General features: G+C 65.5%; 52 protein-coding genes and 3 pseudogenes (2 of these 55 running past the window's edge). 28 read left to right on the top strand and 27 right to left on the bottom strand.

Annotated features, from left to right (window positions below):
- The 3 genes from AB0L63_RS11000 to AB0L63_RS11010 form a co-directional block, all read left to right on the top strand.
- Positions 1 to 257, top strand: partial view of an acetyl-CoA C-acetyltransferase gene (locus AB0L63_RS11000; RefSeq protein WP_364497807.1) — the final stretch only. The gene continues 958 nt to the left of window position 1, outside the view; only the last 257 of its 1215 coding nucleotides appear in the window; its start codon lies beyond the left edge, outside the window; the stop codon is at positions 255 to 257.
- Between the two features lie 145 nt (positions 258 to 402).
- A complete protein-coding gene (locus tag AB0L63_RS11005) occupies positions 403 to 2547 on the top strand; it encodes a 3-hydroxyacyl-CoA dehydrogenase NAD-binding domain-containing protein (protein ID WP_364497810.1) in 2145 nt (714 codons plus the stop codon).
- Between the two features lie 453 nt (positions 2548 to 3000).
- Positions 3001 to 6576 carry a protein kinase gene (locus tag AB0L63_RS11010; protein WP_364497813.1) on the top strand — a complete coding sequence of 1192 codons (3576 nt, stop codon included), beginning with the start codon at positions 3001 to 3003 and terminating at the stop codon, positions 6574 to 6576.
- A 22-nt stretch (positions 6577 to 6598) separates the two neighbouring features.
- On the opposite strand, the gene AB0L63_RS11015 is transcribed toward AB0L63_RS11010, so the two are convergent.
- Both AB0L63_RS11015 and AB0L63_RS11020 read right to left on the bottom strand, forming a co-directional pair.
- On the bottom strand, positions 6599 to 7915 hold the full coding sequence (locus tag AB0L63_RS11015; protein WP_364497816.1) for a class I SAM-dependent methyltransferase: 1317 nt from the start codon (positions 7913 to 7915) through the stop codon (positions 6599 to 6601).
- A complete protein-coding gene (locus AB0L63_RS11020) occupies positions 7912 to 9264 on the bottom strand; it encodes an FAD-binding oxidoreductase (protein WP_364498232.1) in 1353 nt (450 codons plus the stop codon). Before AB0L63_RS11020 ends, AB0L63_RS11015 begins: the two co-directional genes overlap by 4 nt.
- Before the next feature lie 507 nt (positions 9265 to 9771).
- On the opposite strand from AB0L63_RS11020, the gene AB0L63_RS11025 reads away from it, so the two are divergent.
- Complete coding sequence (locus AB0L63_RS11025) at positions 9772 to 10206, top strand: SRPBCC family protein (RefSeq protein WP_364497819.1); 435 nt, start codon at positions 9772 to 9774, stop codon at positions 10204 to 10206.
- Positions 10207 to 10244: 38 nt separating this feature from the next.
- Here the strand turns inward: AB0L63_RS11025 and AB0L63_RS11030 are convergent, their stop codons facing one another.
- Together AB0L63_RS11030 and AB0L63_RS11035 are read right to left on the bottom strand one after the other, a co-directional pair.
- A complete protein-coding gene (locus tag AB0L63_RS11030) occupies positions 10245 to 10595 on the bottom strand; it encodes a VOC family protein (RefSeq protein ID WP_364497822.1) in 351 nt (116 codons plus the stop codon).
- 28 nt (positions 10596 to 10623) lie between these two features.
- Positions 10624 to 11439, bottom strand: a complete 816-nt coding sequence (locus tag AB0L63_RS11035; protein WP_364497825.1) for a MerR family transcriptional regulator — start codon at positions 11437 to 11439, stop codon at positions 10624 to 10626.
- A gap of 112 nt (positions 11440 to 11551) precedes the next feature.
- On the opposite strand from AB0L63_RS11035, the gene AB0L63_RS11040 reads away from it, so the two are divergent.
- Positions 11552 to 12196, top strand: a complete 645-nt coding sequence (locus AB0L63_RS11040; protein WP_364497828.1) for a hypothetical protein — start codon at positions 11552 to 11554, stop codon at positions 12194 to 12196.
- 3 nt (positions 12197 to 12199) lie between these two features.
- Here the strand turns inward: AB0L63_RS11040 and AB0L63_RS11045 are convergent, their stop codons facing one another.
- Genes AB0L63_RS11045 through AB0L63_RS11055 form a run of 3 tightly spaced genes read right to left on the bottom strand, consistent with a single transcriptional unit; the run spans position 12200 to position 13810 of the window.
- The gene (locus AB0L63_RS11045; RefSeq protein ID WP_364497831.1) at positions 12200 to 12814 is read right to left on the bottom strand and encodes a LysE family translocator; all 615 of its coding nucleotides are present in this window, start codon (positions 12812 to 12814) and stop codon (positions 12200 to 12202) included.
- A 41-nt stretch (positions 12815 to 12855) separates the two neighbouring features.
- Positions 12856 to 13464: a recombination mediator RecR gene (recR, locus tag AB0L63_RS11050; protein ID WP_364497833.1), complete on the bottom strand. Its 609-nt coding sequence runs from the start codon at positions 13462 to 13464 to the stop codon at positions 12856 to 12858.
- Between the two features lie 13 nt (positions 13465 to 13477).
- Positions 13478 to 13810, bottom strand: a complete 333-nt coding sequence (locus AB0L63_RS11055; protein WP_364497836.1) for a YbaB/EbfC family nucleoid-associated protein — start codon at positions 13808 to 13810, stop codon at positions 13478 to 13480.
- 174 nt (positions 13811 to 13984) lie between these two features.
- Here AB0L63_RS11055 and AB0L63_RS11060 point away from each other — a divergent pair, with 174 nt between their 5' ends.
- The 6 genes and pseudogenes from AB0L63_RS11060 to AB0L63_RS11085 all read left to right on the top strand — a co-directional run.
- Complete coding sequence (locus tag AB0L63_RS11060) at positions 13985 to 14596, top strand: hypothetical protein (protein ID WP_364497839.1); 612 nt, start codon at positions 13985 to 13987, stop codon at positions 14594 to 14596.
- Positions 14597 to 14985: 389 nt separating this feature from the next.
- Positions 14986 to 15197 (top strand): annotated as a pseudogene (locus AB0L63_RS11065) (hypothetical protein); the annotation flags it as partial.
- Between the two features lie 70 nt (positions 15198 to 15267).
- Positions 15268 to 18129: a circularly permuted type 2 ATP-grasp protein gene (locus AB0L63_RS11070; protein ID WP_364498235.1), complete on the top strand. Its 2862-nt coding sequence runs from the start codon at positions 15268 to 15270 to the stop codon at positions 18127 to 18129.
- Entirely contained in the window at positions 18126 to 19040 is a 915-nt protein-coding gene (locus AB0L63_RS11075) for a transglutaminase family protein (protein ID WP_364497841.1), read from the top strand. The genes AB0L63_RS11070 and AB0L63_RS11075 overlap by 4 nt, the downstream gene beginning before the upstream one ends.
- Positions 19041 to 19044: 4 nt before the next feature.
- Positions 19045 to 19173 carry a zinc-ribbon domain-containing protein gene (locus AB0L63_RS11080; protein WP_364497844.1) on the top strand — a complete coding sequence of 43 codons (129 nt, stop codon included), beginning with the start codon at positions 19045 to 19047 and terminating at the stop codon, positions 19171 to 19173.
- A gap of 20 nt (positions 19174 to 19193) precedes the next feature.
- Positions 19194 to 19610, top strand: a pseudogene (locus tag AB0L63_RS11085) (putative zinc-binding metallopeptidase); the annotation flags it as partial.
- 5 nt (positions 19611 to 19615) lie between these two features.
- Here AB0L63_RS11085 and AB0L63_RS11090 read toward each other — a convergent pair.
- From AB0L63_RS11090 to AB0L63_RS11120, 7 genes and pseudogenes are all read right to left on the bottom strand, one after another.
- Positions 19616 to 20506: a DUF2637 domain-containing protein gene (locus AB0L63_RS11090; protein ID WP_364497847.1), complete on the bottom strand. Its 891-nt coding sequence runs from the start codon at positions 20504 to 20506 to the stop codon at positions 19616 to 19618.
- A 158-nt stretch (positions 20507 to 20664) separates the two neighbouring features.
- Positions 20665 to 21375, bottom strand: coding sequence for a glutamine amidotransferase (locus AB0L63_RS11095; RefSeq protein WP_364497850.1), 711 nt, complete (start codon positions 21373 to 21375; stop codon positions 20665 to 20667).
- On the bottom strand, positions 21372 to 22607 hold the full coding sequence (locus tag AB0L63_RS11100; protein WP_364497852.1) for a MurT ligase domain-containing protein: 1236 nt from the start codon (positions 22605 to 22607) through the stop codon (positions 21372 to 21374). The genes AB0L63_RS11095 and AB0L63_RS11100 overlap by 4 nt, the downstream gene beginning before the upstream one ends.
- 714 nt (positions 22608 to 23321) lie before the next feature.
- Positions 23322 to 23576 (bottom strand): annotated as a pseudogene (locus tag AB0L63_RS11105) (integrase core domain-containing protein); the annotation flags it as partial.
- Positions 23577 to 23785: 209 nt separating this feature from the next.
- On the bottom strand, positions 23786 to 24721 hold the full coding sequence (locus AB0L63_RS11110) for a glycerophosphodiester phosphodiesterase family protein (protein ID WP_364497854.1): 936 nt from the start codon (positions 24719 to 24721) through the stop codon (positions 23786 to 23788).
- A gap of 313 nt (positions 24722 to 25034) precedes the next feature.
- Positions 25035 to 25934: a serine hydrolase gene (locus AB0L63_RS11115; RefSeq protein WP_364497857.1), complete on the bottom strand. Its 900-nt coding sequence runs from the start codon at positions 25932 to 25934 to the stop codon at positions 25035 to 25037.
- A gap of 11 nt (positions 25935 to 25945) precedes the next feature.
- Positions 25946 to 26821, bottom strand: a complete 876-nt coding sequence (locus AB0L63_RS11120; protein WP_364497860.1) for a LysR family transcriptional regulator — start codon at positions 26819 to 26821, stop codon at positions 25946 to 25948.
- 165 nt (positions 26822 to 26986) lie between these two features.
- On the opposite strand from AB0L63_RS11120, the gene bla (AB0L63_RS11125) reads away from it, so the two are divergent.
- Positions 26987 to 27961, top strand: coding sequence for a class A beta-lactamase (gene bla, locus AB0L63_RS11125; protein ID WP_364497863.1), 975 nt, complete (start codon positions 26987 to 26989; stop codon positions 27959 to 27961).
- Positions 27958 to 28902 carry a class A beta-lactamase gene (gene bla / locus AB0L63_RS11130; protein ID WP_364497866.1) on the top strand — a complete coding sequence of 315 codons (945 nt, stop codon included), beginning with the start codon at positions 27958 to 27960 and terminating at the stop codon, positions 28900 to 28902. The genes bla (AB0L63_RS11125) and bla (AB0L63_RS11130) overlap by 4 nt, the downstream gene beginning before the upstream one ends.
- A 134-nt stretch (positions 28903 to 29036) precedes the next feature.
- Here bla (AB0L63_RS11130) and AB0L63_RS11135 read toward each other — a convergent pair whose 3' ends face one another.
- Positions 29037 to 29261 (bottom strand): MbtH family NRPS accessory protein, encoded by a 225-nt coding sequence (locus AB0L63_RS11135; protein ID WP_364497868.1) that lies wholly within the window; start codon positions 29259 to 29261, stop codon positions 29037 to 29039.
- A 315-nt stretch (positions 29262 to 29576) separates the two neighbouring features.
- Between AB0L63_RS11135 and AB0L63_RS11140 the strand changes: the two genes are divergently transcribed.
- Positions 29577 to 29759, top strand: coding sequence for a hypothetical protein (locus tag AB0L63_RS11140; RefSeq protein WP_364497871.1), 183 nt, complete (start codon positions 29577 to 29579; stop codon positions 29757 to 29759).
- Between the two features lie 400 nt (positions 29760 to 30159).
- Here the strand turns inward: AB0L63_RS11140 and AB0L63_RS11145 are convergent, their stop codons facing one another.
- From AB0L63_RS11145 to AB0L63_RS11155, 3 genes are all read right to left on the bottom strand, one after another.
- Positions 30160 to 30771 (bottom strand): pyridoxamine 5'-phosphate oxidase family protein, encoded by a 612-nt coding sequence (locus tag AB0L63_RS11145; RefSeq protein ID WP_364497873.1) that lies wholly within the window; start codon positions 30769 to 30771, stop codon positions 30160 to 30162.
- 169 nt (positions 30772 to 30940) lie between these two features.
- Entirely contained in the window at positions 30941 to 32716 is a 1776-nt protein-coding gene (locus AB0L63_RS11150) for an FAD-dependent oxidoreductase (protein WP_364497876.1), read from the bottom strand.
- Between the two features lie 718 nt (positions 32717 to 33434).
- Complete coding sequence (locus tag AB0L63_RS11155; protein WP_364497879.1) at positions 33435 to 34403, bottom strand: EamA family transporter; 969 nt, start codon at positions 34401 to 34403, stop codon at positions 33435 to 33437.
- Positions 34404 to 34727: 324 nt separating this feature from the next.
- Between AB0L63_RS11155 and AB0L63_RS11160 the strand changes: the two genes are divergently transcribed.
- On the top strand, positions 34728 to 35624 hold the full coding sequence (locus AB0L63_RS11160) for a LysR family transcriptional regulator (protein WP_364497882.1): 897 nt from the start codon (positions 34728 to 34730) through the stop codon (positions 35622 to 35624).
- Positions 35625 to 35644: 20 nt separating this feature from the next.
- On the opposite strand, the gene AB0L63_RS11165 is transcribed toward AB0L63_RS11160, so the two are convergent.
- Both AB0L63_RS11165 and leuA read right to left on the bottom strand, forming a co-directional pair.
- Complete coding sequence (locus AB0L63_RS11165) at positions 35645 to 37369, bottom strand: AAA family ATPase (RefSeq protein ID WP_364497885.1); 1725 nt, start codon at positions 37367 to 37369, stop codon at positions 35645 to 35647.
- Between the two features lie 394 nt (positions 37370 to 37763).
- On the bottom strand, positions 37764 to 39554 hold the full coding sequence (leuA, locus tag AB0L63_RS11170; RefSeq protein ID WP_364497888.1) for a 2-isopropylmalate synthase: 1791 nt from the start codon (positions 39552 to 39554) through the stop codon (positions 37764 to 37766).
- A 230-nt stretch (positions 39555 to 39784) separates the two neighbouring features.
- Between leuA and AB0L63_RS11175 the strand changes: the two genes are divergently transcribed.
- The 4 genes from AB0L63_RS11175 to AB0L63_RS11190 all read left to right on the top strand — a co-directional run bounded on the left by AB0L63_RS11175 (position 39785) and on the right by AB0L63_RS11190 (position 44961).
- Positions 39785 to 40552 carry a sulfite exporter TauE/SafE family protein gene (locus AB0L63_RS11175; RefSeq protein ID WP_364497890.1) on the top strand — a complete coding sequence of 256 codons (768 nt, stop codon included), beginning with the start codon at positions 39785 to 39787 and terminating at the stop codon, positions 40550 to 40552.
- 174 nt (positions 40553 to 40726) lie between these two features.
- Positions 40727 to 42298: an alpha/beta hydrolase gene (locus AB0L63_RS11180; protein WP_364497892.1), complete on the top strand. Its 1572-nt coding sequence runs from the start codon at positions 40727 to 40729 to the stop codon at positions 42296 to 42298.
- 132 nt (positions 42299 to 42430) lie between these two features.
- Positions 42431 to 44053, top strand: a complete 1623-nt coding sequence (locus AB0L63_RS11185) for a GMC oxidoreductase (protein WP_364497895.1) — start codon at positions 42431 to 42433, stop codon at positions 44051 to 44053.
- A 59-nt stretch (positions 44054 to 44112) separates the two neighbouring features.
- A complete protein-coding gene (locus AB0L63_RS11190) occupies positions 44113 to 44961 on the top strand; it encodes an ion transporter (RefSeq protein ID WP_364497898.1) in 849 nt (282 codons plus the stop codon).
- Here AB0L63_RS11190 and AB0L63_RS11195 read toward each other — a convergent pair.
- The 4 genes from AB0L63_RS11195 to AB0L63_RS11210 form a co-directional block, all read right to left on the bottom strand.
- Positions 44939 to 46150, bottom strand: a complete 1212-nt coding sequence (locus tag AB0L63_RS11195; protein WP_364497901.1) for a low temperature requirement protein A — start codon at positions 46148 to 46150, stop codon at positions 44939 to 44941. The genes AB0L63_RS11190 and AB0L63_RS11195 overlap by 23 nt on opposite strands.
- 38 nt (positions 46151 to 46188) lie before the next feature.
- The gene (locus AB0L63_RS11200) at positions 46189 to 46647 is read right to left on the bottom strand and encodes an SRPBCC family protein (RefSeq protein ID WP_364497904.1); all 459 of its coding nucleotides are present in this window, start codon (positions 46645 to 46647) and stop codon (positions 46189 to 46191) included.
- Between the two features lie 328 nt (positions 46648 to 46975).
- Positions 46976 to 47164 carry a DUF1918 domain-containing protein gene (locus tag AB0L63_RS11205; RefSeq protein WP_364497907.1) on the bottom strand — a complete coding sequence of 63 codons (189 nt, stop codon included), beginning with the start codon at positions 47162 to 47164 and terminating at the stop codon, positions 46976 to 46978.
- Positions 47165 to 47224: 60 nt separating this feature from the next.
- A complete protein-coding gene (locus tag AB0L63_RS11210; protein WP_364497909.1) occupies positions 47225 to 47815 on the bottom strand; it encodes a TetR family transcriptional regulator in 591 nt (196 codons plus the stop codon).
- Positions 47816 to 47873: 58 nt separating this feature from the next.
- Between AB0L63_RS11210 and AB0L63_RS11215 the strand changes: the two genes are divergently transcribed.
- Positions 47874 to 48449: a dihydrofolate reductase family protein gene (locus AB0L63_RS11215; protein ID WP_364497912.1), complete on the top strand. Its 576-nt coding sequence runs from the start codon at positions 47874 to 47876 to the stop codon at positions 48447 to 48449.
- Between the two features lie 29 nt (positions 48450 to 48478).
- Entirely contained in the window at positions 48479 to 49054 is a 576-nt protein-coding gene (locus tag AB0L63_RS11220) for a dihydrofolate reductase family protein (protein WP_364497915.1), read from the top strand.
- 21 nt (positions 49055 to 49075) lie between these two features.
- Here AB0L63_RS11220 and AB0L63_RS11225 read toward each other — a convergent pair whose 3' ends face one another.
- On the bottom strand, positions 49076 to 49483 hold the full coding sequence (locus AB0L63_RS11225) for a secondary thiamine-phosphate synthase enzyme YjbQ (RefSeq protein WP_364497918.1): 408 nt from the start codon (positions 49481 to 49483) through the stop codon (positions 49076 to 49078).
- Here AB0L63_RS11225 and AB0L63_RS11230 point away from each other — a divergent pair.
- From AB0L63_RS11230 to AB0L63_RS11245, 4 genes are all read left to right on the top strand, one after another.
- A complete protein-coding gene (locus AB0L63_RS11230; RefSeq protein WP_364497920.1) occupies positions 49455 to 49736 on the top strand; it encodes a hypothetical protein in 282 nt (93 codons plus the stop codon). The genes AB0L63_RS11225 and AB0L63_RS11230 overlap by 29 nt on opposite strands.
- A 64-nt stretch (positions 49737 to 49800) precedes the next feature.
- On the top strand, positions 49801 to 51066 hold the full coding sequence (locus tag AB0L63_RS11235) for an aspartate kinase (RefSeq protein WP_364497923.1): 1266 nt from the start codon (positions 49801 to 49803) through the stop codon (positions 51064 to 51066).
- 78 nt (positions 51067 to 51144) lie between these two features.
- A complete protein-coding gene (locus AB0L63_RS11240) occupies positions 51145 to 52179 on the top strand; it encodes an aspartate-semialdehyde dehydrogenase (RefSeq protein WP_364497926.1) in 1035 nt (344 codons plus the stop codon).
- A gap of 182 nt (positions 52180 to 52361) precedes the next feature.
- Positions 52362 to 52724, top strand: coding sequence for a nuclear transport factor 2 family protein (locus AB0L63_RS11245; protein WP_364497929.1), 363 nt, complete (start codon positions 52362 to 52364; stop codon positions 52722 to 52724).
- A 129-nt stretch (positions 52725 to 52853) separates the two neighbouring features.
- On the opposite strand, the gene AB0L63_RS11250 is transcribed toward AB0L63_RS11245, so the two are convergent.
- Positions 52854 to 53417 carry a helix-turn-helix domain-containing protein gene (locus AB0L63_RS11250; protein WP_364497932.1) on the bottom strand — a complete coding sequence of 188 codons (564 nt, stop codon included), beginning with the start codon at positions 53415 to 53417 and terminating at the stop codon, positions 52854 to 52856.
- 362 nt (positions 53418 to 53779) lie between these two features.
- Here AB0L63_RS11250 and AB0L63_RS11255 point away from each other — a divergent pair, with 362 nt between their 5' ends.
- Together AB0L63_RS11255 and AB0L63_RS11260 are read left to right on the top strand one after the other, a co-directional pair.
- On the top strand, positions 53780 to 54199 hold the full coding sequence (locus AB0L63_RS11255) for a nuclear transport factor 2 family protein (RefSeq protein WP_364497935.1): 420 nt from the start codon (positions 53780 to 53782) through the stop codon (positions 54197 to 54199).
- Between the two features lie 63 nt (positions 54200 to 54262).
- Positions 54263 to 55177 carry an aminotransferase class IV gene (locus tag AB0L63_RS11260; RefSeq protein ID WP_364497938.1) on the top strand — a complete coding sequence of 305 codons (915 nt, stop codon included), beginning with the start codon at positions 54263 to 54265 and terminating at the stop codon, positions 55175 to 55177.
- 267 nt (positions 55178 to 55444) lie between these two features.
- Here the strand turns inward: AB0L63_RS11260 and AB0L63_RS11265 are convergent, their stop codons facing one another.
- Positions 55445 to 56794: a serine hydrolase gene (locus AB0L63_RS11265; RefSeq protein WP_364497941.1), complete on the bottom strand. Its 1350-nt coding sequence runs from the start codon at positions 56792 to 56794 to the stop codon at positions 55445 to 55447.
- 583 nt (positions 56795 to 57377) lie between these two features.
- Here AB0L63_RS11265 and AB0L63_RS11270 point away from each other — a divergent pair.
- A protein-coding gene (locus AB0L63_RS11270; RefSeq protein ID WP_364497944.1) for an AAA family ATPase crosses the window boundary here: on the top strand, positions 57378 to 57671 show its 5' end (the start). The gene runs 1125 nt beyond the window's last position; only the first 294 of its 1419 coding nucleotides appear in the window; its start codon is at positions 57378 to 57380; its stop codon lies off the right edge, out of view.

Genomic DNA, 57671 nt, shown 5'->3' on the forward strand with positions numbered 1-57671 from the left:
ACGACATCGACCTGGTCGAGATCAACGAGGCCTTCGCCTCTGTGGTGCTGAAGTTCCAGAAGGATCTGCAGATCCCGGACGAGAAGCTGAACGTCAACGGCGGCGCCATCGCGATGGGTCACCCGCTCGGCGCCACCGGCGCCATGATCACCGGCACCATGGTCGACGAGCTGGAGCGCCGCAACGGCCGCTACGCGCTGATCACTCTCTGCATCGGTGGCGGCATGGGCGTCGCCACGATCATCGAGCGCGTCTGAAAACCCAACCGACAGCGGAGAATTCGCGCGGCATGAGCGTCAGGCCCGAAGGAACCCAGAGGGGCCGTCAAGGCGGTACCCCGCAAGGAATACGCGCGCACGCAGGGCCAGCGAATGCCGCCATTGAACAAGGAGACACAGAGCTGTGAGCGAAACCAACATGATCGGTTGGGAGCAGGATTCGGACGGCATCGTCGTTTTGACGATGGACGACCCGAACCAGGGCGCCAACACGATGAACGAGCTGTACAAGACGTCGATGGCGGCCACCGTCGACCGGCTGGAGGCCGAGAAGGACAACATCACCGGCGTGGTGCTCACCTCGGCGAAGAAGACCTTCTTCGCCGGCGGCGATCTGAAGAACATGATGAAGGTCGGCCCGGAAGACGGCCAGGCCCTCATGGACGAGCTCGGCACCATCAAGTCGGCGCTGCGCCGGCTGGAGACCCTGGGCAAGCCGGTCGTCTCGGCGATCAACGGCGCCGCCCTCGGCGGTGGCCTGGAGATCACCCTCGCGACCCACTACCGCATTGCCGCGGATGTGCCGGGCGTGCAGCTCGGCCTGCCCGAGGTGACCCTGGGTCTGCTGCCCGCCGGTGGCGGTGTCATCCGCACCGTGCGCATGTTCGGCCTGCAGGGCGCGCTGATGCAGTTCCTGCTGCAGGGCAACAAGTACCGTCCAGCCAAGGCCAAGGAGCTCGGCCTGATCAACGAGGTCGTCGGCTCGGTCGCGGAGCTGGTGCCCGCTGCCAAGGCGTGGATCAAGGCCAACCCCGAGGGTGGCGTACAGCCCTGGGACAAGAAGGGCTTCAAGATTCCGGGCGGCACTCCGTCCAGCCCGGCCTTCGCCGCGAACCTCCCTGCCTTCCCTGCCAACCTGCGCAAGCAGCTCAAGGGCACCAACATGCCCGCACCGCGCGCCATCATGGCGGCCGCGGTCGAGGGTTCGCAGGTCGATATCGACAATGCGTCGCTGATCGAATCGCGCTACTTCGTCTCGCTGCTGACCGGCCCGGTCGCGAAGAACATGATCCAGGCGTTCTTCTTCGACCTGCAGTCGATCAACAACGGCGGTTCGCGGCCCAAGGATGTCCCGAAGAAGGAGATCCGCAAGGTCGGTGTGCTCGGAGCGGGCATGATGGGTGCCGGCATCGCCTACGTCTCGGCCAAGGCGGGCTACGAGGTCGTGCTCAAGGACGTGACCATCGAGGCGGCCGAGCGCGGCAAGAACTACTCCGAGAAGATCGAGGCCAAGGCCCTCTCTCGTGGTAGGACTACCGAGGAGAAGTCCAAGGCGCTACTGGACCGGATCAAGCCGACCGCGGATGTGGCCGACTTCGCCGGTGTCGACTTCGTTATCGAGGCGGTCTTCGAGAACACCGAGCTCAAGCACAAGGTGTTCCAGGAGATCGAGGACACCGTCACCCCGGACGCGCTGCTGGGCTCGAATACCTCCACCCTGCCGATCACCGGTCTGGCGACCGGTGTGAAACGCCAGGAGGACTTCATCGGCATCCACTTCTTCTCGCCGGTCGACAAGATGCCGCTGGTGGAGATCATCAAGGGTGAGAAGACCTCCGATGAGGCGCTGGCTCGGGTATTCGACTACACCCTCGCGATCAAGAAGACCCCGATTGTCGTCAATGACAGCCGCGGCTTCTTCACCTCGCGTGTGATCGGCACCTTCGTCAACGAGTCGATCGCCATGCTCAAGGAGGGCATCGAGCCCGCCGCTATCGAGCAGGCCGGTCTGCAGGCGGGCTACCCCGCCGCGCCGCTGCAGCTGTCGGACGAGCTGAACCTGACGCTGATGCAGAAGATCGCCAAGGAGACCCTGGAGGCCGCCGAGAAGGGTGGCAACCCGGTGAAGCGGCACCCGGCGCAGGAGGTCATCAACTACCTGGTCGAGCAGGGTCGCCCGGGTCGTCTGGGCAAGGCCGGTTTCTACGAGTACGACGAGGACGGCAAGCGTCTCGGCCTGTGGCAGGGGCTGCGCGAGCACTTCCAGACCACCGCCGGTTTCGGTGTGCCGCTGCAGGATCTGATCGATCGCATGCTGTTCATCGAGGCGATCGAGACGCAGAAGTGCTTCGACGAGGGTGTGCTGACCACCACCGCCGACGCCAATATCGGCTCGATCTTCGGCATCGGCTTCCCGGCCTGGACCGGTGGTGTGCACCAGTTCATCGTCGGCTACCCGGGTGGCCAGGCGGCCTTCGTGGAGCGTGCGGACTACCTCGCCAAGACCTACGGCGAGCGTTTCGAGGTTCCGGCCTCGCTGCGCAAGTAGCCTCGCGGTAATTCGCAACACCAAAGCCCGCCACCGCTTTTCGCGGTGGCGGGCTTTCGCCGTTTCCGCCGTCGTCATCAGTCGTGGCGACACCTATCAGGGTGATCCGAAGCAGCCAGCGGATCTGTCGAGAACGCAGACCTACACCATCGTCCGCCAGGACGGTCGCTGGTTGATCGCCGCCTTCCAGAACACCCAGCGCCAGAACGTCATGGAGCGGATCTCATTTCTCTGGGATCCGGCGACGCGGCCCCGGCCGAACGCTGAGCGGTCTGCGCCACGCTGCGCGGTTGCGCGAAGCCGTTTCGAAAGCCACCCACTCGGGTTGATACCGCGCTACGTTGGAGTATGCACAGGCATTTCGGGCATCGCGAGAGCGTTTCGCGATGTCCGATGTCGGTGTGCTTCTTGATTGCCGGTGACGCCGATTCGATGTGAATTCGAGGTGGTCACATGACTCCACAGATGCGTTCGGGCAAGGTGAACACCGGGTCGACTCCGGCCGGATCGGACACACAGCGACAAATGCCCATCGAGATCGTCGACGAGTTGGAGGCGATGGGCTTGTCGGATGCCGTCGAGGTCGGCCGGGGTGGGTTCGGGGTGGTCTATCGCTGTATCCAGTACACGCTGAACCGGGTGGTCGCGGTCAAGGTGCTCTCTTCGGAGATCGATGCCGAGAGCCGGGAGCGATTCCTGCGCGAGGAGCAGGCGATGGGTCGGCTGTCCGGCCATCCGAATATCGTCGACATCCTGCAGGTCGATGTCACCCCGACCGGTCAGCCGTTCATTGTGATGCCCTACTGCAACCGGGGTTCGCTCGAGCAGCTCATTCAGGAACAGGGGCCGCTCACCTGGACGGATTCCCTCCGTGCCGGGGTCAAGTTGGCCGGTGCGATCGAGAGCGCGCATCGGGCCGGGATCCTGCACCGGGACGTCAAACCGGCGAATGTCCTGCTCAGCGCATACGGCGAACCGCAACTGACGGATTTCGGAATTGCCCGGATCCCGGGAGGCTTCCGCACCTCCAGCAGTTTGATCACCGGCTCACCCGCCTTCACCGCGCCCGAGGTACTCAAGGGCGACGAGCCGACCGTCCGCTCCGATGTGTACGGACTCGGCTCGACGCTGTTCGCCCTGCTGACCGGCCATGCCGCCTTCGAACGACAATCGGGGGAGAAGGTGGTCGCGCAATTCCTGCGGATCACCACCCAGCCGGTGCCGGATCTGCACGGCCACGACCTTCCCGACGATGTCGCCGACGCCATCCAGTATGCGATGGATACCGATCCGAATAAGCGGCCCACCTCGGCATTCGAGTTCGGCGAGCTGCTGCGCACGGTGCAGTACGACCACGATCAGATGCCCGATGAGATGGCGCTGTTGGATACCTCGGTGGTGGCGCCGGACGAGGCGGAGCAGCAGAACGCGACCGAGGCGACGGTGTCGCGACCGGCGGTGACCGCGCGCCGCAGTTGGCCGTTGACATTGCGCCCCGCGGTCTCACAACATCCGGACAACTCGACCGTGGTCGTGCCGCCGACGGCCGCGACGAAATTCCGCCCGCCGACTCCGGCCCGGGAGCCGGTTCCGCGCCCGCGCCTGCTGGACACGCTGCGTGCTGGTGGCCGCCGCCGGCTCGCGGTTATCCACGCGCCGGCTGGTTTCGGTAAGAGCACGGTGGCCGCACAGTGGCGCAACGAGCTGACCGATGCCGGGGTCCCGGTGGCCTGGCTCGGCATCGACCAGGACGACAATAACGAGATCTGGTTCCTGGCCCATCTCATCCAGGCGATTCGCCGGGTCCGCCCGGATATCGGCGAGGGTTTGGATCAGGTGCTCGAGGAACGGCCCGCCGATGCGGCCGCCTATGTCATCTCCACGCTGATCGATGAGATCCACGCCGGCGCGACCACCGTCGTAGTCATCGTGGATGACTGGCACCGGGTCAGCGATGCGGGCGCACGGCGGGCGATGGATGCGTTGTTGGACAACGGATGTCACCATTTGCGCTACGTGGTGACCAGTCGGGAGCAGTCGGGCCTGCCGACCAGCCGGATGCGGGTACACGACGAACTGGTCGAGATCGGCTCCTCGGCACTGCGCCTGACCACCGCGGAGACCAAGGAAATCCTGGTGCAGCGCAACGGCTTCGCACTCACCGATAACCAAATCGAGGAGATCCACACCGCCACCGACGGCTGGCCCGCCGCGGTCCAACTGGTGAGTTTGTCATTGCGTGGCAATGCCGATCCAGAGAGTTTGATCGCCAATCTGGCCGAGGGCAGTCACGGCATCCGCGAGTATCTCGCCGAAAACGTATTGGACACCCTCGAACCCAAGATGCTCGACTTCCTGACCTCGATCTCGATCACCGAGCGGGTCTGCGGTTCGCTGGCCTCGGCGCTGTCGGACGAGCCGGACGGTGAATCGATGTTGGAGCAGGCCGAGCTGCGCGAGTTGTTCGTCCAGCGCATTGCCCACGATCCGGAGTGGTTCCGGGTGCAGCCGCTGTTCGCCGAACATCTGCGGGCGCGCTTGGACCGGTCCGCCCCGGCCGAGTTGAAGGCATTGCACCGCAAGGCATCTCACTGGTATGCCGAACATCAACTGCTGCGCAAGGCAGTCGATCACGCGCTCGCGGCGACGGATCTGAAGATGGCGCTGGATCTAATCGAGAGTGGCGGCATGGACCTCATCGATAAGTCTCGCCTCGCGACGCTGCTCGGCACGGTATCGAAACTGCCGGTGCAGCAGGTTGCTTCGCGATCCAAACTGCTGATGGCCGTGGCCAGGGCGAATGTGAATCTGCAGGAGTCGAGTGCGGCGCGCCAGGCCCTTGGCCGATTGTCCAATGTGCTGGCGCACGGGTCGTCCACCGACGCCGATCTGGACCGGCAGCGCTGCCAGGCCGCGGTGCTCGCGGCCTCGGATGAGATCGCGCATGACCACACCGAGGGTGTGCTCGACCGGGTGGCCGAATGCCTGGAAAGGCCCGATGAACTACCCGCCTGGACCGTATCGACCGCCGCGAATCTGACCTCCTTCGTGCGCTTGTGCGAATTCGATTTCGATGGCGCGCGCGAAATCCAGGAATGGGCGGCGCCGTATCATGCCCGATCCAAGGATCCGCTCGGCGAGGTGTTCGGACTGTGCGGAAAGGGCGCCGCGGCGTATGAACAGCTCGATATCCCCGCTGCCACAAGCTGTTTCCAGCAGGCGTGGGAGACCGCGCGGGAGAAGTCGGGACCGCGCTCGCATGCGGTGCGGGTGGCCGCGGCGCTGCTCGGCGAAATGAATTACCGCCGAGGCGATCTGGATACTGCCGATCGGCTGCTCGACGACAGTCACGAGTTGGTCACTCGGATTGGACCGGTGGACTTCCTCATCTCCACCTTCGTGATCGGTGCCAGGGTCAAGGCCGCGCTCGGCGATCTGTATACCGCGACCGTCCGGCTCGACGAAGGTGATCGAATCGCCGCCGACAACAGGCTGGTTCGGCTCGCCGCGCATATCCGCGCCGAGCGGCTGCGCCTGGGAGTGCTGACCGATACCGCGGCCCGGCGGGTCGCCGCCGCCGCGACCGGATACGAATCGGATATCTCCGGAACCATCCACCAGGCCCATCGGATGACCGGCGCGGCGGCATTGGCCGCCGAGGCAGAGGAGATCGCCGCGATCCGCGCACTGTTGTCCGAAGGTCAATTGCGCGCCGATGATCGCGCTGTGCGCCGGGCCCGCGCGCTACACGGTCGCATGGCCGAACAGCATCGTCCGCGCGCGGAATTGGATACCGTACTGCTGCTCGCCGAATGTCTGGCCGCCTCCGGCTGGGTCGGCGAAGCCACCGGACTGCTGCTGCCCGCGGCCGCCACCTGCGCCGAATATGGTTGGACCATGCCACTTTTGGATGCGGGCCCCGCTGTGCTCAGCATCCTGCGCGTGCTGCGCACCGAAATGCGCACCACGCCGGGACAACCCGGCGAAACGACACTGCCCGCCCTATTCCTGGATGAACTCCTGGGCTAGGACGGGCCGCATCAGTTGCTGACTACGGCTGCCACCACGGGCGCAGCGGCAAATCCGATTCGCCGTTCGGGCCCAGCTTGACGCCGAGCACCTGGTGCAGCTGAACCACATTGCGCTGGAAGCCGAGTCGGCAACCGGCCATATACAGGCCCCACACCTTCGCGGTGCCCTCGCCGACCTCCTCGACGCAGGCATCCCAGTTGGCGACCAGATTCTTGCACCATTCGTGCAGGGTGAGCGCGTAATGTTCGCGCAGGTTCTCCTCGTGGATCACCTCGAGGCCGATATTCTGGATCTCGGCGATGATCCGGCCGGAGCCGATCAGTTCGCCGTCCGGGAAGACGTAGCGGTCGATGAAGTCCCCGGCCTTGGTGGTCCGGGTGTTGTCCGGTCTGGTGATGCAGTGATTCAGGAACAGGCCGCCCGCGCGCAGTTTGCCCTTGATGTAGTCGAAGTAGAACGGGTAGTTGTGTACCCCGATGTGCTCGGTCAGTCCGATCGAGGAGACGGCGTCGAAGTCGACCTCCGGGATATCGCGGTAATCGGAATGCCGCACCTCGGCAAGATCGGACAGCCCCTGTTCGGCGATCTTCTGCTGTGCCCACTCGGCCTGCTCCGCGGATAGGGTGGCGCCGATGACCTTGACGCCGCGCTTGGCCGCGTAGCGCACCATGCCGCCCCAACCGCAGCCGATATCGAGCAGCCGGTCGCCCTCTTTCAGCCGCAGCTTGTCGAAGACCAAGCGGTACTTGTTCTCCTGCGCCTGCTCCAGGGTCCAGTTCTCATCCCCGTAGGCCGCGCAGGTGTAGGTCATCGAGGGACCGAGGACGTATTCGTAGAAGGTGTTGGAGACGTCGTAGTGGTGGTGGATGGCCTCGGCATCGCGAGTCTTGGAGTGCCGCAGGCCCTCCAGCGCGATCCGGCGCCAGCGGGGCAGCGTCTCCTGCGGCGGCGGTGCGATCGGCTTGAGCCGCTCCCACCCGAGCGAGCGGGCAATGGTGACCAGTGTGAGCGCCGACGGACGATGGAACTTCAGCCCGTCCATCGCCTCGAGAATGTTGTACGGGTCGCCGGGGTGCACGCCGGTGGCGGTCATATCGCCGGAGATGTAGGCGCGGGCCATGCCCAGATCACCTGGCGCGGTGGCCAGGTAGTTGATACCGCGCGGAGTCTTGATCTCCAGGCTGTATTCCGAATCCTCCGGCCCGGTCGCGCTGCCGTCGTAGGCGGTCAGCCGGATCGGAACCTCGCCGTCGATCAGCGTCTCGAAGATCTCGGCAATGCTGAGTTTTGTCCCGAGGTCCGCGAAGACATCGGAACGGTCTTTGAATGTAGTCATTTGCGTTGCACCGCCTTCGAATACAAATCCAGCAGTCGCTGGTCCGGGTCGTAGCGCTTCTTCAAATCGGCGTAGGTCTGGCCGCCGTACAGGGCTGCGAATTCATCCTCGCCGTAATACGAATCCGAGTACAGGGATTTGTGCCCGTCGAACTCGGTGACGGTCTGCTCGATCGCGCGGTTGGCCTTACCCTCCTGCTGACCTGCGACGGTCGGCACCGCGGACCAGAATCCGACATTGACGTAGGTACGGTTCGGCTGCAGCGGATACAGCGGCCACCGCCGTCCTGCGTTCGCTGCGTCGTTTTCGCGCAGTCGCAGCGGGCACAGCCAGATCGGTTCGATCGGAATTTCGCGCAGGAACCAGCCGACGAAATCCGCGGTCCGCTCGACCGGAACTTCGATGTCCTGCACCACTCGCTCGCGCGGCGGATTGCCCTTGCGGGCCTCCAGTTTGTCACCGATATCGTATTTGTGATCGAGTGCGATGAGTTTCCAGTAGAAGCTGCTGCGCCGGTAGCGTTTCGGCCAGAGGCGGCGGATCTTCGGGTTCTGGGTGCCGAAGGCGCGCGAGCACCAGAACCAGTCGGTGTCCCAGCGCCAGAGATAGTCGTGGATGGTCAGCCGGTCGCGTTTGGGTCGGTCGGAGTCGTGCTGGATGGACCGGTAGTAGATATCCATGCCGGTGTAGTCGCTGACCGGTCCGGGTTCGTCGGTCTGGCGACCCAGCGTCAGATAGCTTTCATCGGCGGTGAAGACCACGCCGTCGAGATAGTCGACGCGTTCGCCTTCGTAGGTCCGGTCCGTGACGATCCGGGCGAGGGTGGACTCCAATTCGCGCAGATCATGGAAGCGGATGTGCCGCAGCGCCATATAGGGCTGGACGGTCTCCAGTTCGATCTTCAGGCGGACCGAGTAGCCGAGGGTGCCATAGGAGTTCGGGAAGCCACGGAACAGATCCGCGTGTTCGCCATCCGGTGTAGCGGTGACGATCTCGCCCGCCCCGGTCAGCACGTCCATCTCCAGCACCGACTCGTGCGGCAGGCCGCTGCGGAACGAGCTGGATTCGATGCCGAGGCCGGTGACCGCGCCGCCGAGGGTGATCGTCTTGAGCTGCGGCACCACCAGTGGGGCCAGGCCGTAGGGCAATGTCGCGGCTACCAGATCCTCGTAGGTGGTCATTCCGGCGACGTCGGCGGTCTTGGCCTCGGCATCCACCGCGATGACCTTGGCGAGTCCGGAAACATCCAGGCCGGGGGCAGTGTTTTTGGCCCTGGCCCGGAACAGATTCGAGGTCTTCTTCGTCAACCGCACGTTGGCGTTCGGGGGTATCGCGCGGTAACTGGCCATCAGCCGCTCCACACCCACTCGATGCGCGGCGAACCCTGATTCGTGTGCGGCCGATGCGTGACCGGCCTTCCCCAACAGACTCACTGCCACTCCTCGACGCTAGTACGCACCGGTAACACAAGCCACTGCAAGGTCACCGACGAGGGATTAATGTCACGCATCTGTTGCATCGGGAATACTCTGGACTCGCCGTGTCAGTGCGGCGGTAATCCGGGCGGTTTCGAACACCCGCTTCGCATGGTGTATTGCATGGCTCCCCTCCGGCGCAATCTGATCGGGAAGCCTAACAGGACATCTGATGATTGGTCGGGTGTTCGGGGCGCTTGGTCCCGGGTGGCCGTATGTTGCCGCGGTTAGCAGGCTGGCCGCTGGTGGCGGGTTGTTGTCGGTCGGCGCGCGGACCGACCTGGGCGTCACCGGGAGGCAGGGACAGGGCAGGATAGGGGGTAACCGTAGCGATTGCTTGCAGTCGCTCGAAAAGGTCAGCAGCCGGACAAGGAGCTCATCGTGGGACAGGTCAGCGCCAGCAGTTCGATCGCCGTCGCGGCGGATCCGCAGCGCACACTCGAGGCCATCGCGGATTACGAGAAGGTGCGGCCGCGCATCCTCTCGGCGCACTACCGCGATTACCGGGTGGTCGAGGGCGGCCAGGGCGCTGGCACCGTCGCCGAATGGACGCTGCAGGCCACCGAGAAGCGTTCCCGCAACGTGCACGCGGTCGTGTCGGTATCGGACTCCATAGTGACCGAACGTGATTCGAATTCGACGCTGGTGAACACCTGGACGGTGTCACCGGAGGGTACCGGTTCGCAGGTCACGCTGCGCACGTCGTGGAAGGGTGCGGGTGGTGTCGCGGGGATCTTCGAGGGGATCTTCGCGCCATTGGGGCTGAAGAAGATTCAGGCCGAGGTGCTCGCGAACCTGCAGCGCGAACTCTCCTGAGATAGCCGAAAAGGCCCGACATAGGTCGGGCCTTTTCTTTATCCAGCCGCGATATCGAAGAGGTTGCCCTCTGGATCGGCCAGTGTCGCCCATTGCGTGCCGGATTCGTCGAAATCGCCGATGTGCTTGGCACCCAAGCCGATCGCGCGATCGATCTGCTCGCGCCAGTCCGCAGCCTCCAGGTCCAGGTGGATCACATTCTTGCCAGACGTCTTATCCGGCACCTGGACGAACATCAACCTCGGTCCCACGCCTTCGGCCAACCCGACCGTGGCGAACTCCGGGCTCGCGTTCTCGTCCAGCGGGCGGTTCAACAGCTCGGACCAGAAACCGGCCAGTGTCGCGGCGTCGGCGCAGTCGAAGGTGATGTGCCCGATCGTGAGTGTCATTGCGGTTCTCTCTCTCTCTCTCTCTCTTTCAGAGCCGGCCGATTGGCCAGCAGACTTCGGTGCGGTAGGCGTCGGGGTCGTCGATTTCGCCCGGCCCGAGGACATATAGCTCACGGACCGGTTCGGCGAGCGCGGTGTCGTGTTCGGCGACGTGGCTGCCGAGAGCGCCGTAGGTGCGGTCGAAATCGTCGAACGGCCCGGAGTGCACGGCGATCGCGAAGCGGCGCGCGGGCAGTTCGATGATCGAGAGTTCGCTCGGCGGCGCGATCCGCGCATCGGCCGGGATCGGGATGAACGCGGCGACCTCGCCGGCGTCGTTTTCGAAGAATTCCATCGAGTAGGTGGCACCGTCGACACCGGCGGGCGCGATATTCGTCGCGGCCAGCGTGTCGTGCAGCAGCGAATATGCGGCCGCGCACCAGTCGTCGATGGCCTCCCTGCGCACCGTATCGACGTACGCGAGCGCCGGGAAGGCCGCGATCGACCGGTATTCGACGGTGATCGGTGCGGCCGGGGTGAGCAGTGAGCGCAGCGAGGCAACCACCGACTGCGTGCGCCGCAACTCCGCTTCCATGCGTTCCAGGTGTGCGCGCAATGCGGTATCCCGGGATTCGGTATCCGCGGCCGCCAGCACCGCCTTGATCTCCGGGAGCGGCATATCCAGCCCGCGCAGCCGACGGATCAGATGCGCCTGCCCGACCTGATCGACCGAATATCGCCGATATCCGGACCCCGCGTCGATCGTGACCGGTTCGAGCAGTTCGACCTCGTGGTAATACCGCAGCGTCTTCACGCTGAGATAGGTCAACCTGGCGAACTCGCCGATCGAGACTGTCGCTGTCATACCTGACAGCGAACACCTTCCCCCTACTGGAGAGTCAACCTGGCGGATGTGTTCGCACCGCCAGCCCATGGTGGTCACCTGTCCAGTTTCGCCTCCCCCGTACGCTGTGCTGGTGAGCTACGACCACGTCTTGTTGCCGTCCGGTGCCGCGACGACGATCGCGCAAGTCGATGCGTATCTGGCCACCCAGCAGGGCAGGCCCGAGACGGAAATGGTTGCGGCGATGGCGGCGGAGCTGAACAAACGCAATGCCGAACTACCCGAGCACGACGGATTCCTGAGCACGGTTCCGGTCGGCGGCGCGGCGACCGGTGCGGTGCTGCACGTCCCATGCCCGTACGACGCGATCGGATTCGTCCGGCAGTTGCTGTTCGACATCGCGACCCCGCTGCACTACGCCGTCTACGATCCGCAGCTGGCCTGGCTGATCGATCCGTCCGGACATGTGCCCGCGCTGGTCACCCACGGTGGTGCCGGTGAATTCCCCTATCTGACGAAAGCCCTTGCCGACCAGTGGGTCTCCGAGCTGGCGCCGCCGAATCCCTATCTGATCGTCGAGCGGGACGAACAGGTCTACATCCAGACCTACCGTGACAAGTCCGGCACATTCACGCTCGAGTATCGAGATGGCGCCCCGGACCAGCACTTCGGCCTCACCGTTACCGACTCGCAGACCGTCGCGGATCTGATCTGGGACTGGGCGATCGACGACCGCACCCGGCTGCAGGCCCTGCCCTGGAGTCGAATCACCGTCTGACGCTTACTGATTCTGTACCGCGAGTCGACCCGCCAGGGCAATGAAGGAGGCCCCGAATGCCCGGCGCATCCAGGTGACCACGGCGGGCCGGGAAATCACCTGGTTGCGCACGGCGGCCGCGCAAGCACCGTAGATCGCGAAGACCACGAATGTGGCGAGCATAAAGAGTCCGCTCAGTTCGAGCATGCGCGCCAACGCATTCGGCGCACTCGTCGGTACGAATTGGGGCAGGAAGGCGAAAAAGAAGATCGTCAGCTTCGGGTTGAGGATATTGAGCAGGACCGCCGAGGTGATCACCTGCCGGGCCGATGGTGTCCCGGCCTCCGCCTCGGGCACGGCCAGTGCCCCCTTGTCCCGGAACGTATTCCACGCCATGTACAGCAGGTAGGCGACACCGAGATACTTCAATGTCTGAAAGGCGACAGCGCTCGCGTTGAGCAGTGCGGCCAGTCCGGTGATGGCCGCGATCATGTGCGGAATGATGCCGAGCGTGCAGCCGAAGGCCGCGATCACGCTGGCCCTGATCCCCCGGGAGAGTCCGGCCGCCAGCGTGAACAGCACGCCGGTTCCGGGTGTCGCGACGATGACGAGCGTGGTCAGCAAGAACTCGATGCTCATCCCTGACACAGTAACCGTGCCCGCCGAACGCGAGCGGCGATCTACAGTGCGCGCCGACCCGATAGCGCGCGGCCGAGGGTGAGCTCGTCGGCGAATTCGAGATCGCCGCCCATCGGCAGACCGGATGCCAAACGCGTCACCGATAATCCGGGAAAATCACGCAGCATCCGCACCAGGTAGGTGGCCGTCGCCTCGCCCTCGGTATTCGGGTCGGTCGCGATGATCACCTCGCTGACATCGACGCCGTCCTCCTGATTGCCGATGCGTGCCAGCAGCTCTCGAATGCGCAGCTGATCCGGTCCGACGCCGCTGAGCGGATCGAGCGCGCCGCCGAGCACGTGATAGCGTCCGCGGAATTCGCGGGTGCGCTCGATGGCCTGCACATCCTTCGGCTCCTCGACCACACAGATCATGGTGCGGTCGCGGCGCGGATCCGAACAGATGCGGCACATTTCGTTATCCGACACCGTGCCGCAGACAATGCAGAACTGCACGCCGTCGCGCACCTTCTGCAAAGCGGCCTGCAGTCGGTCGATTTCGGGCGGCTCGACCTGGAGCAGATGAAATGCGATGCGCTGCGCGCTTTTCGGACCGACGCCGGGCAGCTTTCCCAACTCGTCGATCAGATCCTGGACCGGGCCCTCGTACAAAGACGTCCCCGGATCAGAAGTCGGGCAGACCTGGCAGCGAGCCGCCGCCGGCCAGCGGGCCGAGCCGCTCGGCAGCTAGCTGCTGTGCGTTGGACATGGCGTTGTTGACCGCGCCGATCACCAGATCCTGCAGCCCCTCGACATCATCGGGGTCGACGATCTTCGGATCGATGCTCAGCGTGACGATCTCACCGGTCGCCTTGACGGTGACCTTGACCAGGCCGCCACCGGCCTGCCCCTCCACTTCGGTCGCCGCGATCTCGGCCTGAGCCTGCATCACCGCCTGTTGCATCTGCTGCGCCTGGGCGAGTAACTGCTGCATATCGAACTGACCACCGGGCTGCACGGCTTGTCCTCTCTGCGGAAAGTGTCGTTGTTCAGCCTAGTGGGCGCGGCAACAGCCGTCTCCGCAGCCCCGAGCCGCCGGATAACAGTTCGATCTGTGACCAGATGTTGCGAGTCCACCGTCCGACGCTCGATACTGGGTCCGAGGGCATGGTGGTGAGTTCTGGAGACAGCAATGCACGCAAACCAAGTTCTATTGATGGCCACCGCGGTGCTCACGCTGGGATTTCCCAGTCTGTTCCTCGGGGCCGCCGCTCCCGCCGCCGCCGACTCCGGCATCCTCGATTCCGAGGTCGACGATTCCGAGGTTATCGACGCGACGGTGGACTATGGCGACGGATGCGTCCTCTATCCCGACAATGCGACCGCGACCATCGAATCGCTGCGTTCGCGCTGCTCGGCCGAACAGCAGGACGCGATCTTCCGCGATGCTTCGCGCGGCGAGGTGCCGATGGGAGTCACGAACGGCTGGGTGACCAGGCCACCCATCATGGAGGCGGTGGCCCCGGCCTTGTGGATCGGTAAGACCTTTTACACCGATCCGGACGGCGGTTTTCTGGTGAACCGGATCACCAGCGAGGGCCTCGAGGCATGGAAGGCCGATGTCTACACCGCACCCGCGATCATGGACGGCCGGCCGACCTGGGTGTTGGACTACGCCCCATCACCGACCCCGCCGGTCTACGACGAGATCCGCGAGGTCACGCCCAATGTCTGGTTCGGCTACTCCTGGTGGCGGGGCCACTTCCAGACCACCTTGCTGCTTACCTTCGCGCTGACCTACTAGGGCCGCCGTGCCGGGCGGTGCGCGTGGCATCCGGTGCCGCGCATGCGCAACCTCCGGCCATATCGGTGCAATCGACGACGAAGTCGTGCCGTGGGTGGTCGAAATCGATGCAGTCCGCTTCGGTGCATTTGGCCGTGCGGCCGAGGTGGACGATGAGCGTGCCGTGGCAGTGGTCGACGGTGGATTCGCAGGACGGACAGTTCAGCGCACGCATATGACCTCCAGACGAGATCGGTTCGTGAATCGGTCATATCACCGGACTCGGACAGGTGGTGGGAGATCGGTTGCGTGTCGTGCGACCGCATCGTCGAATATTCGATTCGGCTGGAGTCCGGTGTGCAATCGCCGGACCGCACCCTGCGCAGGGAGTCCGTCGGTGTGCAGCCGATGGCCGAGCACTCGGGGAGCCGCCGGTCGATGCGGTGGCCGCGCAATCGCGCCGCAACCGACGGTTCGAGGCGGCCGGGGCACACCCACGACAAGGGCCGATCCGGGGGCGCTACGTGCGAAGATGGCAGCACAGTCCATCGACATCGGCGCGCCGGGCATCCTCGATCTGCGCCGGGCGCGCACGGTGCGGGGACTGGTCAGCGATTGGTAAGTGTGGGGCGGACAGGTGTCCGCACTCGGAGACAACGTCTGGCAGGAGAAGCGAGGTCGGCGCGGTGACTATGCGCGACGAAGCGCGGGGAACGGAATCCGGTGCCCAGGAGGAGACGACGCTGCTGAATGCCGGACGGCTCAGCGTGCGCGAGCAGGTCGCCGAACAGTTCGCCAAATATCGCGCCGAGGGCGCGGATACCGCGGGCTATGACGAATGTGGTCGGCCGATGGGCGGATATTACGACGAGTTGGTCGATCCCGCGGGTGGTGTGCGGCGCATGTGGTCGGAGCTGTCCGCCGATTTTGTCGAATTGGGCATGTCCGGACTCGCGCGGCTGGACGGCCGGGTGCGCAGGCTCATCGATGACGACGGCATCTACTACACCGAAGCCGCGGCGGCGGGCGAACCGACCGCCTGGCGGCTGGATCCCATTCCGCTGCTGGTCTCCGCCGAGGACTGGACTCGCCTGGAGGCCGGGTTGGTGCAGCGCTCGCGGGTGCTCGACGAAGTGCTCACCGATATCTACGGCCCGCGGCGCGCCATCACCACCGGTCTGCTGCCGCCGGAGGTGGTATTCGGCAATAACGGATATGTGCGGGCCGCGCACGGCATCACGATTCCGGGGCGGCACCAGTTGTTCCTGCACGCCTGCGATCTGAGCCGGTGGAGCGACGGACAGTTCCGGGTGATCGCCGACTGGGCGCAGGCACCGTCGGGTGCCGGATACGCGCTGGCGGACCGGCGGGTGGTGTCGGCGGCGATTCCCGAGGCTTTCGAACGTTCCAATCCGCGTCCGCTCACGCCGTTCGCGCGGGCCATGCGGTTGATGCTGATCGAATCCGCGCCGATGGCCGATGACAATGATCCGGTCGTCGTGGTGCTCAGCCCGGGTGTGCATTCCGAAACCGCCTTCGACCAGGCCTTTCTCGCCTCTACGCTGGGCTTTCCACTGGTGGAGAGCGCGGATCTGGTGGTGCGCGACAGTGCGCTGTGGATGCGCTCGCTCGGCACCTTGAAGCGGGTCGATGTGGTGCTGCGCCGGGTGGACGCCGAATTCTCCGATCCGCTCGATCTGCGGCCGGATTCCCGGCTCGGCGTGGTCGGGCTGGTGGAGGTGTTGCGTCGCGGTGCGGTGACCGTCGTGAATACGATCGGCAGCGGGTTGCTGGAGAATCCGGCACTGGCCGGATTTCTGCCGCGGATCGCGCGGGCGCTGCTCGGGGAGGAGCTGGTGCTCGAGAGCGCGCCGACGTACTGGGGTGGCAAGGACAGCGAACGGTCGCATCTGATCGCGAATCTGGACCGGCTGATCATTCGCTCGGCGGTCGACGGCGCGACGCTGTTCGGTCCGGAACTGTCCACTGCGCAACGCGCGGAACTCGCCGCTCGGATCGAGGACCGCGGCTGGCAGTGGGTTGGACAGGAGCCGGCGCAGTTCTCGGTCGCGCCCGCGGTCCAGGAATACGGCGGGCTCGCCTCGGCGCCGGTCGGTATGCGACTGTTCTCACTTGCCCATCGCGGCGGCTATACGGCGATGGCAGGTGGCCTCGGTCAGCTGCGGCAGCGCATACATCCGGAGCGGGTGGTCATCAAGGTTGCCGCCAAAGACATTTGGGTCCGCGCTGCCCCGACCGTCGTCGCCATCAGCACCGAACCCGGCCCGGAGGAACGCGAATGCCGCGCCCCGGCGATCGAACCGGTCAGCTCCCCCCGCGTACTCAACGACCTGTTCTGGATGGGCCGCTACAGCGAACGCGCCGAAGCCGTTGTGCGACTGCTCATCGCAACGCACGAGTGCTATCAGGACTACCGCTACCGCCCGTGGCTGCAAGGCGCCGACGCTCTGCCCATCCTCATGGCCGCGCTGGCCCGCACGACCGCGACACTGGCTCCGTTGCGTGTGCTGCCCGATGGCGTGCACGAGACGAGTTCCGGTGCGCGGCAGCCACCTTCGGCTGAGCCGGGCTCGGTCTCGGGCGGATCCGGTCCCACGACGGGCAGCCCGGGAACAACAGCAGGTGGGGCCGAGTCCGCCGGTGCCGGATCGGGCGCTGGTGCGCCAAATATCGGTGCGGATACGGAGTCGAAGCCGGTTGCCGCGATTACCGCTGCGGTGGTGCCCGAGGCGGGACGGGAGGGGCATGACTACTTGGTGGCGTTGACTGTCGATCGGGATATGCCCGGGTCGATGGCGTTTGCGATCAATCGGTACGGGTCGGCGGCGCGGGCGGTGCGCGATCAGTTGTCGGCGGATACCTGGATGATTCTTGGTGCGGTGGATCGGGCGCTTGCGGAGTATCGATTCACCGGTGACGATCAGGAATCGGCATTGTCGGCGGTGCATTCGCTGTCGTTGGCGGCGCTGCTTTCGCTGTCCGGTATCGGTGCCGAATCGCTGGTTCGCGACACCGGTTGGTACGTCATGGATATCGGCAAGCGCATCGAACGGGGACTGTCGCTGACCGCATTGCTCGCGGCGGCGCTGACACAGTCATATCCGCCGGAGGCCGAGCGGGTGGTCACCGAAACGGTGCTGAAGGCGACCGAGTCGTCGGTGAGTTACCGTCGGCGGCATCGGGATTCGGTGCGGGTATCGGCGGTGGCCGGACTGCTGCTGTTCGATGCCGGGAATCCGCGCTCACTGGCCTATCAGCTGGATCAGACCGATGCCGACTTCCAGGCGCTGCCGGGTGCGTCGGGATCCTCACGCCCACAGCGGCTGCTGGCCGATGCTCAGCGCATGCTGAGCCGGGTGGACCCGGACGATCTGGATAGCACCGATCCGGAGGGGCGGCGGACCGAACTGGCCGAGTTGCTGGAGGGCGTGCATTTACGGTTGCGCAAGATCTCCGAATCGTTCGAGACCACGAAACTGGCGTTGCCGGCCGACATCCAGCCGCTGTGGGGTAGCACGAGGGTCGTTGAATGATCGCGCCTAACGCCGCCGCCCGGCGCTATCGGGTCGAGCATCGCACCACCTACAAGTATTCCGACGAGGTCACCAGCTCCTATGGGCGCGCCTTTCTGACGCCGCGGGAGTTTCCGGGACAGCGCCTGCTCTCGCATGAGATCCATATCGATCCGATGCCGTCGGACCGCTCGATCGGCACCGATGTATACGGCAACACCACCTCGTATTTCCATGTCACGGCCGTCCATACGAAGCTCGTGGTCACCGGGGAATCCGTGGTCGAGGTCGACATACCCGATACGGCAGCGGTGAGCGCAACCGGTAAGCCGTGGGAGCAGGCCCGTCCGAACACGGCCAATGGCCCGCTGGCGGTGGAGTTCACCCTCGACCTGCATCCGCCCGAGATCACCCCCGAGGTCACCGCATATGCCGCCGAATCCTTGACGCCCGGTAGGCCGCTGCTGGCAGCGGTGACCGAACTCAACACCCGCATCTTCGCCGACTTCACCTATAAATCTGGCTCGACCACAGTTTCCACCAAGGTCGCCGACGTCTTCGCCGCGCGCGCGGGCGTCTGCCAGGACTTCGCCAGGATCGGCGCCGCCTGCCTGCGCTCACACGGGCTGGCCTCGCGCTATATCTCCGGTTACCTGGCGACCGATCCACCGCCGGGTAAGGAACGCATGATCGGCGCGGACGCGACCCATGCCTGGTCCGCGGTGTGGGTGCCCGGCGATACCGCACACGACCGGACCGGCCACTGGATCGGCTTCGACCCGACCAATGACCAATTCGCCGACGAGCGGTACGTAACCGCTGCGTGGGGCCGCGATTATGCCGATGTGCCGCCGCTGCGTGGCATCATCTACACCGACGCCAAGGAGAGCTCGATCACCGTATCCGTCGACGTGGCACCGGTAGAGGTGTAGTGATATGCGCGATTTCACCTGTCCGAACTGCGGACAACAGCTGGCCTTCGAGAACTCCGTGTGTCTGTCCTGTTTCAGCCCACTCGGTTTCAGCCTCGCCGATCGGGCGCTGGTCATTACTTCTCGGTACTGATCGCCGATGACGATGCCGCGCAACGCTTCCGGAACCTGTTCGGTGACCCGAACGCCGACTATCAAGCGGCACTGGACCGCCATTACGTCGAAGGCGCGCCCGCAGGCTGGGAAACCAACTACGTCTCGTCCTATGCCGCCATGCACGCCGGCGAGGACTGGGCCGAAACCTTCGCGCACTACCTGCACATCCGCGACACCCTCGACACCGCCGCCGCCTTCGGCTTCGCCCCCGCCGGCGCGACCCTCGACCGTCCCCAAGTCGGCCGCGCCGGCTTCGACCGCATTATCGACCGCTGGCTCCCCCTCGCCTGGTCGCTCGATATGGTCAACCGCTCAATGGGCCACGACGACCTCTACCCCTTCGTCCTGCCCGATCCGGTCCTGGAGAAGATGCGTCTTGTCCATGACCTCTGCACCACCCCCGATTCCCGCTGACCTACCTAGCTGACACCGCTGGTCGCGACCATCGGCAGCTTTTTCGGAGCGACGGGCAGCGGGTCGGTATTCTCCAGGCCCGCGGCGCCTCGCGTCAGCACGACACGCTCTTTCTGCGGTGCCGAATCCCGATCCTCGTCCGCCGCTTGGTCGCGGACCTTCTGTGTCTCCGGTGCGCGGTCCGCCGGCATCGCTGGTGCGCGGTCCGCCGGTGTGTGTTCCGCCCGTGCTGTGGGTGTGTGCTCGGCCTGCGCTGTGGGTGCGTGTTCCGCCCGTGCTGTGGGTGTGTGCTCGGCCTGCACTGTCGGCACGCGGTCCATCTGCACTGCCGGTACGTGTTCCGCCCATGCTGTCAGTGCGTGCTCCGTCGGTGCGTGTTCCGCCCGTGCTGCCGGTATGTGCTCCGCGGCGCGTGCGCGATCATGTTCGCGCCCGAACAGCATCAGGGTGAGATGCACCGCGAACAGCATGGTCAGCGGCATACCGGCGTACAGCGACAAAGACACGGGGCTGCCCCCGATTTCGCGCGCGTACTCGATATTTCCGGCGACCGACATCAGGGTCCAGAAGACGAATAGTGCCGTGGCATACCACCAGGCCGAACTTCGCCTGCGGAAGGTGGCGGTGGCGATGATCGAGCCGATGACCAGTCCGTCGATGGCGATCGGCACATTCGCGGCGAGCGCCGGAGCCACCAGGTTTCGCACCGACAGGTCGTGCAATGCGGCAAACGACATTTCGAATGACGTGAGCGCGACGACGCCGGTGACGACTGCCGAAGCATGTAGCGGGCGCGGCCGCCACTCCCGAAGTCGGCGGATCAATGACAGCAGACCATCCGCCGGTGCCGACTGTTCCTCGAGCAGTACAGAATCCGTTGTTGTGATCGTTGTCATAGCCGGAGCGTATCGTGCATCACTCCGTATTCCGTCGAGGCTCCCGGCGAAAACACGACGCGTTGTCCGTATTTCGGACATCGTGCCCAAATCCGCCATTCTCGATGACGGCGCGGTTGCGTCCGCTGCCGATCACCCGGGCGGGCTCGGATCAGTGCTCAGGCGCGCAAGCGTTCTCGGCGGAGTCGGTCCACCTCGGGCAGGTGCAGTGGGGGGAGTTCGTCCACGCCGAGGACGCGCATGAGCAGGAGGTCCGCGAGTTCCGGATTGCGGGCGAGGACGGGGCCGTGCATATAGGTGCCGATGGTGGAACCCTGGACTACGCCTTCGAGGCCGTCGCCGACGCCATTGCCGACGCCGCGGGTGACATGTGCGAGACCGGTGGCGTCGCCGCCGAGTTTGGTTCCGCCGCGGTGGTTTTCGAAGCCAGTGAGGGCGGCGGTGAGACCGGGGAGCATCGGGGTGGTGGTCACCTCGCCGATGGCGCGCTTGGCCTGCGGGGAGGTGGTGACATCGATGAGCCCGACGCCGTCGACGCGCTCGCCGGTGGACGTCTCGTACCAGTGACCGAGCACCTGGATGGCGGCGCAGATGGCAAGTACCGGAGCGCCCTTCGCGGCGGCCCGCTGCAAGCCCGGATAGCGCTGCAGATGCCGGGTGGCCAGGCGCTGCGCCGAATCCTCTGCTCCACCAAGGGTATAGATATCGAGTGACTCGGGAACCGGTTCGGACAGGGTGATTTCGACGATCTCGGCGTCGTGGCCGCGCATGCGCAGTCGCTGCCGCAGCACCAGCGCATTGCCGCCATCGCCGTAGGTGCCCATCACATCGGGCAGCACCAACCCGATGCGCACAGTCGATTCGTTCATGCCCGCCCCTCCAGATCGCGGTTGAGATCGCGGAACGCGGTGTAGTTCGCCAATACCTCGACCCGTCCCGCCGGACAGGATGCGATGGCGCGCAAGGGATCCGACACGGTGGTGTGCTCGACTCCGGCATAGGTCAGGCGCACCGCGAGATCGGTGGCGCGCTCACCGGCGGCCACCACCTGGACACCCTCGAAATGTTCGAACCGCACATCCCATAGCCAGGACAGGTCCTCGCCATCGGGCACCTGCCCATTCACCGCGATCACCAGACCGGCCGAGTCGGGCTCGATCATCGATAGCGCCTCCTGCCAGCCCGCGGGATTCTTCGCGAGCAGCAGTCGGGCGGCGTGCTCGCCGACCTGTACCGTCCGATAGCGACCGGCGATCTCGCGCACCGTACCCGCCGCGGTCACCGCCGCCGCCGGATCCGCACCGAGTGCGACCGCCGCGGCGACCGCCTGCGCGGCATTGCCCTTGTTGGCCCGTCCGGGCAGCGCCAATTTCAGCGGCAGCCGGACACCGTTGGGCCCGACCAATTCCGAGCCGTCCAACCACCAATCCGGTTCGGGCCGTTCGAAATCCGTTCCGGTGCTACGCCAATGCGCACCCTCCCAGACGATCGGCTCACCGCTGCGCGGACAGCTCGTCGCATCCATCGACCAACCGCTGCCCGCCGCGACCCACACCACATTCGGATGGTCGTAGGCAATGGAGGTGACCAGCACATCGTCACAGTTGGCGATCACCACGGTCTGCGGATGCCGCGCCAATCCGGCGCGCAGCTTGCGCTCGATCATATTGATCTCGCCGACCCGGTCCAGTTGGTCGCGGCTGAGATTCAGCAGGACCACCACGGACGGATTCAGCGAATCGGTGACATGCGGCAGATGCAGTTCGTCCACCTCGATCGCGGCCAGCGGCGTCCCGCGGTGCGCGCTCAGCGCGGCCACGATGCCCGCGTCCATATTCGCGCCGTCGGCCTGCGTGGCGACCTTGCCGAGGGTGCTCAACGCGGCGGTGGTCATCCTGGTGGTGGTCGACTTGCCATTCGTGCCGGTCACCAGCACCGTGCGCCGTCCGCGGCCCAGCTGATCCATGATCGTCTTATCGATCTGGAGCGCGATCAGCCCGCCGATCATCGACCCCTTGCCGCGGCCCGCCTTCTGCGAGGCCCACGACGCTGCCGCCGCCGCCCGCAGCGCAAGTCGCCCGCGCACCGTTATATCTGCCACGTCGCGAGTCTATGTGCTCTGCTCGGCGGCGCATTCGCTGCGGCCCAGCTCCCCCGCCTCCCCGGAACTTTTGCCGGTCGTCGAGCACGGGGAGGTTCCCGTTCCGGGCCGCCGGATCTGTGCCGGACGACTTTTGGGCGTACCCGACGAGTTACCCATGTGCACACTAGATGGTAGCCGCAGGTCATGACGTCTTCAGTACGGCGTGACCTGCGATCGTTTGCCATCTATTTGTCAAGAATCCGATGGACGTGCGCCGGGGTCCTCCGCCCTGGTATAGCAGGTTAGACGGGTCGTTGGTGCCCTATCCGGGTATCGGCCACTCGGCGGAGTTCCGGTGTCGGTCGAGTGGCCCAGAGGACCGACGCTGCACCCGCCGAGACTGGGATGCGATCAACCCGATGACGTCGCGATTCTCGTCGGTCCCGGAGGACCGACGCTGCGTTCGAGGCTAGGGCAGATCCAGCGACCTCACTATGCCCAATCGTTCGAGAGGAATCGATGGAAGAAGTGACCACAAGAGTGCCTCGCCAGCTGGCCGGTTCGACATTGGCGAGCCCACGAAGCTCGCCGATCAGCTTGACCGCGCAAGCCGCCGGGGTGGCACGTAGAGCGGCAAAGACCCACGAGCACTTCTTCCGTGCCGCGACCGAGTTGTTTCTCACGCGCGGCTGTGCCGAGACTTTGAATCCCCCGGGTTCGGTGCACACCCGGTTATCTGTCTCCAGCCGGTTGTTCGGCGTGAAGTGCATAGTAGTCGGCTTCGTACTCGACCGGTGGTTTGCGGCCGAGTCGGTGCATCAGCCGGGACTTGTTGTACCAGCCGACCCAGTCCGCAGTGATCAGCTCGACATCGGCGAGCCGGGTCAGTGGACCGGACCGGAACGGTGAATCCTCACGGATCGCTTCGGTCTTGTAGAGCCCAATTGTGGTCTCCGCCAACGCATTGTCGAACGCATCACCTACCGACCTGGCTTCGGGATGCTGATCGCGGGTGGAGACCCGTCCGTAGCCGAACCTACGTAACCGGACACTCCGTTCGCACCCAAAGACGCCACCCAACAGATGGGCAAAGCCAACCACACTCACCGGATTAACACCGACCCACTGAAAACCCGGCCCTGGCAAGCCGACTAGCGCGACGTGTACCCGGACACCGGCCTGGCCCGCTTGTCCTATCACCGATGCTCACCGAACAGCGGCGCGATCATGTCGACCCGATTGGTCCAGACGAGACCGGTGAATCCGGCGGGGATCCGGTCGAGGGCTTCGGGAGTATCGAAGCCCTCGGAGAAGCCGCCGGAACCGGCGACCAGCACGATCCGGGCATCCGCTTCGGCCATGCGCTCGGCGAACCGTTCCGGCCAGCCCCACAGCCAACGCGCATAGCCTTCGGGAATGTGCAGCTGGGTGTGGCGGCAGGCGTCGGGGGCCGCGCCGGTCCAGCCCAGCGCCTCGTACCGGCCCAGGCAGTCGATCATGATCTGCTTGGACATAACGCGCATGTCCGGCAGGCGCTTGTGGACGACCGCGATCGGCTCGTCGCCGCCGTAGACGGTGAGCCGGCCCGGTTTCTCGGCGGCCAGCCGGTCGGCCAGGGCGGCGCCCTCGGCGGGGTCGTTGCTCTTGATGTCGATCAGAAGCGACTGGTTGGGGAAGGCAGCGAGGACCTCGTCGAGCGTGGGCATGAGACCGACGCCCTTCCCGCGGAACGGGTAGGTCTTGCCGCCGTCGGCGGTATAGCCGTACCCGATATCGAGTTTCCGCAGCTCGTCCATGGTGTGGTCGCGGGTGGTGCCGGTGCCGTCGGTGCGGCAGTCGAGCGTCCAGTCATGGAAGACCGCGAACTTGCCGTCGGCGGTCCAGTGGACGTCGAACTCGACCTGATTCGCGCCCGCGTCGAAGGCGGCCCGGATCCCGGCGATGGTGTTCTCCAGATAGTCGTGCACCGGGGGGTTGATACGCGAGGCGGTGCAGGTGTCGGCATCGACGCCGTCCATGGGGTAGGTCTGCGCCATTCCACGATGCGCGAGCACCAGCGGCCGGCCACCGGGCTCGGCCGCGAGCAGCGTCGTGTTGTTGGCGAACAGGAAGCCGGCCAGCACCGCGATCACCGTGACAGGCATCCAGTAGCGCTTCTTCTTCCAGCGCGGACGGCGGCCGGGGAGCGGAGCACTTTCTGACGCGGACATGCCGAGCATCCTCACATGCTGGCGCAATCCGCGGAATCGGTTCGGACGGTGACGTTTTGGACGTGCCGCATCGACAAATGCGTACGACCGACCGCAGGCAGTACCGGCCCACCCGGGCGGTGTGTGCCTCCCCGAACCCTGAGGTAGTTACCTGCGCGGGTTCACCCCACCGGTGCTGCGGATATACCCAGCTGCGGTGAGCACTGCCAGGCTGACCACAGAACCTCGGGCGCCGTCACTCCTGCGGAAGCGGGCGGCGCAGTTCGGTGACCGCGATGCGGGCGGATTCGGCGATGGCGGCGTCGACGGCGGGCAGGTTCGGGTCGGCGCGCGCCGCGCGGGTGAACACCGCCACCGCGACGGGGTGCTCGTCGGGAAACTCCACCACCGCGACCTCGTTGCGGATCGCGCCGATGGTGCCGGTCTTGCCCGCGACGAACACGCCGCGGTGCGGGAACGCGGAGGCGATGCGATGCGGCCAGGCCTGCTTACGCATGACGGCGCGGACGAATTCGGTCTGCTCGTCCGACAGCACAGTGGCCGCCCACACGGCGCGCAGGAAACGGGTCATCTCCTCCGGGGTCGTCGCACTCGTATACGACGGGTCATAGGCCGATACTGACCACGCATCGTCGTTATCGGCCAGCACGGCGAACGCCTCGGCGGTGGTGTGGGTGTCGGTATCGCGTACCAGGCTGCGGAACTGGTCGGCGGTGCCGCCGACGATACGGGTCTCGGTGAGGCCGAGATCGATGAGCAACTCCTCGACCGCGCTCAGACCGACCTCGCCGAGCACGACGTCGGCCGCGGCGTTGTCGGAGACGGTCATCATCGACGTCGCCAGATCGCGCCTGCTCATGGTCACCGGGTCGCGCATGACGGCGATTCCGGTCGGGCCGGGTGTGCAGTCCGACGGGATCACGGTGAGCCGGGCGGTGGAATCGAGCAGTCCTGCGTCGACGCGACGGCAGAACGCGACGAACAGCAGCAACTTGTACACCGACGCGGTGACCACTCGTTCCTGACCGCCGACGGAGATCTCGGCGGCGGATTCGTCACACCGGCGGGCGTGCAGCCATCCGGTGCATCCCGCGTCGGCGAAGACGGCACGGATCTTGTCCGCCGCGGTGGGCACACCTGTTGCTCTCATTGCTGTCGGTCCCGGTAGAGCACGCGATCGACCGCGTCGGCGGCGGCATCAGCGCTCGGGCGGCGGATGACGCGGACCCGCAGGGCCACGGCCTGCGGCGCCATGCGCAGCCAGGTGACTCCCGGCGTGACAGTGGGTGGTGTCGCTGTCAGTCCGAAGCTCGTACCCGCGGCGACGGCGGCGAGCATTGCGCGGTCGTCGCAGGCTGCGATGGTCTGCGTGTCCAGTCCCCGCTCCCGCAGCAGATCGACCACGGTGTCGAAGGCCGGCGGATTCGCGGCGCGCGTCGGGTGCGCGAACGTCAGCCCGGCGAGCATCGGAAACGTGGGGCGTTCAGCGACGGCGCCGCGGTGATCCGACGGCACGACCAGCCAGCGCGGGATCTTGACCACGGGCCCGGCCTCGATGCCGTCGACGAGTGCGGGGTGCTCGATCACCGCCAGGTCGCACAGGCCGGCACGAACATCGCTGATCAGATCGACGGTCGCGCCCGCGGTGGTGGACACCACGGCTCCGGCCCCGACCACCGTGCGCAGTGCGCTCACACAGGCGGTGACCACCCGGACGGGCAGTGCCGCCGTCGCACCCCAGTGCACGGCGCCACCGGCATCCGCGATGCGCTGCGACTCGGCGAGCAGGCGCTCGGTGTCGTCGACGAGCAATCGAGCGCGGGGCAACAGCTGCACACCCGCCGAGGTGAGCATCGCGCCATGGCGGGTGCGGTGGATGAGTTCGACGCCGAGGTGCTGTTCGAGCCGCCGCAGTCCCTGTGAGAGCGGTGGCTGGGTCATGTCGAGTGCCGCCGCCGCCCGACCGAAGTGCCCCTCGTCCGCGACGGAGACGAAGAAGCGGAGGTGGCGGATCAGATCCATGCGGCCATTGAACCAAGTGGATCCGCGTCGCCGCTTCCGCCGTCGCGCCGCCGCCGGTATCGAGGCCGACTCCTGCGCGCGGACCTGCGGCGATAGCGGGTTCGACTCGGCCGCGCCGGGGTGCGATATTGGCCGGGACCAGGGGGCCGATGGTGTCCTGCAGCGGTGACTTTCCCTGCATTCATTCATCCAACTCCGCTCGGCCGTCGGCGATTCTTCGCCGCCGCGCTGGCAGTGTCGGCGCTCGCGGTCGCGACGGCGTGCGGCTCCAGCTCCGATGCGGCACCGGCACCGGCACCGGCACCGGCACCGGCACCGGCACCGGCGAGCGCGGCCGCACTGACACCGGCCTTCACCGAGCTGGAGACCAAAGCGGGTGCGCGACTCGGCCTCTACGCGATCGATACCGGCACCGGGCGCACCGTCACCTACCGTGACGGCGAGCGTTTCGCGATGGCCTCCACGTTCAAGGGCCTCGCGTGTGGCGCGCTCCTGCACGCGCATCCGTTGTCCTCGGGCTATTTCGACCAGGTCATCCGCTACCCCGCCACCGATCTCGTCAAAAATTCGCCGGTGACCGAGAAACACGTGGACACCGGGATGACCGTCGCCGAGTTGTGCCACGCCACGATTACCGCATCGGACAACACCGCAGGCAACCAGATCCTGAAACTCCTCGGCGGCCCAGCGGGTTTCACCGCGTTCCTCCGTTCCCTCGGCGACAACGTCTCACGCCTGGACCGCTGGGAGACCGAACTGAACACGGCTATCCCCGGCGACGAGCGCGACACCACCACGGCCGCGGCGCTGGCCGCCGACTACCACGCCCTCGTCGTCGGCGATACTCTCGCCGAACCCGAACGCGCGCAATTGAAGTCGTGGCTCGTCGCCAGCACCACCGGCGGCACTCGCATCCGCGCGGGCCTGCCTGCCGACTGGACCGTCGGCGACAAGACCGGAAGCCCCGCCTATGGTTCCGCTCACGACGTCGCCGTCGCCTGGCCGCCCGGCCGCGCACCCGTGGTCATCGCTGTCCTGACCACCAAGTCCGAGCCGACCGCCGAACCCGACAACGCCCTTGTCGCCGCGGCGGCGCGGGCCGCCGTCGAGGCGCTCGGGCATTCGCAGGGCGGCCGATGAGCAGCGTAGGTAGGCCTGTGACAGCATCGCAATCGGTCATTACTCGCCGCAGTGCGCTCCTCGGAGCGGCCATGCTGCTGGCCGGGTGCGCGCAGCGACCCGCACCGGCACCTGGTCCGGTGGACTCGACGCGGCCGGCACCGAGCTCCGCTGCCACGGCGAACGATCGCCTGTTCGAGTTGGAAACACAGTTCGACGCCCGCCTCGGGGTCTATGCCCTCGCCACCGGAACCGGCGCGACCATCGCCCACCGCGCGGATGAGCGATTCGCGTTCTGCTCGACATTCAAGGGACTGGCGACGGCAGCGGTGTTGCACCGTAACCCGCTGTCACACTTGGACACTGTCGTCACCTACACCGCAGCCGATCTCATGAAGAGCGCTGCCATCACCCGGGAGCATGTGACGACGGGGATGACAATCCGTCAGCTGTGCGACGCCGCGGTGCGCTACAGCGACGGCACGGCGGGCAATCTGCTGCTCCGCGATATCGGAGGGCCCGGCGAGCTGACGGCGTACGCCAGGAGTCTCGGCGACACGGTCACGCGGATGGATCGGTTCGAGCCGGCCATTGTGCAGGCCACCCCGGGCGATCCGCGCGACACGACGTCGCCCCGGGCGATCGGCACCGACTATCAGAAGATCGTGCTGGGTGACGCACTGCCGGCGGACAAGCGCGCCTTTCTGCGGGAACTGTTGGAACGCAACGCAACCGGTGCGGGAGCCCGCCGAATACGAGCGGGCGTCCCGAAGGGATGGACCGTCGCCGACAAGACCGGGACCGGCGACTACGGCACGCTCAACGACATCGGCATCGTGTGGCCTCCGAATGCCGAGCCGATCGTCGTCGCGATCATGTCCAGCAGGACCGCCCAGGACGCCGAATACAACGAAGCGCTGATCGCCGAGGCGGCCGCTTACGTGGTGGCGGCACTGGCCTGAGCGCACGTCTCGACCGAGCGGGGGCGGTACGGCGTGATCTGCGCGAACACACGCTCGACGCGATCGCGGCCTGAATCGGCGATGAAGGGCGGGGCGCGCCGGCCGGCAGCGGGGATGTAGACCGACGCGCCCCTTCATTCCGTTGGTCTGCTGTTCATGGCGGCGATCAGGGACGCGGGGCGCATGTCGAGCCAGTGCTGCTCGACGTAATCCAGGCAGGCGCTGCGGGCGGCGGCGGCGCCGTAGGCGACGGTCCAGCCGCTGGGGACGGCGGCGAAGATCGGCCAGAGGGAGTGCTGGCCTTCGGCATTGGTGAGGACGTAGAACTGGGCGTCATCATCGTCGAACGGGTTGCTCATTCTTATGTTCGACATGGCCCGCTCCGGGCGCGCGCCATAGAGTTGGGGCGATTTGACCAATGCCCGCAGGGCATCGCGATCCCTCAGGCGGGATACGTACCGACGATGACCAGGCGTTTTTAAGTTGCCCATGTTTTGCGTGCCGTGCCCAGGGCACGAACCTACGACAGAGCCAACTGTAGGGGATCGACGCCCATGCGATGGCAAAACTGCACTCTCGTCCAGTCGCTCATGTGCGACTCCCAGCTATAGATGGCGGTGGCCAGAGGGCTGAGGAGCCTATTCCCGTCTGTTCCCAGGTGTAGTTGGCGGATGTTGCCAGATTTTCTTGGCGGCTGGATCATCGGCTACGCCGACGACGCGCTCATCGTCACCGCAGTCCTGCGTAGCGTTGTGAGGGCCGCTGGTCTGGATGCCGTGCGCGTCCACTGGCCCGGCACCGACGACGGGTTCGCGGCGCTGGTACGGCTCACCGGACTCAGGGAAACGAAGCTGTGAACTCGGTCACGCCGAGATACGGAAATCGGCTACCGCGCGCTCCCTGAGTCCAATCGCCGCCGCTGTGTGTGACCCCAGCCGCCGACAAAATCTGGGAACCGCCATCTATAGCTGGGGGTCGCATCATGTCCGGCATGGTTGCTGGCCAGCCGTCGTGACTTGTCATCAAACCCGCCATTTAATAGCTGACGTCAACCAATGAAGCCCACGCACGCCAACGCTAGTAATCGATATCACAGCCAGAACTGGGCAGAATTTCAATATATCCGCAGCTCAGAGGCTCTCTGAATCAACGACACCCAACGCCGCCAACGCTTGACAACGACAGCCATCGCGCCCTAGTTCGATGTGAGTACATGGAGTTACCCATGTGCTGACGAAATCAGTGCTTACGTTTTGTCTAATACAGCTTGGCGTTGTAATTTTCTGGCGAGTAGTAGTGCTCGAGCTCCTCGACCGACTCCGTCACATTGGTCTGGACCTCCTTGACGAGCCGGGCCGGACTCGGCAGATTGTCGACCGGCCACTGCTCCGGTTCCCATAGGTGACTGCGGATGAACGCCTTCGCGCAGTGGAAGAAGATCTGCTCGATATCGACCTCGATCGCCAGGATCGGTCGATGGCCCTTGACCACCATGTCGTCGAAATAGGGTGCGTCGCGGAGCAGGCGGGCCCGGCCGTTGATGCGCAGCGTCTCGCGGCGGCCCGGAATCATGAACAGCAGCCCGACGTGCGGATTGCTGAGGATATTCAGGTAGCCGTCGGCCCGGCGATTACCGGGCCGTTCCGGAATGGCGATGGTGGTGTCGTCGAGGACCTTCACGAAACCGGGCGGATCGCCCTTCGGGGAGGTATCGCAATTACCGTCGGCATCGCTGGTGCTCAGGGCGATGAACGGGGTGGCCGCGATCCAGTCGCGATCGCGGGGATGCAATGCGACGCGCTCCTTGGTCGCGGCTCGCGGAAAGACCTCCCCGAGCAACTGCCGCAGTTCGGCTGGGTCGGTGATCACTCCTCCGCCTCCGCGGAACTCTTGCCGGTCGTTGTGCACGTGCAGACTCCCGTTCCGGGCCGCCGGATACGTGCTGAACAACTCTTGGGCGTACCCGGCGAGTTACCCATGTGCTTGCGAAATCAGTGATCACGTTGACTCTACGGTGATCTGCGCGGCGAGTCACGGGTCACAGACGCAGGTCGAACAGGTTGGGCTCGCCCGCGGCGTACCGCTCGGCATCGATGCGGCGCAGCGGTTCCAATTCGGTGGCCCGGTAGAGCGTGAACTTGCGGCAGCGTTCGGCATGGGAACCCGAAACGTCGAGGATGGCATTGACCGCGTCGCGCGCCGACTCGTTGGCGCCCTCCATGGTTGCCAGGTCGACATTGGTGCGCACGTAATCGCCTGCCAGGAACAGGTTTTCGAGCGCGCCATGGGTCTCGGGTCGGCAGTCCCATGACCCGGCGGTATTGATCAGCAGCGGATCCGCATTGGCATTGCGCCGCTGCGATTCCTGCCAGCTGATGCCGGGATCGAGGAACCAGGAATGCAGATCGGCATCGCGCAACAGCTCGTCGCGATCGTTCAGATGTGCCGCCAACTGAGCCCACACCTCGCGCGCGATCTCCTCATGTGTGCACTCTTTGGCGGGCTTGCCGTAGAGCATGCCGGGGGAGTTCCAATCGGAGATATCGACCGAAAGACAGTCCTGCACGGTGCCGTCGCCGAATTCGGTGAGTTTGCGGGTCCACAGCTGATTCTGGGTGACCGAGGTGAGCGACCACGGCGCGTCGATATAGGCGGTGTGACCGTGCGAAATATCCATCGGCCTGCGCAGGTAGAACTGGATGCCATTCATCCAGTCGACGAAGAGCCGATCCATCGCGGCCAGCTCCGGGCGCACCTCGAGCACGTGGGGCGACCACAGGGCGCGGGCCTGTTCGGCGGGCAGCGCGACCACGAAATAGTCGGCGTCGATACTGCGCTGGGCGCCGTTCTCATCGACGATGCGGGCCGAGGCGATCTGCCGATCACGCACGTCGAGTCCGCGCACCTCGGCCCCGAGCGCGAATTGCACGCCGAGTTCGCGCAGCCGCTGCACCCATGGATCGATCCACACCGAATTGGTCGGCCCGTTCAGCACCCGGTCCAATGAGCCGTCATTGCCGATTCCGAAGGGGTTGCCGAGGAACTGCTCGCCCATGGTGCCGATGGTCCGGACGCTGGCGACATCCTCCTTGGCGGCCACCATGATGCTGGTCAGAGTGCGCGAGAGCAGGGCGCGGAATTCGTGGGAGCGCCGGTGGCCGCCGACGAAGTCGCGCCATGAGGTGTACTCCCACTGCCCCAGCCGGCGGGCGTCGCAGCTGGAGTTGAATACCAGCAAGCGATCGGCGAAGTAGGCGCCTTCGTAGGCGGGCATTTTCAGGGCCGTCGCGATTGCCGCGCCCATGGTTTCGCGGAACGAGTCCAGGGTGAAATTCGCGCTGGCCTTGGGGCCCAACGGAAGTCGGAAATCATCGCCGCCGAGGCGGGCGAAACGCGCCTCCTGCAAGCCGATCAGATTATTCCAAACCCCATTCGGATTGCCCGCGAACGGAATTCGCCGCATAGTATCCGGAATATGTTGGTAGAAGCCGGGAAAGAAGCGGAAGCCGTGCTCACCTGGTAGGTCCGGCCGTCCGCCCGATCCGCTGCCCGGCACCGGGATGCTGCGCGCCTTGCCCCCGAGTGCACGTCGCTCGAAGACGGTGACCTCGAATCCACGCTCGGCCAATTCGTGTGCCGCGGTCAATCCCGCGACTCCACCGCCGAGTACCGCGACCCGCCTGCCACCGGGACTGCCCGCGGCAGGCGCCGACCTCAGCCCACCTGCCGTCAGCGCCCCCGCCGCTGCTACTCCCGCCGCGACGGTGCCGCGCAGCACTGCTCTTCGCGACACCGTCCATCGCTGATCCACCATGTGCTTCTTTGCTGCCTATAGCGCGTCGAACAGACCGTTCGACGCCACCCTTCCGAGCACCGACAAGTTTCTCGACAACGTTCCCGCCTCCGGACCCTGTTCCACGCCGCAAACACTGTAAAGCGACTGTCAGTGGGGGAGCCGACCCACCCCTGACGCCGCCCGCCGGAACCTGGTCGGCCACCGGTTCACGAAAACGCCGGGGCAGACATTACCGGGCACCGTGACCGGTCCGAACCGGTTTCCTGAACCGGTGTTGTACGCAACCTTCGCAGGTCAGGGCGTCACAGCGACCGGTATTGCTACGGCGAAAGCAGGCAGGTTTCGGTTGCGGCTGGGCTGGGCCGCCTGTTGCAGGTTGTGTTGGCGCGACGGAAATGGAGCTGTGCATGGCTCAGGTCTCCACCTGTCAGGCACCCGGCTCGGCTCCCACGGCAGGTTGAAACCAATTTCAACGCTGCGGCATTTGCCTGTCGGGTCGGCTCAGACCTTTCTTGATCAGGTTGCCTGCCGAGCGTCGGGTCCGGGGCAGGGGCGAAACCGGTTCGACCGGTAGGGCAATCGTGTTGTGCCGGTCGGGCGACTCCACGAATCGGGTTTGCCTATGGAGGGTCGGGGCCGGTGCCGGAGGTAGCGGTCGAAACGGTTCGACCGCAGTGACATTCGACCGCAGTGACATTCGACCGCAGTGACAATTGCATCGCGGTGGTCGGTCGGCTCAGGCGTCCACCATTCGGGTTTGCCTGTCGAGGTCTGGCTTCGGCATCCGGGGCAGGGTCGAATCCGGCGCTGCCGCTGTGGCATTCGCATCGCGGCGGCCCACCTTTGTCGCCGCGAATGCGCCCGCGATCACGATGGCGCCACCGAGCAGCGACAGCGGCGTCGGGTCCTCGCCGAAGGCGGCCCAGGCGGCGAGGATGCCGACCACCGGGACCAGCAGGGACATGGGCGCGACCGTGCTGGCCGGGTACCGGCTCATCAGGTAGGTCCACAGGCCCGAACCCGCGATCGTGCCGAGCGCGACGATGTAGACGAGGCCGAGCAGCGCATGCCAGCCGCCTGGGGAAGTGACGTCGGTCAATGCGTGCAAGCCGGTTGTCGGTCCTTCGATGACTGCGGACAGCGCGAACATCGGGATCGGCGGCACAACCGTCATCCACAGCGTCAGATGCAACGGGTTGACGTCGCCGGACGCGGTGGACAAGCGCGAGCCGACATTGCCGAAGGCCCACCCCAGACCACCCGCCAGTGTCAGCAGCACTGGCAACAGCGCCGCATGCTGTGCGCGCTCGAGCCCGATCACCACAATGCCCGCCACCGCGACCGCAATGCCGAGCAACTGCGTCATCCGCAGCCGCTCCCGTAGGAACAGCGCCCCCAGAACCACCGTGAACGGCGCGGACGATTGCAGCACCAACGAGGACAACCCGGTCGGCATACCCGCCCGCATAGCGGTGAACAGAAACGCGAATTGCAGAATCCCGAACCCGATCCCATACAACAGCAACCACCGCAATGGCACCTTCGGCCGCGGCACGAACATCAGCACCGGCACCGCGATTACCGCGAACCGCAGCGCGGCGAAGAAGAACGGCGGAAAGTGGTCCAGCCCCACCCGAATCGCGATGAAGTTCAGCCCCCACAGCACGACAACGGTAAGCCCGAGCAAACGGTCACGATTGGTCACGTTCTTTATCGTCGGTAATGAAACCGCTAAGAACCATCGAATAAATATGCACTAACGATGTAGCATCACTTAATGGTTTCCGGCAGCCATCGCTCTCCGACTTCCGACGCCCCGCAACCGTTGCCTCGAGCCGATGAGCCTAGGGATACCTCGGAGTCGGCCGAAGTATCACCATCAACCGCATCGGCGGCCGGGTCGACGGTATCGGCAGGGGTGGCGGAGACTGCGAGACCGGCGCCCCCCGATTCGCCCGGTGGCGCGGGGAGTTCAGCTCACGCAGCCGTTTTACCGCCCGCAGGGGCGGGCGGGCGGGTTGGACCGCCGATGGCGGTTGAGCGGCTGCGGGTGCTGCGGGAGTTCGCGGATCGCGGGACTGTCGCGGCTGTGGCCGAGGCGCTTTCGATGACTCCTTCGGCAGTGTCGCAGCAGCTCAAGGTGCTTGCCAAGGAGGCCGGTGTCGCGTTGCTCGAGCCCGATGGGCGGCGGGTTCGGCTCACCGATGCGGGGCAGGCGCTGGTGGTGCGCGCCGATGAGGTGCTTGCCGCGATGGACCGTGCGGTGGCCGAGATGGCGCACTATCGCGGGTCTGCGCGTGGTCGCGTCCGGGTCGCGCTGTTCCCGTCCGGCGCCGCATTGCTGCTGCCGCGGGTGCTGCCCGCGCTGGCCGACAGTGGTGTCGAGGTCGTCGCCCGTGACGAGGACCTGCCGCCGAGTGAAGTACCGCGCCTACTCGCCGACTACGACATCGTCCTCACCCACCGCGACGAGCGCTCACCCGGTATCGCGGGCCCGCGCGTCAGTACCGCGGTCATCATGCGCGAACCCACCGATGTCGTTGTCGCACCGACCCATCCGCTCGCGACCCGCACCGAGGTGACCCCGGCCGAACTCGCCGAGGAGACCTGGCTCAGCGTCCGCGGCGGCTTCCCGGTTGACGACGTGCTGCGCTCCATCGCGACGATGACCGGCGTCCAACCCCGTATTGTCCAGCGCCTCAACGACTTCCGTGTCATCGAAACCCTCGTCGCCGCGAACTACGGCGTGGCCCTGATGCCCCGCTGGGCCGTCGCCCACCCGGACCTCGCCGTCCTCCGGCTCTCCGGCGTCCGCGCCGCCCGCCTCTACGAACTGGCCACCCGCCCCCACGCCGCAACCCGCCCCGCCATAGCCACCGTCCTGCAAGCCTTCCGCACCGCCGCCATCCAAATCACCGCCGAATAGCGCCCCCCGAGAACCGGATGCTAGTGGTGCCTGGGCGGACCGGGGCGGTACTGCTGGGTACTGATGTAGCCGAAATCGTCGGCGACCATGGCGGCCAGTTCCAGGAGGGCGCGCCGGGTCGGCTTGCTCACCAGTTCCAGGTCGATCTCCGCGCCCTCGGCGAGATGGTCGTCGAAGGGCACCACCTGGACCGCGCGGGTGCGGTCGAGGAACAGTTTGCGTAGCTGGTCCAGGTCGACGGTGGAGGCGCCGCGACGAGATGCGTTGACCACCACCACCGTTCGCTCGACCAACTTTCTGTAGCCGTGGTGGTCCAGCCAGTCCAGGGTGGCCGAAGCGCTGCGGGCGCCGTCGATGGCTGGTGAGGTCACCAGCACCAGTGAGCTGGCCATATCGAGCACACCGGCCATGGCCGAATGCATCAGACCAGTGCCGCAGTCGGTGAGGATGATGTTGTAGAACGACTGCAGGATGCCGATGGCCTGGCGGTAATCGGCCTCGCTGAAGGCCTCGGAAACCGCCGGATCCTGTTCACTGGCAAGCACTTCCAGCCGGCTCGGCGCCTGGGAGGTATGCGCCCGGACATCGGAGTACCTGGTGATGTGCTGATCCTCGAGCAGATTGCGCACGGTGGAGCGGGTCTGCCGCGGCACCCGATGCGCCAGGGTGCCGAGGTCGGGATTGGCGTCGATCGCGATGACCCGGTCACCACGCAGCGAGGAGAACGTCGATCCGATCCCGACTGTCGTCGTGGTCTTACCGACGCCGCCTTTGAGCGAGAGGATCGCGATCCGATAATCCCCGCGCACCGGCTGATTCACCCGGTCGACGAGATCGCGGTAGACGATATCCGCCGCGGACTCACCCGGATTGATCATGCCGCCGGAGGCCTTGTGTACCGCGCGTCGCCAGCCGCTGCGCGGTGCCTTGCGGGCCCGCTTGAGCAGGTTCAGGTCATTGACCGAATGTCCGGGCTGGCCGGGTTGCGGTACATGCTGCGGCTCGAACGGCCGCTGCTGACCCGGCGGGCCGCCCTGCCAACCCGGCGGTGGGCCCTGCTCGGCATACGGCATCACACCCGCGCCCGGCCCCTGCTCGCCATATGGCATCAGACCAGTGCCCGGCCCCTGCTCGGCGTACGGCAACTGCCCGGTGTGCGGTTGCTGACCCACGGACGGTTGCCCCATCGGCGCCATGGGCGGCTGCTGATACATCGGCGGCTGCTGCACCGGTGGTGGTGGCGGTGCCCAACTGTAGATCGGCCCGCTCTGCGGCTCGGCCTGACTTTCCGTCGGCACCCGCCGAATCAGCCCATCGGGCCCGATCTCCTGCCGGTACTCGCCATAGGACGGCTCGGGCTGCACCGGATGGCTACCACTCTGGCCGGGACCCTGCTGATACGGCTGCGCGAATTGACCGGGGTGGTACGGCGCACCTGGCGGCGCGAAAACCTCGGGCGGCCCGTACTGCTGCGGCGGCACCCCGGCCTGCGGGTAAGTGGTGGTCTGATCCGCCGGCCCGGCCGGATATCCGGTGAACTGCTCGGCTGGTTCATCGGACTGCTCGGCCTTGTCAGCGACCTCGACGGTCTCGTGTGCATCACCCGGACGCTCGGATCCCGCGTCGACGGGTGTGGATTCGGCCGCTTCGTCTGGCGCCGAAGAGCCGGTGGTGACCTCGGCCGTATCCACCGAATGACTCTGCAGCCAGGGCGGAGAAGTCGGGTTGTGGTCGTTAGTTGTCACAGTTCCCCCATCTGCTCGGGAATTCGAGCAGAGAGCTCGGCGCTTGAATGCGAATCAACGCTAGCACGGGGTACCCGGCCCCGCGCCGTGGTATACACCGCTGCCGCGCCGAGTGCCACGCGACCAGCCGCGACCCGAAAACGCTGTCCAACAGCGAGTTCGAAAGTCGGACGCCCGGGTCGGCGACAAATCGTCACCAATGGGCGTCCGGTTCTCACCGTACTCCGTGGTCTCGGCCGAGGTGCCGGATCGCTCGGACCGGGCCGAACGACCTCGGCCCCAACCGATCCGGCTCAACGAACCCGGCCCCGAAACCTGGCCCGAACCAGTCCGGCTCGACGAACCAGCCCGAATGAACCTCCGGCCCTGCCGAACTCGGCCCAACCGGCCCGCGTCAGTGCGCCCGGTTCACCGCCGACACCACTGCTCGCAGCGATGCGGTCGTAATGGACGTGGCGATGCCGACACCCCACACCACCTTGTCGCCGATCGCGCACTCCACATATGCCGCGGCCTGCGCGTCGTCGCCCGAGGACATCGCGTGCTCTGAGTAATCCAGCACTCGCACATCGAATCCGACCGTCGCGATCGCGTCGACGAAGGCGGCGAGCGGTCCATTGCCCGCACCGGTGATCTCCTGCTCGACGCCGTCGACCTTCACCACCGCGGTGATCGCGTCCACGCCGCCGTCGGTCTCCGAGGCGGTCACCTTCTGCCGCATCCGCTCCAGCGGACGGATCGGGCTCAGGTACTCCTCGGCGAAGACATCCCACATCTCCTTGGGCGAAACCTCGCCGCCCTCACCGTCGGTGATCACCTGGATCGCCTGGGAGAATTCGATCTGCAGCCGGCGCGGCAGCACCAGCCCGTGATCGGACTTCATGATGTAGGCGACACCACCCTTACCGGACTGTGAGTTGACCCGGATGACGGCCTCGTAGGTGCGGCCCACATCCTTCGGGTCGATCGGCAGGTACGGCACCTCCCAGACGATGTCGTCGACATCGGAGTCGGCGGCATCGGCCGCGACCTTCATCGCGTCCAGACCCTTGTTGATCGCGTCCTGATGCGAACCGGAGAACGCGGTGTAGACCAGATCGCCGCCGTAGGGGTGGCGTTCGTGCACCGGCAGCTGGTTGCAGTATTCGACGGTCCGGCGGATCTCGTCGATATTGGAGAAGTTGATCTGCGGTTCCACGCCGCGCGAGAACAGATTCATCCCCAGTGTCACCAGGCAGACATTGCCGGTGCGCTCACCGTTGCCGAACAGGCAGCCTTCGATGCGATCCGCACCGGCCTGGTAGCCCAGTTCGGCGGCGGCCACCGCGGTGCCCCGGTCGTTGTGCGGATGCAGCGACAGCACGATCGAATCGCGGCGGGCCAGATTGCGGCTCATCCACTCGATCGAGTCGGCATAGACATTCGGGGTCGCCATCTCGACGGTCGCGGGCAGGTTGATGATCATCGGCCGGTCGGGGGTGGGCGCGATGATCTCGGTGACCGCGTCGCACACCTCCTTGGCGTAGGACAGCTCGGTGCCGGTATAGGACTCCGGGCTGTACTCGTAGCGCCAGTTGGTGTCCGGATACTTCTTCTCGATCTCCAGGCACAGCTTCGCCGCATCGGTCGCGATCTTCTTCACCGCCGCCTGGTCCGCGCGGAACACCACACGTCGCTGCAGGACCGAGGTCGAGTTGTAGAAGTGGACGATCACATTGGCCGCACCGGCACACGCCTCGAAGGTGCGCTCGATCAGTTCGGCGCGGCACTGGGTCAGCACCTGGATGGTGACGTCATCGGGAATCGCGCCGTCCTCGATGATCTCGCGGACGAAGTCGAAATCGGTCTGGCTGGCCGACGGGAAGCCGACCTCGATCTCCTTGTAACCCATACGTACCAGGAGGTCGAACATGCGGCGCTTGCGGGCCGGGCTCATCGGGTCGATCAGGGCCTGGTTGCCGTCGCGCAGGTCGACGGCGCACCAGCCGGGGGCGCGGTCGATGATCTTGTCCGGCCAGGTGCGGTCGGGCAGCGTGATCGGCTCGACCTCCTCGGCGAAGGGCCGGTAGCGGAAGGTCGGCATGGAGGAGTTCTGCTGCCGGTTCCAGGCGGGCTGGTCGGCAGGGGCGGGTTTGCTCGGGGCCGTGATGGCGCGCGAGCTGGATACGAACGCGTCAGCGGACATGCGATTTCTCCAGGGGTGTGGTGGATCCCAGTTATCGGGTCGACCGGCGCGGCAGTACCCCGCGACGGGAGGCCAGTCCGATCAGACCCCGTCGCGGCGGCCGAGAAGAAGTGCCCGCTGCATGATGCCGGCGAGTTTACCGTGCCCCGAGGTGCCGTCGAAAGTCCGGTCCCCATCATCCGGTCATCCGACCTAACGATTAGCGTTCCGACCGGCTGGAGGTAGTTCATATGACGTGGCTGGAACAACTGGCGGTCTTCGGTGCGGGCATCGCGGCGGGCGGCATCAACACCATCGTGGGATCGGGCACCCTGATCACCTTCCCGGTACTGCTCGCCTTCGGGATTCCGCCGGTCACGGCGAATGTGTCGAACTCCATCGGCCTGGTTCCCGGTGGCGTCAGCGGGGCCTACGGCTACCGGCGCGAACTCGAGGGACAGCGGGCGAGGGTGGTCCGGCTCGGCTCCGCGTCCCTGCTCGGCGGTACCACCGGTGCGATCTTGCTGCTCATCCTGCCCGCCGCGGCCTTCAAGGCGATCGTGCCGGTGCTGATCATCGCGGCGTTGATCCTGGTCGTGGTCCAGCCGCGGTTGGCGCGCTGGGTCAAAGAGCGCCGGGCGGCCGGCACCGATCCGGCACCCGAACACGGTGGCCTGATCCTGTACGTCGCGATATTTCTGTGCGGCGTCTACGGCGGTTACTTCGGGGCGGCCCAAGGTGTCTTGTTGATCGGGCTGCTCGGGGTGTTCGTGCACGAGGACATCCAGCGGCTCAACGGGGTCAAGAATGTGCTCGGTCTGCTGGTCAACGCGGTTTCTGCGGTGGTGTTCACGCTGATCGCCGATGTCGACTGGCGGGTTGCCGCGCTGATCGCCGTCGGTTCGATCATCGGCGGCCAGCTCGGCGCGAAGATGGGCAGGCGGATGCCGCCCACCGTATTGCGTGCGGTGATCGTCGTGGTGGGCAGCATTGCCGTCGTCCGGCTGCTGATGACGTAGCGGTAACCGCGCTCGAACACAATAGTCTTGTCGACCAGCGAAGTTCGACCGGATGCGGAGGAAGTACGTGGCACTCGAGATGCGAAACCCCCAGTGTGGTCGCATTTGTGGCGCAGTGGGATTAGTCCCAGAGGAGGACGACGGCGGTCGGGTCCGTATCGCAGGATGATCGGTATGCGCGGGTGGAAGATCGTCGGGTTGGCGTTGGCGGCCGTATTGGTGCCGTCCTTGGTCGCGTGCTCCCGGCAGAGTGCGGCGGTCTCGCAGGTCGCCGAACTGGTCGCGCAGGCCGATGCGGCGCTGACCCCGGAACTCGATTGGGCACAGTGCACCGAACCGGAGTTGAGCAGGTATCAGTGTGCGACAGCGGCGGTCCCGATCGATTACGCGCAGCCGAATGGTCCGACGCTGTCGCTGGCCGTCCTCAAACAGCCCGCCATCGATGCGGACCATCGCATCGGCACCCTGTTCAGCGCCGTCGGCGGACCCGGCGGTTCAGGGTTCGAAATGGCGAGCCACGGTGAGTTGTCCGACGGTGAGGTGGCCCGCCGATTCGATGTGATCACCTTCGATCAGCGCGGCATCGGCCGCAGCGGTCAGGTGCGGTGCTTCGCCAATTCCGAAGAGCAGCACCGCTTCTGGTCCGGCGTCCTGCTCCCGCCGACGAATGCCGAGCAGGAGGCCGTTGCCGCGCGCAATGCCCGCGAATTGGCCGCCGGCTGTGCCGCGCACAGCCCGCAGCTGCTGCCGCACCTCACCACCGTCGATGCCGCCCGCGATCTGGATCTGCTGCGCCGCGCGGTCGGCGAGACGACCATGACCTACCAGGGCTGGTCCTATGCGAGCTATCTCGGCGCGGTGTATGGCGCGCTGTTCGGCGACCGGGTCCGCGCACTGCAACTCGGCTCGATGATCGACCCGGACGCCTACTCCAACGATCCGGGCGCCCAGATCGCCGACTCCGCGGCCGGCACCGAGGATGTGCTCGCGGAGTTCCTGCGGCTGTGTGCCGAAGCGGGACAACCGCGTTGTGTGTTCGCGGGCCCGACCAAAACCGATGCCGCCGCGCTGCGCGCCCGCAACGATGTCGTACTGGACCGGCTGCGCCAGGGCCCCATCGTGGTCGGTCAGGGTGAGCACTCTCGCGCGGTAACCCTCACGGAGGTGCTGCCCGCACATGCCAACCTGCTCTACGACACGAAGGAGGGCTGGCCCGCACTGGCCGAACTGCTCGCCGAACTGGAGCGCGGCCCGGCGGGCAATCCCGATGTCGTACAACCGATTCTGGATACGATCAACGAGGACTTCCTCGAGTCCTTCACCGCAATCACATGCGCGGACAACAGCTTCGGCCGCGAACCCGAGCAATGGCCCACCATGGCTGCCGAACTCGACAGCGCCGCACCGCATTACGGTGCCATGTGGCTGTACCTGCGCCAGGCATGCGGTGCTTGGCCCGCACCGGCGAAGGGGTATCCGCAGCGCATCACCGGTCCGTGGATTCTGCGTTCGGACAAGCCCGCCCTGCTGCTCAACAACCGCTTCGATCCGGTCACCCCGCTGACGGCTGCCCGCCGGGCCCAGCAGGAGCTGGTCAATGTCAGGCTGGTGATCATCGAGGGCGGTTACGGGCACCTGGTGGTGAGTGACTGCGCGGCCCGTCTCCAGGAGCACTACCTTGTGGACCTGCAACTCCCGGCGCCCGGCGCTACCTGCAAGCCGGACAAGGCCCCGTTCGCCGACTGAGACGCCCGTACCGGCAACCACTCGTCGACGGCACGCGACCAAGATCGTCGGTCTCCTTCGGCACCGGCTGTTCAGCACCGCCGAATACCGGTAGTCTGCGCTCGGTCATGCGTGATGAGGGAGGTAGACCGGGTGCACAGACGTGCCTTTTTCAAGGCATCCGGTGCGGCCGCGATGTTGGGTGTCGCGGGTATTGCAGTGGGTGCGGGGCGATCCGGCGCCGCGGATCCGATGTGGGACGGCCTTTTCCGCATGTGGGTCCCGGAAATCTTTGCGCCACTTCCCGATCCGCCCGAGCATTCGCCCGCGATCGTGATCGGCTCCGGCTTCGGCGCCTCGGTCACCGCACTGCGCCTAGCTCGGGCCGGTATCGCCAATACCGTGTTGGAGCGCGGTTCGCGCTGGCCCAACGATCCGTGGCGGGAAATCTTCACCGGTGACGATCTGCCCGACGGCCGCGGCTTCTGGCATCGCACCAACTTCACCGGCGTCACCAAGGTGCCGATGCATTTCGCCAGCTTCGGCGGCGTACTCGACTGCACCGAGTATTCGGGCATAGACGTATGGCGGGCGGCCGCTGTCGGTGGCGGTTCGGTCATCTTCTCCGGTGCGATGGTCGCGCCCGAGCGTCGCTTCTTCGACCATATCTTCGGCGGCACAGTCGATTACGGCGAAATGGAAAGCCTCTATTACCCGCGCGTGCGGGAGATGTTGCGGCTCAGCCCTATTCCGGCGGACCTATACGCCGCCGCGCCATTCGCGCATTCCCGGGCCTGGGACGAACAGGTGCGCAAGGCGGGCTATCAGCCGGTCGCCAATGACTCGATCTTCAACTGGGATGTGCTGCGCGGCGAAATCGCCGGCACCACAAGGCCTTCCGCGACGGTGGCGCGCAGTAGTCTCGGCAATTCCAACGGCGCGAAGTTCGACCTCAACCAGAACTATCTGCGCTACGCCGAGGACACCGGCAAATCCGCCATCTATCCGGGGCACCGGGTCGACGCTATCGCGCAGGAATCCGGCGGCCGCTATTCGGTGACTGTGACAAAACTTTCGCCGACCGGCGAGGTTATCCGCGCCCGCACCCTCACCTGCGACCGCCTGTTCCTCGGCGCGGGTTCGATCGGCACTTCGGAGCTACTGGTGCGGGCCCAGGCGACCGGCGCACTGCCGAACCTCAACGAGCACATCGGCGATGGCTGGGGCACCAACGGTGATGTGGTGCTGGCGCGCGGTGCCAGCGAGTTGGCCGGTTTCGGTCAGGGCGTGCCGAGCGCGAGCCGGATCCTCGACGAATCCGCGGTGCCGCTCACGCTCGAAAATTGGTACATCCCTGGCATTCCGTTCGAGACCGGCGCGCTCGCCTCCCTTGGCATGGTGCTCGATCCGGCCCGCGCACGCTTCGGCTACGACCGCGCCCGCAATGCGGTCGGGCTGTCCTGGTCGGCCAAGAACCGGGACGATATCGTGGCGGCCGCCCGCGCGGTCGATCACCGGATCGCCGAACGTGCCAATGCCCTGGTCGAATACAGCGCACTCGGTTACGACGCCAACGCATTGTTCACCGCGCACCCGCTGGGCGGTGCGGTACTCGGCCGGGCCACCGACGGTAATGGTCGCGTGCACGGCCATCCTGGCCTGTACGTGATGGACGGCGCAGCCGTTCCGGGCAGCACCGGCACGGTCAACCCCTCGCTCACCATTACCGCACTGGCCGAACGCAATATCGAGGCGATCATCCGCGCTGGGAAGTAACCCTGGGTCGAACGCGTATTACCCTCGGCGGGACGGTTCGGCGTCGAAGGGATCATTAGGTGGCTACTCCAACCAGGCCGACCACGCTTGGCCTCGACGACGGGCCGAAGCTGGATTTTCCGCGCAAACCGCCTGCGCTGTGGTCGGACCTGGTGATGCTGGTGCTGGCCATCGTCTCGGTTGTGCTGGTCACCTGGGTCAGCTTCTTCGACGTCTCCGCGTACACCTACCGCGTGATCGTGGTGCTCGATTACTCGGTCTGCGCGATATTCGCCGCCGAATTCCTCTGGCGCTGGCGCCGTGCCGGCTGGCCGTGGACGTTCCCGTTCGTCTATTGGTATGAAGTGCTCGGCATGATCCCGGTGACCAGCCCATTCTTCCGCGGGTTCCGGTTACTGCGGATCGTGGTGATCGTCGTGCGCGTCGGCCGGGTCGCCGATCGGGCGCTCGGCGATCGGGTGACCGCGGCGGTGATGAACCGGTTCGTGACGACCATTGTCGATGTCATCAAGCGCCCCATGACCATCGCCATCCTGGACGAGGTCGCGCAGGTGCTGCGTGCCGGCCACTACACCCGCAATATCGCGGCGGCGCTGGAGGAGAACCGCGCCGAAATGGACGAGATGATCCTCGAACTCATCAAGAACGATCCGCAGGCCGGACGGGTCCGCTACATCCCGTTCCACGACGAGATCATCCGGCTCATCGCCGACACCACATTTCGCATCGTCTTCCAGGTGCTGGCCGATCCGCGCACCGACGAACTGGTCTCGGACATGATCCGCGAGAACGTGGATCAGATCCGGGACGCGGTGCATGCCGGGGTGCGCGTCGAGCCCTCCAACTGCGGCCCGACGCCGCACGAACAGACCGTGCGCTATCAGCTCAGCCGTATGTCGCGTGCCTGATCTGATCGCGCGGTTGCGCGTAACGCACTGTCTCCCAGACGATCAGCAGCACCAGCACACCGCACAGCAGCGCCAGTGCGGCCAGTGCGGGCAGCGCACAGGCAGCCGGAATCAGCACCAGCAGCACCGCGGCGGCCACCAGTCGCGGCACCGTGACGCTTCCGGTCGCGTAATGCTTGAACCCGACCAAGGCGATCAGATACAGCACCACACCGCCGTACAGCGCGAACAGCGGTATCCCGGAGAGCGCGTCGGTCAGGTTGTGCGCCGATTCGTCGCCGACGTAGTAGAGCACCTTCTTCAGTCCGAGCGAGAGTCCGATGATCCCGGCGATCATCGGGAAATGCCAGAAGGTGTAGGAGTTTCGGGCGATCTTGATCTGCCGCTCGCCCTCGGCCCGCTGCAACTCGTGCTCCACCGACAGCGCGGCCGCATCGAAATACGCCCACCACAACAAGCCTGAAACCGCAAGTCCGAGTAATGATCCCACGGCGATCGGCCACGAAATGGGCAGTCCGGCAACGCCGATGCCGATCGAGACGATCGATTCACCAAGCGCCACAATGATGATCAGTCCGTAGCGTTCGGCGAAATGGCTGACCGAATTGATTCGCCAGTCCTCGCCCGCGAGCAGAGTCCATCCCATATCGCCGGCGATCGCGGCGATCCACAGCACGATCTGCACTGTCCCGGAGGTCATCGCCGCGATGACGAGCAGGGTGGTCCCGATAGTGATGGAGCCGAGACTCCAGCGCAGCACCTGGTTGCGCAGTTGCGAATCCTCGGCGCTGGCCAGCACGAACATGCCCAGATGCACCATGCGCACGATCAGGTACGCGATCGCGAAGACCAGCGGGCCATACCAGCCGCCGGGCAGATCGTGGAAGGCCTCCGGAATGGTGAGCGCCGCCAGGAATCCGCCGCCCATCGCGACGAACATGGCCACGCGCGCGATGCCCTCATCCGCGCGCACCACATTGCCGAGCCAGGAGTAGGCGATCCACAGCCACCACATGACGGCGAGCACCAGCAGCGCGCGCAGCATGTTCTTGGCGCTGGTCTCGTGTGCGGCCAGGTCGGTCACCATGGTGAAAGCGAAGACGAGCACCAGGTCGAAGAACAACTCGAGCTGGGTTACCGACGCATCGTCGGCCGTCGGTAGCAGGCGTGCCCGTTTGGAACCGATCATGGTTCACATAGTCGCATCCGATTGCGCCAGGGTCAGCCCTAGACGGCCTGATAGTTCTCGTTTTCGGTGAAGCCCTCAGCGAACTCGATGAAGTTCTGCACGACGGTCTCGTTCGAGCGACGCATGGTCCGGCTCACCAGCATGCCCGGGATCGGGATCGGGATATAGAGCTCGACGTGGTACCAGACATGGGTACCCTCTTCGCCCTCGGTCACCTCGAACCAGCCGCCGCCCCGCACCCCGCGGGTGCTGTCGGTGACCTCCCAGGAGGAGCGCTTCTCGGTCCACTCGTACTCCAAGACCTGTAGATCCGAGCGGCCCATCAGTTCCGCTTTGACGAATACCCGGCGCGGTCGCAGGTCGTCGTCGCGGCTCGCGACCCGGGCGTCGCGGTAGGAGTTGGACCACTCCGGGAGCATCTCGACCGCGGCCAACGCATCCATTACCTGCTCGGGGTCGGCGTCGATGACAAAACGGATATCGGTCTTTGTACGCATTCCATACCTCCGCCCCCGCCCAACTACATTGGCAAATTGTGCCCAGCGACACAATCCGAAGTCAACCGAGTGGATGGTGCCCGAAGCCACACGGTCGCATATCTCGGGGGAATCACGGTCGATTATGAACGGCGAGAACAAGTTACGGTTGGTATTCGAAGAAACCGCGATATCGCCGGGTGCGGTGGACTTGCCGGCGGAGACGTCGGGGCGCGGTGCGGCCGCCCCACGAAATGCCACGAGTTGCCGGACCAGGTGTGTGCGTCCGGCTGGGCAGCGCGCAGCGCGCAGCGGGCCCGCGGCCAGCGGGCCCCGCGCGTGCTGCGGCTCAGTGCGGCGTTGGTTCGATGATCGCGTCCGGGCCCGGGTAGACGAGCGATTCGTGCCCGTCATCGAATCGCACCACATACGGCGGTGCGCCCTGGGGGCCGCGGACTTCGACGATTTCGCCGTGGCGATCACCCTCCCCCACCACGTGGCCGTGCACGAGGAGCCGGTCTCCGACATTCGCCATCATTGCCCCATTATCGAATGACGGTGACGCGGGTCACAAGGGTTCCCGGTAGAGCGCGGCGTTTCACGCTGAGCCGACGAGTCGATCGACCGCGGCTTCGATCAGTTCCTGGCTCTGTGCCTCGGTGAAGATTCCGGGCAGCGTGAGCCGGTCCACGATCAGCCAATTCAGCGCCAGATACAGCAGAATCACCGACTTTTCATCGCCGGGCAGCTCAGCTTCGAGATGGTTGCGCACATTGAAATCGAGATCCGCGCGCACGGCCTCGGTCATGACCGCGCGCAGCTCCGGTCGCCGCGTCGCCTCCAGGCGCAGCTCGAGCATGGCCAGGTAGCCGGTGCGGAATGCCTCGAGGCGACCGACGGTCTCTCGCATCAGCTCGGTGATATGCGCCCGCGTCTTCGCGCCGGTCGCGAGATCGGCCATGGTCGCCGCACTCGGGGCCAGGCGTTCGTAGAATCGCCCGCCCGCCTGGGTCATCAGGTCGTCGCGGTTGGCGAAATAGTTCGACGCCGTACCCGCCGGCACCCCGGCTTCCTTGTCCACCGCGCGGAAGGTGAGCCCGCGGGCTCCCTCCTTCGCCAACACCTCGAGCGCCGCATCGAGCAGCGCTTGCCGCCGCTCCGGATTAGTCCGCACTTGACACCACTCCATTCGTAGTACTACTTTCAAATCACTACAGACAGAGTACAACTAATCAGGCGGTATGGATATGCGAAAACTCGTTTACTACGTGGCCGTGTCGCTCGACGGCTATATCGCAGGTCCGGCGGGGGAGTTCGACTTCTATCCGCTCGACGCCGAGATGGTCGCGTGGATCAATGGGGAGTGCCCGGACTTCGTGCCGAGTCAGGTGCGGCCGCACGCCGGTATTGCGGTGGACGAACCGAGTAAGCGGTTCGACACCGTGCTGATGGGCCGCGGGACCTATGAGCCCGCGCTGTCGGAGAATGTCACCAGCCCGTATGCGCATATGCGGCAGTACGTCATTTCGAACACCCTCGGTGCGATCGATGATCCACAGGTCGAGGTGGTCGCGAGTGACCCGGTCGAGCTGGTGCGACGGCTGAAAGCCGAAGCTGGCGGCGATATCTGGCTGTGCGGCGGCGGCAAACTGGCCGGGGCGCTGCTCGACGAAATCGACGAGATGATACTCAAGAGCTACCCGGTCGTCGCGGGCGGCGGCATATCCGCCTTCTCGGGTGCGTTCAACCCGACCCTGTTCACGCCAACCGAGCGCCGGGAGTTCGGCAACGGCGCCCAGGTCACCTGGTTCTCCCGGGCCTGACGATCCGGCAGCATGAAAGAGGTAGTCACATGCGAAAACTCTGCTATTTCGTCGGCATGTCACTCGACGGCTACATCGCGGGTCCCGGCGACGACATCAGCTTCTATCCGGTCGGGAACGACATGTGGGACTGGCTGAAGGCGCGGTACCCGGAGACGCTCCCGACCCATGCGCGCCCGCATATCGGGCTGGCGGTGGATGCGCCGAATCAGAAGTTCGACACCTTGGTCATGGGCCGCGGTACCTACGCTCCGGCCCTGGCCATCGGCGTGACCAGCCCATACGCGCATATGCGGCAGTACGTCGTTTCGAGCTCCCTCGGCCGCATCGAGGATCCGACCGTCGAACTGGTCGAAGCCGATCCGGTCGGCCTGGTGCGTCGCCTGAAGCAGGAGGACGGCATGGATATCTGGCTTGCCGGTGGCGGCAAGCTCGCCGCGCAACTGCTCGGCGAGATCGATGAGCTCGTCATCAAGAGTTATCCGGTGGTGGCCGGGACCGGGACCACGGCCTTCGCCGGCGAATTCAATCCGACCCTGTTCGCGCCCACCGAGCGCATCGAATTCGGCAACGGCGTGCAGGTCACCTGGCTGACCAGGGCCTGAGGCGGCGGGCATCGCTCACCACTAACCGCGCAGAAATGACAGGCGCACTTGCCGATCCGGATTGTCGATATTGAGATCGACCAGCGCGATCGACTGCCAGGTACCCAAGGTCAGCGCACCGCCGATGACCGGGACAGTGGCGTAGGGCGGGATCAATGCGGGCATCACGTGGGACCGGCCGTGTCCGGGTGAGCCGTGTGCATGCCGCCAGCGATCATCGGCGGGCAGCAGATCGCGCAGTGCGGCGAGCAGATCGTCATCGCTGCGCGCCCCGAGTTCCATGATCGCGATCCCGGCCGTGGCATGCGGTACGAAGATATGCAGCAGCCCATCCGCGCCAGCGTCCCGCGCGAAGGACGCGCACTGCGGGGTGATGTCGTACACGACTTCGGATCGTCCCGTGGTCACCTCGATCACCGTGCTTTTCATGGGCTACATCGTCCTCTCACTCGGTGTCGTCCGCCCGCAGCAGCGCCGTCATTGGATGCTGAAGCCTCAGCAGCGTCGCACGCGCCGCGCCATGAAGGTACAGACGACGGTCGTGATCCGGCAGCACGGCGAGTGGCTGATCGCCGCGTTCCAGAACACGAAAACGCACCCGCTCATGGCAGCGATTGGCACCAAGATCGACTCGCGTCAGGCCCCCTCGACGCTGCCGGGCCGGGAGGCACCAGCAAATTAGATAGACCTCGGCAGTACTCTGGGGAGCTGTTAGCAGCTGTTTGTCGATCTTGGAGGACCCTGTCGTGGCTCTCGTTGTTCAGAAGTACGGAGGATCCTCGGTGGCGACCGCCGAGCGCATCCGGCGCGTCGCTGAACGGATCGTCGAGACGAAGAAGCAGGGCCACGACGTGGTGGTCGTCTGCTCGGCCATGGGCGATACCACCGACGAGTTGCTCGATCTGGCGCAGCAGGTGGCGCCCGCGCCGCCGGCTCGGGAAATGGACATGCTGCTCACCTCGGGTGAGCGCATCTCCAATGCGCTGGTCGCTATGGCCATCCATTCGCTCGGGGCCCAGGCTCGCTCGTTCACCGGCTCGCAGGCGGGTGTGATCACCACCGGATCGCACGGTAACGCCAAGATCATCGACGTCACCCCGGGCCGGGTGCGCGCCGCGCTGGACGAAGGTCTGGTTGTGCTGGTCGCCGGCTTCCAGGGCGTCAGCCAGGACAGTCGTGACGTCACCACCCTCGGCCGCGGCGGCTCCGATACCACCGCGGTCGCGCTGGCCGCGGCGCTGAAGGCCGACGTCTGCGAGATCTACACCGATGTGGACGGCGTGTTCACCGCCGACCCGCGGATCGTGCCCGACGCGCAGCAGCTCGAGCAGGTCTCCTATGAGGAGATGCTCGAACTCGCGGCCTGCGGCGCGAAGGTACTCATGCTGCGCTGCGTGGAATACGCGCGCCGCTACAACGTTCCGGTGCATGTGCGCTCGTCCTACACCGACAAGCCCGGCACCTACGTCTATGGATCGATGGAGGACATCCCCTTGGAGCAAGCAATCCTCACGGGCGTCGCGCACGACCGCAGCGAGGCCAAGGTGACCGTGGTCAGCCTGCCGGACGAACCTGGCTACGCCGCCAAGGTTTTCCGCGCGATCGCCGACGCGGAGATCAATATCGATATGGTCCTGCAGAACATTTCCAAGGTCGAAACCGGCAAGACCGATATCACCTTCACCCTGCCCAAGACCGAGGGCGCGCGTGCGGTGGAGATGCTGACCAAGCGCCAGGACGAGATCGGCTTCTCGCAGGTGCTCTACGACGACCACATCGGCAAGGTCTCCCTGGTCGGCGCGGGTATGAAGAGCCATCCGGGCGTCACCGCCACCTTCTGTGAGGCGCTGGCGAACGCGGGCGTGAATATCGACCTCATCTCCACCTCCGAGATCCGGATCTCGGTGCTGGTCAAGGACACCGAGCTGGACGAGGCCGTGCAGGTGCTGCACAAGGCCTTCGATCTGGGCGGCGACGAGGTCGCCGTCGTCCACGCGGGAACAGGACGCTGACCTGGCCGGGTCGAGCGCGGAGGCGGCAGCGCAGCGTAGCAACGCAGCGCTCCCGGTCAAGTCGAAAGGGGCACAGCCATGGGTGTACGGGTAGGAGTCGTCGGCGCGACCGGACAGGTCGGCGCCGTCATGCGAAAACTGCTGGAGGAGCGCAACTTCCCGGCCGACGAGGTGCGTTTTTTCGCCTCGGCCCGCTCGGCGGGTAAGACCCTGCCGTGGCACGGCGGTGAAATCGTGGTCGAGGACACCGAGACCGCCGATCCCACCGGCCTAGATATCGCGCTGTTCTCCGCGGGCGCCACCATGTCGCGGGTGCAGGCCCCGCGTTTCGCGGCAGCCGGCGTCACCGTGATCGATAACTCGTCGGCCTGGCGTAAGGATCCCGAGGTCCCGCTGGTCGTCAGCGAGGTGAATCCGGAGCAGACTCGCAATCTGGTCAAGGGCATCATCGCGAATCCGAACTGCACGACGATGGCCGCGATGCCGGTGCTCAAGCCGCTGCACGACGTGGCGGGTCTGCAGCGCCTGATCATCTCGAGCTACCAGGCCGTTTCCGGCAGTGGCCTGGCCGGTGTCGAGGAACTGGCCGCGCAGGTGCGTGCCGTGGTCGACGATGCCGAGAAGCTGGTGCACGACGGCGGTGCGGTGCAGTTCCCGGCCCCGAACAAGTACGTCGCGCCGATTGCCTTCGACGTGATCCCGCTCGCCGGTGCGCTGATCGACGACGGTTCCTTCGAAACCGACGAAGACCAGAAGCTGCGCAATGAGAGCCGCAAGATCCTCGGTCTGCCCGACCTGCTGGTCAGCGGAACCTGCGTGCGCGTTCCGGTCTTCACCGGCCACTCGCTGTCGGTGAATGCCGAATTCGCCGAACCGATTTCGGTCGAGCGCGCCAGGGAAATCCTGGCCAAGGCTCCCGGTGTCGAACTCACCGACGTGCCGACCCCCTTGGCCGCCGCAGGCAAGGACGACTCCCTCGTCGGCCGCATCCGCCAGGATCCGGGCGTCCCAGAAGGCCGCGGCCTCGCACTGTTCATCTCCGGCGACAACCTCCGAAAGGGCGCCGCCCTCAACACCATTCAAATCGCCGAAGTACTGCTGGCGCAGCGCTGACCGCTACCGAACTGGCCGTTCCGATCGCGAGATCCGAACGGCCCGTTCGCTTGTCGGTCATCCGATATCGAATGTCACCGACGCACCGAGTGGTTCGGTCAGTGCTGGTTTGTCGTACCTGCCTGGCATGATCGCGTGCTGTCCGAGGCAGCTTGGCCGGATCTGATGGGAGTTACGAGCAAATGACCAGTGATGATGGCAGGGAGCGTGCCGTCCAGCCGGAGGATCTCAGCCGGTTGATCGTGGAGCGGCTCAACGCGGGCGACGTTGAAGGGCTGGTGGCGCTGTACGAACCGGACGCGGTGCTGGCGCTGCCGAATGGTGGGGTCGCCAAGGGGGCCAGCGAGATTCACCAAGCGTATGAGCATCTGGTCAGCGGCGGGTCCACGTTTGCTCCTGGGCGGCAGCAGCCCACGCTGCGTAACGGCGACCTGGCGCTCACCTCGGTGTGTTTGCCTGACGGCGGTGTCACCGTCGAAGTGGCTCGCCGCCAGGATGACGGCACGTGGTTGTGGGTGATCGACCAGCCCAGCCTTTTGGGATAAGTCTGCGGAGAGCCACAGCGGGTGAGGGTGGGCACCTGCTGGATCGCAACCAACGAAAGCCCGGTGCAGCGGTGTAATGCTCGCTCACCGGGCTTTTCGCTTGATCAGCGAGTTCAGCGCTGGCTCGAATCAGTGGGCGCGCAGTCCGTCGAACACGATCGCGAAGGCGCGGCGGCGTTGGTTGGCGGTGGTGTTGGCGCTGTTGGCAGCCAGGAAGGTGCCCTTCACGACGCGCATCAGGTCGTCGATATCGATATCGCGTCGCACCGCACCGGATTGTTGTGCGTGGGTGAGCAATTGGGCGATGGCGACTCGCAGATCGTGGGCGGGTTTGCGGTGTTCGGGGGAGTCGACACCGACGGCTTCGGCGAGGTCGCGTTTGACCGTGCCCTCGGTGGCCATACGGTCGAGGAAATCGAAGAAGGCTTTGCCCGGGTCGGCGGCGGTGGCCAGTTCGCGGGCGTAGGCGATCATGCGCTCGACGCGGTCCGTGATCGCGGCCTCGAAAAGTGCTTCCTTGGTGGGAAAGTGACGGTAAACGGTGCCCGCCCCGACGCCCGCGCGGCGCGCGATTTCATCGAGCGGCACCGAAATGCCCTCGGCGGCAAAGGCCTCTTGGGCAGCGGCCAGCACGCGGTCGCGATTGCGGCGCGCGTCGGCGCGCAGCGGACGCGGTTCCACGCGATCGGTCACAGCCACACCTCGCGGGCGCTCGATTCCCCCTCGGCTGGTGGCGTTGTGTCTTCGTTTGCCTTGGTCACGGCTGTTCCTTGCTGGTGCTGGGTTCGGTTGCGGCTGGTGGCGTTGTGTCTTCGTTTGCCGCGGTCACCGCTGGTCCTTGCTGGCGCTTGATTCCGCCGCGGCGGGTGGCATTGTGTCTTCATTTCTCGGACACAGCCGTTCCTCGCTGTGCTGGGTTTCGTCGCGACCGGCGATGCTCTGGTCTTCGGTTCCGTCGGTCACGGGCCGAGTTTACTGGAGGTATCGACAAGCGGGGCGATCGTTCCGTATAGTAAACGGGGTCAACGTTCCGATTAACTGAAGCAGGTGTATTCATGGTGGAGACTTCGGTGGAAAGCCCTCGTGAGCTGGTCGAACGCATGTTCCGGGAGCTGCCCGCTCGCAATGTCGACGCATTCGTCCGACTGCTCGCCCCGGATGCGGTATTCGAGATCCCCTTCGTTATCCCCGGAATGCCGACCCGGCTGGTCGGGCACGAGGAGATCCGGGCGCATCTCGCGCAGCGCTGGTCCGGGATTTCCGGTATCGAGGTGCACGGGATCTATCCACAGGTGTACGAAACAGCCGATCCCGAGGTGGTTCTTGTGGAGAACGAGGTGGATATGACGGTGCCCGGCGCCGAGCGGGCCCGAGTTCGGACCTCCGTCAATGTTATTCGAGTCCGCGACGGCAAGGTCACGCTGTTCCGCGACTACATGGATACCGCGCGTTTCGCCCGACTCGCGGAGAACTGACCAGCACCAGGGCGGTCCGAAAAACCTTCGCCCCGCCCATATGTCGACTGCTAGCCTGCGCCGATGGTGAATCCTTATCCACAGGTATATTTCGGGGACCGGATCGTTGACGCGCGGGCGGCGTCGGTCGGTGTCGCATCATCGGCGGTGCTGTACGGGCTCAGTGTGTACACAGTTTTCCCGGTGCATGTGGATGGATCGGCACGCACCGCATTTCGGCTCGACGACCATTTCCGGCGACTCGAAGAATCCTGCAAGATCATCGGCATCGACCGTTTCGCCGCCGAATGGGACTTCGCGCGCTTCCGCACGGCGATCATCGACTTGGTCGCGGCCAATGCGCCGACCGAGGACGTATTCGTTCGCGCGACAGTGCATGTCGTCGAATCGATTCCGGGTACCCGGGTTCGCGGCTGCGCGATCCAGGTCAGCATCTTCGTCTACGACGCGGTGCCGATCGTCCCCCAGGACGGTATGCGCCTGAAATCCAGCCCGTGGCGGCGCATTCCGGACAATGCGATTCCCTCACGTGCGAAAGTCAATGGCGCGTACGTCAATTCGGTACTAGCCAAGCAGGACGCCATCGACAGCGGCTACGATGACTGCATCTTCCTCGACGGCAACGGCCACGTCTGCGAACTCAGCGCCGCCAATATCTTCCTCGTCCGCAATGGCACCCTGATCACCCCCGATGTCTCCTGCGACATCCTCGACGGCATCAACCGCCGCACCATCCTCACCCTCGCCGCCGAAGACGGCATCCCGATTGTCGAACGCACCATCGACCTCACGGAGGTTTACATAGCTGACGAAGTCTTCGTCACCGGTACCTCCTCTGGTATCTCCCCGGTCACCGAAGTCGACGGCCGCCTCATCGCCACCGGCCACCCCGGCCCCCTGACCCAATCCCTCCGCAAACGCCGCACCGCCGCCCTCCACACCGACACCCACCACAACTGGCTCACCCCCTTGACCTGACTCCATCCCTACCTCGCACAACCGCCACCGTGTGCGAGGTAGTCACCTCCTCTGCGACGCCCCCAATCCTCTGCGCCACCGCGGATTCCTTCGTGCAGGACGGCTCGCTGTGCGAATCACAGCGCACGCACAGGTCGTGACTGTCGCGCACAACGTCTATGTTGTGCGCGACAGTCACCTGCTATGCGACTTGCTCAATCGTTTGCGGCAGCTCGGGATTCCCGTCCGCTCAGTGCGGCTCGGCTTGCGATCCCGGTACAAAATTCTTCAGCGGATGCCAGGCCGGCGCGGATCCGGACCGAGGCAGGCCAGGATGGCGCAGCCGGGTGCGGTATCGGCGAACGGCGGCGCCAACGGATAGTTCAGGCAGCTGAAGACATTGCAGCCCGGATATGCCGCGGGTCCGCTGCCGAAGACCGCGAGCAGCAGATTCGTATCCACGAACCGGCGCGGATCCAGACGCAGCGGCGGCTCGACAAAGGGACCCGGATCGGGCACCGGATGGTCCTCGAAGGCCGCGAACAACCGCCGGAAGAATTCGTGCGGCAACTCCGCGGTGTTCTGCACAATTCCCGAAATGCCCTCGTTGGTGAAATTCCCGAAGAATCCGGTCCACACCACCGTCAAATCCAGGCTCGGCACGATGAAAACGTTCTGCATGCCGAGTCCCGACATCATGTACACGTCTGCGGGCATGAAGTCGGCGGACTCGGCGCATCCCGGCCCGAGCCAGAACAGATACCCGTAGCACTCATTCGCCGGTGAGGGTTGACGTGCCTTGTGTAGATACGTCTGCGAGATGATCTGCTGCACGCCCCAGCGCCCGTTATTGGTCACCAGCAGCCCGAGTTTGGCGAAATCATTCGGCGGGATCATCAGATGGGCGTATCCGTAGGTGTGCCCGGCACGATCGCGCGCCCAGTAATAATCGCCGCGTGCGATGCCCAGCGGATCGAAAAGCTCACGCTGCGCGAACTGCTGCAACCGTTCCCCGACGGCCAATTCGATGACGTACGCGAGCAGATCGACATTGCGCTGGCTGTAGCTGAATGCCGCGCCCGGTGGATTGTCCAACGGCACCCCGAGCGCCTGCACGGCACTATTCGGATCGAGTGGAATCACCCCCGTCGCACCCTCGGTGAGCACACCCACTGCCATGCCGGACGATTCGGTCAGCAGATTCTCGACGGTGATCGATCGATGCTGCGCATCACCGAGTCCAGGCGGCAGATACCGGTCGATCGGCGCTTCGATATCGAGTTTCCCCTGATCCCAGGCTATTCCGGCGAGCAGCGAGACAACGCTCTTCGTCGCACTCCAGATATTCCAGGCGACATTTCCGGTCTGGGCGTTCGTCGGCCCCTCGCCGATCAGGCAGTTGTGCCGGAACACCTGCACATTCAACCGATTACGCCCACTCGCGAACGCCAAGGCATTCGCGAGCAGTCCCGAATCCAGTCCCACCTGTTCCGGTGACGCCCGTTCCGGCTCCCGCCCGGACGACACTCCACACGACAGCTGCTCGGTGGGCGCGGCCTGCGCACCCCCGGCGAAAACGCTCCCTACAACCAGCGATACCGCCGCGATTCCGGCCAGGAATCCGTAGATGCGCCCCATGCGCATGAGGCTATCGCGCCCAACCGCGTCAGACCGGGCAACACGGCTGTACGCGGCTCAGTCGATTGTCAACCGGGCGTGGCGCTCGACGTCCGACATTCCGAGATTCTTCCCGGCGGACACCAGCGGCACGTCCGTACTACGAACCATCTTGCGCCCGAGCCGAGGACCGCGCGTCCAGTCAGGACTGCGTGCGGACCGCATACAAAACGCCGCCAGGTCGGTAAACCTGGCGGCGCTGAGTCGCCAGACGCCACGCCAACGTCACGACTCGAGTGCCGACGTCCCACAAGCGCCTCTCGGCGAGTGGTCGCTCGAAGCGACAAATGGGGTGAGGCCCGGGGCTGTCCGGACGCCGACAGAGGTGGTCAACCACCCGTCCCCCGGATCTATTCCACGAACTCGAATGTGATGCACACTAAAGTCCCTGATCGAGGCAGTTGGCAACCTCTAGGCACTGCGCGGTCAGAGGAGCCACCTGGCACTCGTTTCGGCTACCCGTGGGTGGCGATTCGGGCTGGTACGGACTCGCGTACCGCAATCTAGAATCAACGAGCTCACGAGGTGAAGAGGGGGGATCGGCGTGTCCGATGATCTGGTACTGACCGAAATGCTGGCCGCACTGGAGCGCAGTCCAGAGGTGCTCGCGCTGCGCGTGCGGGTGATAGAGCTGCTGATCGACCGTGCCCGCTATGCCGAGGCACTGGCCGAGTGCGCGACCGCACTTACTCAGGAACCGAGACACGCTCGTGTCCTGGAGTTGTTGCAGCAGTGCGCGATTGCGCTCGCAGGTGATGCGGCAACCCCCGCCGCGCCGAGTCAGCCGACCCCCGGCCAGCCGACACCGAGTCAGCCGATGCCGAGCGAGCACACGTCG

The sequence above is a fragment of the Nocardia sp. NPDC051990 genome (assembly GCF_040680755.1).
Taxonomy (GTDB): domain Bacteria; phylum Actinomycetota; class Actinomycetes; order Mycobacteriales; family Mycobacteriaceae; genus Nocardia.

Coding starts and splice junctions, on each gene's coding strand:
- AB0L63_RS11010 (WP_364497813.1), top strand. CDS start 3,001: ATGACTCCACAGATGCGTTCGGGCAAGGTGAACACCGGGTCGACTCCG.
- AB0L63_RS11015 (WP_364497816.1), bottom strand. CDS start 7,915: ATGACTACATTCAAAGACCGTTCCGATGTCTTCGCGGACCTCGGGACA.
- AB0L63_RS11020 (WP_364498232.1), bottom strand. CDS start 9,264: ATGGCCAGTTACCGCGCGATACCCCCGAACGCCAACGTGCGGTTGACG.
- AB0L63_RS11030 (WP_364497822.1), bottom strand. CDS start 10,595: ATGACACTCACGATCGGGCACATCACCTTCGACTGCGCCGACGCCGCG.
- AB0L63_RS11035 (WP_364497825.1), bottom strand. CDS start 11,439: ATGACAGCGACAGTCTCGATCGGCGAGTTCGCCAGGTTGACCTATCTC.
- AB0L63_RS11045 (WP_364497831.1), bottom strand. CDS start 12,814: ATGAGCATCGAGTTCTTGCTGACCACGCTCGTCATCGTCGCGACACCC.
- AB0L63_RS11060 (WP_364497839.1), top strand. CDS start 13,985: ATGCACGCAAACCAAGTTCTATTGATGGCCACCGCGGTGCTCACGCTG.
- AB0L63_RS11070 (WP_364498235.1), top strand. CDS start 15,268: ATGCGCGACGAAGCGCGGGGAACGGAATCCGGTGCCCAGGAGGAGACG.
- AB0L63_RS11075 (WP_364497841.1), top strand. CDS start 18,126: ATGATCGCGCCTAACGCCGCCGCCCGGCGCTATCGGGTCGAGCATCGC.
- AB0L63_RS11080 (WP_364497844.1), top strand. CDS start 19,045: ATGCGCGATTTCACCTGTCCGAACTGCGGACAACAGCTGGCCTTCGAG.
- AB0L63_RS11090 (WP_364497847.1), bottom strand. CDS start 20,506: ATGACAACGATCACAACAACGGATTCTGTACTGCTCGAGGAACAGTCG.
- AB0L63_RS11095 (WP_364497850.1), bottom strand. CDS start 21,375: ATGAACGAATCGACTGTGCGCATCGGGTTGGTGCTGCCCGATGTGATG.
- AB0L63_RS11120 (WP_364497860.1), bottom strand. CDS start 26,821: ATGGATCTGATCCGCCACCTCCGCTTCTTCGTCTCCGTCGCGGACGAG.
- bla (WP_364497866.1), top strand. CDS start 27,958: ATGAGCAGCGTAGGTAGGCCTGTGACAGCATCGCAATCGGTCATTACT.
- AB0L63_RS11135 (WP_364497868.1), bottom strand. CDS start 29,261: ATGAGCAACCCGTTCGACGATGATGACGCCCAGTTCTACGTCCTCACC.
- AB0L63_RS11150 (WP_364497876.1), bottom strand. CDS start 32,716: ATGGTGGATCAGCGATGGACGGTGTCGCGAAGAGCAGTGCTGCGCGGC.
- AB0L63_RS11160 (WP_364497882.1), top strand. CDS start 34,728: ATGGCGGTTGAGCGGCTGCGGGTGCTGCGGGAGTTCGCGGATCGCGGG.
- leuA (WP_364497888.1), bottom strand. CDS start 39,554: ATGTCCGCTGACGCGTTCGTATCCAGCTCGCGCGCCATCACGGCCCCG.
- AB0L63_RS11175 (WP_364497890.1), top strand. CDS start 39,785: ATGACGTGGCTGGAACAACTGGCGGTCTTCGGTGCGGGCATCGCGGCG.
- AB0L63_RS11180 (WP_364497892.1), top strand. CDS start 40,727: ATGCGCGGGTGGAAGATCGTCGGGTTGGCGTTGGCGGCCGTATTGGTG.
- AB0L63_RS11195 (WP_364497901.1), bottom strand. CDS start 46,150: ATGATCGGTTCCAAACGGGCACGCCTGCTACCGACGGCCGACGATGCG.
- AB0L63_RS11200 (WP_364497904.1), bottom strand. CDS start 46,647: ATGCGTACAAAGACCGATATCCGTTTTGTCATCGACGCCGACCCCGAG.
- AB0L63_RS11205 (WP_364497907.1), bottom strand. CDS start 47,164: ATGATGGCGAATGTCGGAGACCGGCTCCTCGTGCACGGCCACGTGGTG.
- AB0L63_RS11210 (WP_364497909.1), bottom strand. CDS start 47,815: ATGGAGTGGTGTCAAGTGCGGACTAATCCGGAGCGGCGGCAAGCGCTG.
- AB0L63_RS11215 (WP_364497912.1), top strand. CDS start 47,874: ATGCGAAAACTCGTTTACTACGTGGCCGTGTCGCTCGACGGCTATATC.
- AB0L63_RS11220 (WP_364497915.1), top strand. CDS start 48,479: ATGCGAAAACTCTGCTATTTCGTCGGCATGTCACTCGACGGCTACATC.
- AB0L63_RS11225 (WP_364497918.1), bottom strand. CDS start 49,483: ATGAAAAGCACGGTGATCGAGGTGACCACGGGACGATCCGAAGTCGTG.
- AB0L63_RS11240 (WP_364497926.1), top strand. CDS start 51,145: ATGGGTGTACGGGTAGGAGTCGTCGGCGCGACCGGACAGGTCGGCGCC.
- AB0L63_RS11245 (WP_364497929.1), top strand. CDS start 52,362: ATGACCAGTGATGATGGCAGGGAGCGTGCCGTCCAGCCGGAGGATCTC.
- AB0L63_RS11255 (WP_364497935.1), top strand. CDS start 53,780: ATGGTGGAGACTTCGGTGGAAAGCCCTCGTGAGCTGGTCGAACGCATG.
- AB0L63_RS11260 (WP_364497938.1), top strand. CDS start 54,263: ATGGTGAATCCTTATCCACAGGTATATTTCGGGGACCGGATCGTTGAC.
- AB0L63_RS11265 (WP_364497941.1), bottom strand. CDS start 56,794: ATGGGGCGCATCTACGGATTCCTGGCCGGAATCGCGGCGGTATCGCTG.